Here is a 44,223-nt window from a genome sequence, read left to right on the forward strand (position 1 = left end):
AGTGCATGCGGCCCCTGGTGCTGATCGCGGACATCGCGTTGACCGAGAACCGGTTGCCCGAGCGGCGCACGACCGGGGTGCACCCTTTGGCGCCCCAGGTGCGGCCGGTGACCTGGTCGGAACGGATGCCGACCTGGTCGGCGAAGAGCACCTCCCCGCCCTCGGCCTTCGCCCTGGCCCGGATCGCCGGCCAGGTCTCCTCCCGCCAGACGCGGACCGCTTCCGGGTTCTGCTCGACGCCCGCTTGTCCGGGCGCTGGAACGACAGCCCCCACCGGCGCAGATACGTGCCCACCCCTCGCTCGGTCAGCCGCACCCGGTACAGCTTCGCGATCAGATCCCCGACCCCGGCCCGCGTCCACAGCTGCCCCGCCAGCCCCAGGTCACAGGGACGGTGATCCAGAACCGCCTGCCGGACCGCCTCCTGCTCGACCGCACCGAGAACCTGATGCTCACCGACCCGGCGTCCACGCGGCTGAGCTACCAGCGCCTCGCGCCCGTCGGCCAGCCACTTCGCCCACCAGTTGTCCACGGCCTTGAGCGAGACCTGGAACACCGCCGCGACATCCTCGCGAGTCCGGCCCGCCACCAACGCGGCCACCGCCCGCAGCCGAAGGGCCTCCTGCGCCGACGGCGACAACTGCCGCGCATCCCCCACGAGTTCGCTCACGCAGGGGCCAACGACCCAGAACACCTACCGTTTCGGATCAATAACACCGCGATCGGCTGGCACCGCACCACCGGCGCCACCAATATCACCCGAGCCACCCGTCAAGCCAACCGCCGCTCACACGACCTGATCACCGCCGTGACCAGCACTTACCCGAGAACGCAATGACCCTGACGGTGACCGCGTTCGGGGTGGCGATCCGAGGCCATGGCGTGAATCACATGGACCCCGCCACCACCGAGCGATCTGTTCGTGGCGACCTATCCGTGTGGGCCCTCGACTTCGGCGCACAGGATTCGCTGCGCGCCGTCGCTGAGCCAGAAGGTTGTTCCAGCATGGTCGACGATCCGCATCTTGGCTGCACCGCGGGGCAGGACGGGTTCGAGGACTTCGCCTGTCCCGAGATCGAACAGGCGCTGTCTGCCTTTCCATTCGCCGGTCGCGAACACCGGTGTGAGCAGCACGTAGCGCCCCGAGGAGGTGACCTTGCCGTTGATGGCGTGCTTACCCGGCAGGCGCTTCCATCCCGATTGTTGATAGAGCGGCTCCATCACCGTCCCGTCCGGCGTGACCCGGGTGATGGTGAAGAAGTCGGCCCCGTACTTGCGCACGCTCGAGGCGTGCGAGCCTTCGACGCAGACCAGCATGCTGCCGCTGTGGCCGACCGCATCACCGATGATGCAGCTGTCGACCGATACGTCGGGGCCCTGGTTCAGTTGGTCGTCGCCGAATCGGTCGACCGGAAACCCGTCCGGGCCGAGAGTCCCGATCCGCGTCCATGAGGCGCTCGTCTCGCCGATGCGCAGGAACGCGAGGTATCGCGGGTTGCCAGTCCCGATCGGCTCATCGAGCACGACCACGTGCTCGGCCGCGAGTGCTCCTCGGCTCGCGTGGCCGGTCACCCGCGGCCGCTGCCCGTGTTTGGCGAAGCGATGCAGCACGTCGTCGCCGGCGATCGTTATCTCACGCCGCAACCGCAGATCGGTTCCGTACATCCGCAGCGTGCCGGCATCGGCGATCACGCCGAATGCGCCGTCGTCGAGCAGCACCGGCGCCGGGGCGTCATAAGCGTCGAACGGGTCACCCAACTCGTCGAGCAGCACCGTCTGAACCACCTGATCGGCGATCGACACCAACGCGTACCGGGCACCGCCGTCCCACCACACGACTGCGTAGAACACTCCGACACCGGATACCAGACACGACCCTGCCCGTATCGGACCGCCCACCTTGTCCGGCAGCCTGAACTCGGCCGTCTTCGCCAGTCTCACGGAGCACCCTCTCGATTGTCGGACGGGTAGGCCTCGGGCACGTCGTGTCACGTGTTCCGCGTGTCCCTACTCGCTCCCGGATCTTGTCGATGATCTACGGTTTCGTCCACCTGCTGGTCGCCTCGCCCGAACATGCCGAAGGCCCGTAAAGTGAGCTTCACCGCCGCGCTCGCGGCGGGCGGTTACGTGACCCGCGAGCAGGTGTACGAGATCGGGAACTACCCCGACAGCCGATCCCTAAAGGGACTCACCAGGTCGATCAACCGGATTGTTGGCGAGATGCGGGGCAGCGGCGAAATCCCCACCGACGCGGTCAACCCGTTCGTGCCGGCGTACGACCCGGTAACCGGCCGGGCAGTCGGCTTCCGGGTCCCGCCGGAGATCGTCGCGCTCGGTTAGGCCGGTGCCACCCCAGACGATGGGCAGCCGTCGGTGTTCGTGCAAAACGCCGACGGCTGCCCATCGCTTTATCCGTTCGCGCCCGACCCGGCGACGCGCAGCGGCCGGTAGCCGTCGGTGTCGAGCTGGGCGAGTTCGCCGTCGATGTCGACCGAGTGCGTGCCGTAGAAGTGCACGTTCTCGTGGTGGGTCGGCCAGATATGCGCCAGGACCTCGTCGTCGACCTGGCGGCCGGTCCGGCGCAAGGCGGCCACGCCGAGGCCGTGGTACTCGGTGGACCAGCAGACGATTGCGTTGGTGGCCAGAGTGAGGCACCACATCTGCTCGGTCTGCTGCTCATGGTGCCGGCGCCGGAGCGCTCCCTCACCGGCGTACGCGAGAGAGCGGCGCAGGGCGTGCAGGTTCTCGCCCCGGGAAACCCCGAAGCCGCGCCAGTTCCTCCGCCGAGAACACATCCTGAGTCGCCACGAACCCACCGCCTGAGCATCGACCGTCACCAAACGGACGGCACGCTAGGGCTCGCAACAGAGCTTGATCAACCCTCAGTTCTTACCGTTGTTTTTGGTCTGGAAACTACGGACGGGCCCGGGCCCGTACTCAATCGACAAAACGCACCTCCGGGTGAGCGGAGGAAGGGCCGTTCAACAAGTCCTGGGGCCTGTCACGCAGGTGCTGGTCGAAGAACGCGGTGATGAAGGCGCGTTGGGCGGCGGTACTGCGCTCGGGTTCCACCGTGCCGATGTACTGCTCGCGGAGTTGGGCCGGGACGTCCAGGCGCTCGTCCAAGGCCGGCACGAACGACTGAGCATCCGTGTAACTGAAGTGACTGGCCTGTTCCAGACTCAGATCGCGCTTCCAGCCCGTCGAGCGGTCCCAGAAGGACCGCCAGGACGGCTTGTTGAGGTGCGTCTGATTGGCCTTGCCCATGAGCATGAACGGACGGTCCAGTCCTGTCCGCGCCACGGGAAGGAATTCGCTGTCGTTGAACTGAAGCGTGCCGTCCATGTTGATACCCGCGTCGACACGGCGGTCTACGCGCATGGTCTCAGCCGCAGTGGCGCCCCCGCCCGAATGCCCGTACATCCCGACTTGCTCCAGGTCCAGCACCTTCGCCAGCCCCTTGGGCAGTCGGCGCCCCTCTGCGTCCGGGTTCCGACCGCGGTGCAAAACGGCGAGCTGATCGAGAACGAAGCGCGTGTCGCGCACCCGGGTGTCCAGGACCTTCTTCAATCCTTCGATTCCAGACATCGGCTTCTGCAGCTCGACCCGGCCCCGGGGAAACTCCACCGCAGGGGCCTCATAAGTGTGGTCCACGGTGACGACGACATAGCCACGGCTCGCCAGCTCCACCGCTGTCGAGGTGCCGAGCGTCCGGGAGATCTGCAAGCCCGGTGAGTACAGCACGACAGGCCGGCCCCCACGGTCGTCGACCGGGGCCATCGCGGCCGCCTCCGTGCGGATGTCGGCCCAGTCCACCTGGCCGGGCCCGGCAAGATTGAAGGAACCGGATTCGTCCACGGAACGCGCGACGCCGGCAGGCATGTACGGCTGACGGGGATACCCCTTCGCCCGAGGGGCCGGATACCAGATGCTGACCATCAGCTCCCGGGCCCTGCCGTTAGCCCAGGGGTCTCGCCGATCACTGTCGACGAGATGGAGCTCGGTGCTCCCGACCGGCTGCCGTCCCGTCGACTTCGGCAACTCGAACCGCACACCCGCATGAGCACGGGGCGAGGGCGGAGCGGAGGGCGCGGCAGAGGCGGCAGCCCCCGCCGAGATAACCAGACACAGGGCAAGGGGCACCGTGGTATTCACGACCGGTTGAATTCGCATGGCGACCAATCTCCGCCCTGGCATGCGTTCAGGGCATCCGTCGCCGGAGGGACTCGCCCCTGACATCCCCCGAGTAACTTCTCATCAACTCGTCAGGGTCGGCTCCGCCTCGGGAATCTTGAGGCACCCACGTCTCCCAGCGCCCGGTGCCACGCTCGGCACACCAGCCCCAGCGCCTCGCAGCGCACCTTGTCGACGATGGCACCAGGCCCTGGGCTCCTCCAGTTGCCTGAGCTGCCCAGCAACCCCAGCAGACAGCCCGACGCGCCCTGTGCCGACGTCCTGGTGACAACACGTCTGCCTTGGTGACATCTATCGTGCTTCGGCTCACTGGCTCCGGAAAGCGGACGACTGTTCTCTCCGCCTCAGAAGTCGAGGTCGAGGTAATCGATGTCGTTGATGGCGACGTCGGAGAGTGCCGCGGCACGCACTCCGCCTTCCTGAAAATAGACCTCTTTGAATCCTTCGGCGATGATTCCACGCATCTCCTGGTCGCTGGCTCGGGCGGCGCGGGCGGCGAACAGGCGCTGTGGTAGGTCGGGGGGAGGTGCACGGTGAGGCGGCGGAACCGTCCGTCGTCGGTCGTGCCGACCGTCGCGGTGTGGCCGAACCAGGCCCTCGTCTCCACCGTGATCCCGCCGGAGGTCGCGGCCTGCTGCTGACGGCGCTTGCGCACCTGGGGCTGTCAACGGGCCCGTACCGCGTCGTCGATCTTCGCGGCGACGTCGGCGCGGGCGTGCTTGCGGGCCCCGCGCCGGTAGCGGTTGACGGAGTCTGAGGTGACACCGATCTCCTGCCCGACGGCCTTCGCGCTGCCCAACTGCCGGAGCAGGTAGCCGATCTGGATCAACATCTGTGCGGACGCCGCTCGTCGGCCCTGATTCGGCTTCGCTCGCCGCCACTGCCGGCCCACTCATCGCGCCGAGCTCTCCACGGCCTGGTCCCGACTCGAAAGGCCGACAGTGGAACCGGCCGAACAAAGCGGCCCCCTGGCTGACTGCAGCCGCATTCTCCGAGCACTTCATGCTGATCGGTCTGCTCGTGTCTACGATCTCACCGAGTCTTCCGCTGGAGTGCCGCGGTGTTCCCGGATCGGGTAGCCGTGCCGCTGCACCTCGCCCGGGCCCGATCCGTCCGGCGGTCCCTGCTCGATCCGCCTCTCGTGCGCGGTTGCGCTGCCGGGCGTCGGGCCCTCGGCCTCCAACTACGCATGCGCCCGTACCCGGCGTTGCAGAGGGCGTCGGCCTCAGCGGCCATGAGCGTGTCGGCGAACGTCTTGAACCCTCGCGCGCAGCAGATCGGGACTCGGCGTGGCGAGGTTGTCCTCGGCGAGGGCGTGCAGGAGCAGACTGTCTGGTGCGGTCATCGTGCTGATCTCCTTCAAGGCTTGGGCACTTCGAAGGTCAGCCGGTGGCCTTTCATCTATGCGGGCATCAGCCAGAAGCCGGAGCAAACCCCCGGCTCAGGTCGAACCCGTACACCGCTTCCCTGGAGCCACCGGAGACCCGGCAGGCAACGAGAGAGGAGCGGCGATGAACAGTGCCCGGTTCAACCGCAACCCAGAGGTGCCTGTTGTGTCTGTTGAGGCCCTGTCGTGAGGCGGCGGCGGCTCGTCAGGTACCGGGGCTGAGGCGGTTCCCGGGGCGGGGGGCCATCCCGCGCGGAGCGCCCTGATGCGCCGCTTCGCCCGCGGCAACGGTCTGGTGTCGCCACAACCACAGGGACGTCACGGACAACAGCCCCATGAAGACCACCAGCAGGAGCAAAGACACCCACATAGGCCGGCTCCCAGGATGCTTCCAACCCTCCCAAGCAGCCAATGCCGCCCACAGCAAGGCAGCTGTCGCGTAGAAGGCGCGAATCCGGCGCAGCTGCCGCACGGCTCGCAAGGGCATTGAGTGATCACTTTTCGGTGCCATGCCAGCCCGTGTACCCCCGACCTTCCCCGATTCACCAAGCCTGCGGCCAGAAGACCGGGCTGGAACCTCATCCCTGTCCGTGCGCGCCGTTTCCGTGCCGTTTCCGTAGTCAGCCAGTGGACCGAAGGCGCAGACCAGTGCCCGTGCAGGCAGCCGGGGTGAGGTGAGACGCCGTCATGGCCTCACCCCACCCCGGGTTCCGTCTCTGTCAGCGTCTGCGTCCGGACCAGCCGCTCCCGATCCCCGCGACGTGCAGGGCCAGGAGCATCAGGCCGAGGAGCATGACGTTCGACGAGGAGAAGACATCGTTCGTAGTGATCTCGGCGGCGTTGATCAGGAAGGCGATGAAGAACAGTACTGCCGCGGCTATACCAAGCATGGAGCGATTCCTCTCGAAGACTGAGGTCCGTGTGCCCCCGTATCCCCCAGGTAGACCTCTGACCGTCGGAGCCGCGTCGCTGCAGACCGGAGCCCGGCCGGAACATCAGCTACCTGAGCCGGTCCGTGAACGCCTCCCCTGTATCGCGGTGTGGAGGTGGCCTTCCGCCCTGCCCCCTGGATCACCCCGACGCGTCAGGGTCGGGCACCATCCCGCAGCACAGTGCTTGCCCTCGGGCCTGGACGCCTCGGTGTGGATCCAGGGCGACCGATCACTCACCGCTTCCATCGTCAGTCGGGCCGCGCGCTCCTCGTCTGCCGGCCTGCGGGCGATCTGATCGACCTCGAATCCAGCCTTGGCTCGTCCGGACGAGTTGGGTCGGACGGCTCGTTGGAGACCCGTGGTGTCGATCAGCCAGGAGGCGAGCGCGCGCTGAGTCCGCGTCATGTGCGGAGGACTCCCTCAGGCGACGGGTGGTCTCCCACGTGCCACCGCCAACGACTTCAGGGTCGCACCGCCTTCTACGGCAACCGCGCCAGCCTCGAGAAGCGGCTGTCACGGCTGGAGCAGACCATCCACGAGTTGACGGACTTCCGCGTGCGTGAGCCGTGCGCCCACAGCATCAACCACCGTCATCGAAGAATGCAGTTGATACGGCAGGACTCCCGAACCGTTCGTTTCGACACCCGGTGGCTCAGCGGTGGTTGCCGAGACTCCGACCGACAGGGTGTACTGGAATCAAGAAACACGTTGAGCAATCCGGCCGCGGTCGCCTTGCTCAAGGCCTCGGACATCAGGACGCTTCTCCGGCACATCAGCCGTTCGAGGATCCGCCTGTGTCCTTCATCCCCATCTTCAGGGTTCCACTGTCCGTTGCCTCCGGCCGGAGGCAACGGACAGTGACCCTGGACAGTGGCCGATAGACCTGTCCCGACAAGCAAGAATGGGTTCTCGGATCATGCGACGGTACGTTCTCACCGGCACGCCGGGCTCGGGCAAGACATCAATCCTGCGGTGTCTGGACGAGATCGGCTACGGCGTTGTCGAGGAAGCGGCAACTGCGGTCATCGCGCAAGCACAGGCCCAGGGCGAGGACCAGCCATGGACCCGGCAGTCCTTCGTCGACGAGATCGTCGCTCTGCAGCGAAAGCGACAGTTGGAGGCCAGCGGTTCTGTTCAGGTGTTCGACCGATCACCGGTCTGCACCCACGCTTTGACCACCTACTTGGGGTGGCCCGTGTCCCGAGCGCTGGCTGCGGAGCTCGAACGGATCACTTCGCAAGGAGTCTACGAGCGGCAGGTGCTCTTCGTCCGCAATCTGGGATTCTGCGAGCCGACCGAGGCCCGGCGAATCAGCTTCCAGGAATCACTGGCTTTCGAAAGAATCCACGAAGAGAGCTACCGCGCGTTCGGCTACGAAGTCATCGACATCCCTGCGGACAGCCTGGCCCACCGCGTCGCCGTGATCAGTTCAATGATCTCTCGGCCCGCCTCATGAAAGCTGCCTGCCGTCATCCACGCTCCGCGACGGTCTCAGGCTGCCTTCGCGAGCCATCCCGGTCTCGTTGTACGGATCCTTGTCGGCAGAATGAGTCACATGGTCGATGCGTTGGACGCTGTGTTCACGCTGCCGCCGGGTGCCACAGGCTTCTTCCAGATGAAGCCCGGGCCCTTTCCGGAAACGGGTCGGCGAGCGTTTCGCACCGCGCTGTACGCAGCCGCCCGCGCCGCCAACGGCCAGGTGGGCGAGATAGGGGAACAGGCCTGCCCTCGGACGTTTCACACCGCATCAGTGACCCATGACGCGGCATACTTTGTCGTTCTCTGCCACGCCCACCACCCCTGGATCGCGTTCACCCAGGAGCGCCGGGACTGGTACGCAGACGAGTTCGTCGACCCACCGCCGTGGTCCCACCCCTTCACTGCCGCAGGATTCGTGGTCCTGACCGACAAGCAACTCGTCACACCGCTTTCCGAGGTGGCCTCTTCGTCACAGTCCCAAGCCGAGTGGCGCCAGGTGCGCTATCACGGCGTCACCACGCTGGGCGGGATGCACTTCAACGCTTGGGACTGACTCCCGGGCAAGGCACCACACCCGACGTCGGACTGAACGACAAGGGCGCAGAACCTGTCAGCCATGAAACTGCCCGGGGATGCGGCGCCCTGTCACCTGTACACCCCGTCCGGCGTCGCTCGCGGCCGAACGGACGACCCTGGCGGATCCGTCACCCTACTCGGAGAGTCGGGGCGCGAGGCGTTCCAGGACTGCGACGGGCATGATTCGGCGGCCGACGGGATCGAGCGCCCGGGGCATCGCGTCCTTGCCCTCGTCAGACCACAACCCCGCCCAGCGTCCCTCCGCGCCCGATCGCGTCGTACGCAGGCCGGATGGTCATAGGGAACAGCTCAGCTGGTCTCGACGAGGGCGATGGTGTCTGCGTCGGCGAAACGCGGCGTTTCCGCTTCGGCGACCATGAGGGAGGCGATTGCCGCGCGCGGTGCCGTGGGCGGGATCATGCGCGGCCTGAACTCTTCGGCACGGACGAGGCGCCCGTTGCCCTGGTAGGGCTTGTTCGTCAGCGGCCCGGCATGGACGGCGGTTCCGCCTGCGTCGCGGACCGCACGGCCGGAGACATCCTTGGCGTCCCACTCATGGCGCAGTATGCGCTTGAGGAGAGCGCCGGTGAATGTGCCGAACGCTCCTTCGGTGGCCCCCATGCCCAGGGAGGTCAGCCAGATGACGCGTGGTGCGGCCGAGGCGATCTGGCGGGCGCCTTCGATCAGAATCGCCGGGTCCTGCTTCTTGGTGATGCCCAGAGCGCTCACCACGACGTCGGCGCCCTCAACGGCTGCGGTGACACTGCCGGGGTCTGTCACATCCGCCCGGACCACACGCAGGTTTCCGGATGCGGGCGCCTGGACCTGTTCCGGTCGGCGGGCCAGGGCGATGACGTCATGCCCGCGTTCCAGGGCGCGCGCAATCACCAGCCGACCGGTCTGTCCAGTGGCACCGAGTACGGCGATCTTCACGATGATCTCCAGTCGTGGTAGCAGGGAAGGTGGATGGAAAGGGGTACGTGGCCAAGCACCCGCCCGGTCCGGGGCGCTCGGCGCAGATCCGAACCGGGTGTTGAGGGTCAGCCCAGGTCGGACAGGACCTCCACAGCCTGGGCATGCAGGCCGGGAGCGGAGGCCAGGAAGTCGTTGCCGGCCAGGCTCCACGGTTCTCCCAGGGTGTCGGTGACCGTGCCGCCGGCCTCGGAGACCAGGAGCGCGCCGGGCAGGAGGCCCGAGCGCACGTCGGAGAACTGCCAGAAGGAGTCCATGCGGCCGGACGCGACGTGGATGAGCTGCATCGTGGCCGGCACCGAGACCCGCACGACCAATGCGTTGATGAGCATGGCGGTCACCGAGGCGCCCATGCGGCGCAGGGCTTCCTCGTCCTCACCTGGCTTGGCCTGGCCGGTGCCCACCAGAGCCGCCCGCAGGTCGGTCTTGGAGGAGGCTCGCAGCGGCTCTCCGTTGAGGAACGCCCCCCTGCCCTGGAGAGCGGTATAGGTGTCACCGGTGAGCGGCAGGTGGACCACGGTCAGCACCGGAACGTTGTCGCGCACCAGCGTGGCGGTCACCGCCCACTCACCCATGCCGTGGATGTGGTTGATGTTGCCCTCAGCCGTGTCCACCACCCACCACTCGCCCTCGGGCAGCACGCCGCCTGCCAGTTCGTCCTCCTCCCACCGGGACCCGGGACGCGCTTCGAGCAGCGGCTGCCTGAGCAGCGCGAGGACCGCCTCGTCGTTGGCGTGGATGGCGCGGACGATCTCGTCGAGGTCAGCAGGGCGCCCGTCCACGTCATAGCGCTCCCGCAGACGTTCGCCGGCCGTCTTCACAACGGTCACGGCCCGCTCCAGGACCGCTTCGAGCTGAGCGGTCCCGGCGGAGGCGATAGGGGTGACAGAGAAGGCGTTCATGATCGCTCCTGACGAAGAAGGGGAAGTGGGTCGGCCTTTCGGCCGTTCGCCTTCGACGGTAGGACCAGGCATCATTAACTTCAAATGCAATCTAATTACGACTGGATTTACCCTCATGCAACTGGATTTGAATCTGCTCACCGCGCTCGACGCTCTGCTGGAAGAAGGCAGCGTGACCGACGCCGCCGCCCGCCTCCATGTCTCAGCCCCCGCCATGAGCCGCACTCTGGGCCGCATCCGCCGGGCCACCGGAGACCAGATCCTTGTCCGTACCGGTCGAACCATGACTCCCACCCCCCGCGCCCTCGCTCTGCGCGCGACCGTGCACGACCTGGTCCAGCAGGCCCGATCGGTCCTCTCCCCCCACACAGAAGTCGACCTGACAGCCTTGGAGCGAACCTTCGTTCTGAAATGGCACGACGCTCTGGCCGCGGCAGCCGGCCCCGCCCTGCTCCACGCCTTGCGCGCCGAGGCACCCGGAGTACGTCTGCGCTTCCTGGCCGAAGCCAGTACCGACACCCATGACCCGCGAAGAGGAGACATCGACCTCGAAGCCGGATCCAGCGAGCCCTCCTCCCCCGAGATCCGCCACGAGATCGTGGGCCACGACCGGCTCGTCCTCGCCCTGCGCCCCGCCCATCCCCTGTGCGACGGTCCGCTCACCCTCGAGGACTACGCGGCCGCCGAACACATCACCGTCTCCCGCCGAGGACGGCTGCGTGACCCGATCGACGACGCACTTCAGGCCATGGGCGTGAGCCGGCGAGTAGTGGCCGCCACCCCCACCAACGCCACCGCCCTGCAGTTCGTCCGCCACCACGACCTCGTCGCGGCCGTGCCCCGACTCATCAGCCGCCCTGTCCTGGACGACCTCGGCCTGCGCACCCTGCCCCTACCGCTGGCCATGCCCGTCATCCCCATCCACCTCGCGTGGCACCAGCGCTACGACAACGACCCTGCCCACGCCTGGCTGCGCGGGCAGGCACGCACCGCTTTGCACAACGCATGCAACCCCACCGACGACACCACCGTGGACCACACCGGAGCCTGAAGCCCCAACTGAACGAGACACCCACTCCTGGGGCCCCGCGCACCCACGAAGTCCCGCGCCGCTCACGCACCAGCAGCACAACGGCACGGACCGTTTCCACGCCGGCTTCGGAAGTCACCGCGCGGATGCGGCCGCCCCACTCCGACAGCGGTTGTGTTGCGTTTCGGCGCACGGGCCAAGCCAGGCCGGGCAAGTCAGGTTCGGGCGGAGGCCCAAAACCCCCGGCGCCCACGGCCGGGGGTGAGCCAGCCGCGCTCCGGCGGCTTTCTGGCAGGGGCGACGGACGCCGTGAGCACGGTGGGCGCCGTGCGCGCGGCGCCCACCATGGCCTACCCCGTTCTCGACGCGTGCCGTGACGAGAGGCCGCGCCCAACTGCCCTCCGGGGCGGGGCCCGCCCAGCTCATCCGTCGTTCAGTCGCAGCAGTCGCAGCAGCACTTGCACGGGTTGCAGCACCCACCGCCATCGCAGCAGCCGTCACCCGAGCCACCACCGGACCCACGGCCGCCGCCTCCCGAGCCGCCGGAGTGGCCGCCGCCCGAACCGCCGCCAGAGCCGCCCGAGTGGCCGCCGCCCGGTCCGCCGCCCCAGCCGTCACCCCCGGAACTGTCCCGGCCCGAGCCGCCGTTGCGATTGCCGTCGCCGAACTGCCAGGGCTCTCCTTCATCCTGTCCGGCGTCGTCGTCGCAGGTACAGCAGTTGAAGCACAACCCGCATGTGCCGCACAACCGGCGCCACTGGCCACACCGTCGACACTCCCCCTCCCGCGGCCGAGCCGACGCCATCGACGCGCCCTCCTGGACCTCGCCCGCAAGCGCCCCGACACCGCAGGCCGTACCCACGCCGGCCCCCGAGGGCGCCTCCGTCACCGTACGGTGCCCCGGCCAGGGCAGCATGAACGGGTCCCGCGCCTGGTGGCGGCGCCGGTGGTGACTACAGGGCTCGAAGACACGGTCGACGGCACGCTCCAACTCGCCGCCCAGAAGGGCCCGTACCAGCCGCCCATCGACGAACTCGGCACTGGACAGGGCGAGTCGGATCCCATGGACGGCATCGTCGCAGAGTCGGCGCACCTCGGCGCGGTCGGCGCCGGTCACGGCGATGGGGTTCCACGCGCCGGACGCCTCGTCCGCGTCCAGGTCCTCCACGGCGTCCAACAAGTGAGCCAGTCGACCGAACAGGCGGCCGGCTTCCGCCAGTGGTTCGACGTTCCCCGAACGGCCGGTGAGCACTGCTGTGTGCGCGAAGGCAGCGGCGGTTGCTGTCTCCGTGGGCTCCGTGACCGTCAACAGCGAGCCACCGGGACCGGTCAACCGCTCGATCTGCGGCTGACGTTCGACCGCGCCGAGCAGCACTGCCGTGTCGAAACCGAGCCGTTCGCCGCCCGCGGCGCCCGCACGGTCCCAGCCGTGGGCGATCCGGCGTGCCGCCAGCGCTACCGGGCGGCGCCTCAACAGGCCGTCGCCGTCGGCCACATGATCACGTATCTTCGCCGCGGCCAGCACCAGCGACACCGTCGCCGCCAGCCGCGCACCTTCGCCCTGCGCCACGTCCGCCGACCGCATCCCGCGCAGCGGGCACGGACCGGCGCCTCGCCGCCAGTCGCCGGTACGCTCCGACTGCGCCTCGGTCAGCACCGAGACGATCAGGCCGTCGTAGTTCGTGGCCACCCGGGCGAACTGCCCGTACTCGCCGCGCAGCGCCAGGCACAGCCCACACAGATGCGCCATCCACTCGGTACGCAGGCCCTCACCCAGGCGATGACGGCATGGTCTGATGATTCCGAACACCGAAGTTCGCCCCCGTAAATACAGATACCCGGACACAGCCAGATGGACGGCTCAAGGACTCACGAGCGCCCATGAGGCACGACCGCGCGTGATGTCCACCGCATGTGTTGTCGACGCGCGGCCGACATCCTAGAGGGTCAGTCCCGCGGGATTCTGCCGGCGAGAACGAGTTCGTCCAAGATCGTTACGTGACGGACAATCTGGTCACCCTCGCGGCAGTACTCTTTGCGCCGTCCGGCGATCCAGTGAAGAAGCAGCCGGACTTGGCGCTGCGGCGGGCGACCGTGCGGAACGCGATCGGCGCGCCAGATGTGTTCGGGGCGACGCGTTGTTCCGGGCCGCTGAACCGTAACGCAGTTGGCCAATTCCGCCGGCCGATCCCGGTCGGCCTGCGCCGTCGGCCGCGCGGGCGCCGGCGCCCGCTGTCCCACCAAGGCGCCCGAGGAACCCCGAGGAGCCCTTCAGCTGCACTTCCACCCCATACGCTCAGCGGAACCGGCTCGCGGGATCAGAGGCCGCGTGGCGTACGCGGTTGGGCTGGCTGGTGCCTCGTCCCATCCGTTGACGGGTGACCTCACCCTCGCCCTGCACGGCTCGGCCGTGGACGACGAACCCGGAATCCCCCTGCTCACCTACACCGCCGAACCCAGCCCACCCGCCGCAAAAGCCCTGCTCCTCCCCGCCTCCCGGACCGCCACCGCACAGCCTCACCCCGCCTACCGAGGCGAAAGGGGCACTCTCTCAGCGACGGCGCCGCACCGTTTGCGCTGGATGCGGAGCCCTACGCCGCCGAGTTGGGCGGAATCGCCGGCATTCGCCTCGCGCCACACTGGAGACGGGCGAGGGCGGGTTCTCCTGCACCGCGTCGATTCCGGGACCGGTTGGCACCGAGGCGGACTTCGCCGTCCTGGAAAGCTGGCTGAGCGACTCGACCGCCGCACAGGAGCGCCAGGCATCGATGACAAGCCCGGAGAGTCCGAGCACGGTGTGAGGCCCCGCCCCTCTGGTGTGCCGCGCCCCGTGGCGGTGGCGCGGCCGGGTGAGGTGCGTGTTGACTCTCCCTCCGTGGGAGACCCCAGGGTGGAGCGTATGCACGTCGGTGACAACATGTTCTGGAGCATCGGGGAGGTCGCCCGGAAGACCGGACTGTCGGTGAAGCTGATCCGCCACTGGTCCGACGTCGGGATCGTCCACCCGGCGCACCGCACCCCGGCCGGCTACCGGCTGTACGGCCCCGAAGCCCTTTCCCGCCTGCAGTTGGCACAGACACTGCGCGGGCTGGGACTGGGACTGGCCACGATCCGAGCCGTACTGGAGCGCGAGGACACCCTGTCGCAGGTGGCCGCGACCCACATCGACGCGCTGGAGACGCAGATCCGCGCACTGCGAACGCAGCAGGCCGTGCTGCGCTCCGTCATCCGCCGCGACACCACTGCCGAGGGGCTCACCACCATGACCGAGCTGGCGCACATGTCGGCCGCCGAACGCCGGGCCGTCATCCAGGACTTCGTCACCGAAACGCTGGGAGAACTGAACGTACCCACCTACCGGCGCGGCCTGCTCGCGGCCACCCCGGACCTGCCCGCCCAAGCCACCGACGAACAGGTGGACGCCTGGCTCGAACTGGGCGCACTCGTCACGACCCCAGCCCTGCGTGCCGGCTTGCGACGCATGGCCCACTACGCAGCCGAGCACCACCCGGGCGAGCACGACGACAACGCGCTGCGGCAGGCGGAACGCGTCACGGACGACTGGCTGCGGCGAGTGGACACCGCGAGGGACCAGGGCATCGCCCCCGACTCACCGGCGGCCGACCCCGTCGTCACCGCCGTCATGGGGACGTGGATCCCCACACAGACCGCCTCCGACGGAACCACACCGGTCGACGGTGCCGAGGCCAGGTCCCTGCTTCTGCGCCAGCTCGAGGTCGCCTCCGACCCGCACATGGAGCGGTACTGGCAACTGCTGTGCGTCATCAACGGACATCCCGTGCGACCCAGCATGGCGGCAGCCGGCCAGTGGCTCACCACGGCACTGCGGGCGCACCCCGAACCCGGTGCACGGGCCGCGCAACTCGACGTGCTGTACGACGCCGGGGAGGACACGTGGGAACCGGCCGGCGTGCTCCACGCCTGCGACGAGGTCCTGGATGCGGTCGGCCTGCTCGTCTCCGCGGTGGAACCGGAGCAGTTCGACCGACGGACGCCCTGTGCCGACTGGGATGTACGCACTCTCCTCAACCATCTGATCTGGGAAAACCTGTTGTGGGCCTCGTTGGCCGACGGCGCCCCTCGCTCCGACTTCACCGCCGACCACATCGGGGCCGACCACATCGCGGCATTCCGTTCCGCGTCTCGGGCCGCGCGGTCGGCCTTCGCCCGCCCAGGCATGCTCGTCCAGCGCTACGGCCCCGCACCCGGGCGACGACTCGTCGAACAGCTGGTCATCGAGATGCTCGTCCACGGATGGGACCTGGCCCAGGCCGTCGGACACCCCTACGACACCGTCCAGCACCTCGCCGAGACAGCCCTCCCCGTCGTACGGGAGATCTACGGCCCCCTGCCCCGGACCGCGGCCGGCTCCTTCGCCGCGCCACAGCCGACGCCCGCGAACGCCACCCCGCTCGACCACCTGGCCGCCTACCTGGGCCGCACCGTCACCTGACCACTGCTCACCCCGCGGTCCGCGGGGTGAGGTCCCGGGCCGATGCGTCGAGGACTCTCAGAGGGCGCCACCGCTGATCATCACGTGCTGCCACCGAATCAAGGCTGTGACCAGTGAGGATTCCGGTTTCCAGGTGGGAGTCGGTTGGACGTCGCGGAGAAAGGTCGCACTGCGGGCACCTGGACTACCGCGGGCACATTGCGAATTGGGGGCACCGTGCCCCCGGGCACGACCCCAGGCGGTCTGTTGATCCAGCCACTCAGTCCAGTGCGGCCACCGGGGCCTCCGCGTGCCGAAATCCCGGCAGGATCAGACACAGCACGGCCGCGATGGCGGTCGACGCGGCGAAGGCGCCTACGGCCCAGGCGCCGGACACGTGCTGGATGATCAGGCCGGCGATCAGTGGTGCCAGTGTCGCCAGCGCGGTGGCCGCCATGATCACGGTGCTGATGACCCGGCCGCGCATGTCCTCCGGCGTACTGCGAAGCACCACGGCGACCAGCGCGCCGTTCGCGGACGGCGCGAGCAGCAGCGCCAGGGCGACCGGCGCCGCCACCAGCGGTGACGGGATGAGCAGGGCGGCGGCGCCGAACAGCAGGGCTCCGGCCAGGGTGATGGTGGTGGTCAGGGTCGCCAGGTGCATGCGCCCTTGCAGCCGGGGTGCGACCACGGCACCGAGCAGCCCGCCTGCCGCGATGGCTGCCTGCACCAGGCCGATCACCACGGTGGAAGTGCCGTCCCGTTGCATCGCGAGGGTGATGCTGAAGATCACGCCGGTGAAGGAGAAGTTCACCAGGGGCGTCTGGATCACCGCCGCCCGCAGGACTGGCACCTGCCAGACGAGTTGCAGGCCGTCGGTCACCTCACGCCACAATCGCTTGCGCCCGTCCGCGTTCTCCGGGCGGAACCGCCCGCGGATCCGGCTCACCATGCAGGACGAGACGGCGAAGGAGACGGCGTCGGCCAGGAAGGGGACGGCCCGGCCCACCCCGAAGAGCAGCCCCCCGAGCGCCGGGCCTGCCAGGCCGGCACCGTACGTCCGGCCTTCGGTGGCAGCCCATGCCTGTTCGAGTTGCTCGTCCGGCACGATTCCCGGAAGAGCGGCGGCGGCGGACGGGGCGAAGATGACGCCGACGGCCCCCTCGATCAGGCTCACGGCCAGGACCATTTGCCAGGTCGCGAGATCCAGCACGATCAGGATGCCGAGCAGAGCCAGCAGGACGGTGCGCGTGATGTCGCAGATGATCATCGTCAGCCGCCGGTCGAACCGGTCCGACAGCGCCCCGGCGGGCAGTTGCAGGGACAGCATGGTGATCGCCCGCAGCGTACCCACCACCCCGGCGAGCACTACCGAGTGGGTCAGGACCAGGATGAGCAGCGGGTAGGCGATTCCGCTGATCTGCGTGCCGGTATCGGACAGCAGCTGGCCGATCCACAGCATCCGGAAGCCCTTGTTGCGCCGCAGCGGAACCTGCCGCGGCCCATCAGTTGCTCTCTCGATTCCGCCGGCGTCGCTCACCCCTCGACACGATAGGCGCCGAGATCGTGACCGAGGAGGCGAAGAACTGACCACAGCCTCCCTCCCGCCGCAGCCTCCCTCCCGCCGGCGGCTGCCGACCGCCGGAGACAACAGTGATCGACATCGGCGGAGCAGGCCACAACCTCACAGGCGGAGCAAGACAGTGCACGCCTGCTCCACTCCCCTACGCCTTGCGTTGTGGTAGCCAGACCGCGGGACCGATGGGTCGTCGTCACCCGCGCCCTCCGTCAGATCCACGCCCAAGCCGACGCAGCCGGTGACAGCGGCCGCCCCATCCGGACTGGCTCCGCCGCCTGTGCGCTCCCCCGTGCCCACGACCTCGCCGCTTCCGGCCCAGTGAGCGGAAATTGCGCAGTGAGCACTCGGCCGGTCGCACGCTCTCGTCCTGCATCCCGACCAACCCTGACGATCACTCGGCGGCCCACGTCAAGGGCTCCGCCAGGTCAACGGCCGCACAAGCGCCTCAGGTTGGGTCCACATCAGCGTGGAAGAGATGGTGATCCGAAGACTCGGAGGGCCGCACCCGGTGCCCGAGCGGGGCGACGCCCCTGAGGAAGATGTAGTCGAACTTGCTTTGCCAGTCGGTGGTCAGACCGCAGGCGCCGGCGGACGGGGGGCGACATCCGGGGTCCGCGTCCGCGGCCAGTGTCCACATTCGGGCGAGTTCGGGGGCGTCCGGCACAGCGTTGAAGTCACCGAGAACTATCGCGCGGTCGTACCGGGCGACTTCCCCGGCGAGCACATCGATCTGGTCCGCCCGGAACGCCTCCTGACGCCGCTGGGCGAGGTGCGTGTTGAGGACCCGCATCGGCCGACCTCCCACTTCGGTGGTGACCGCCATGTACCCACGGTCCTCCGACCCACCCTCCGGGTACTGCACGCTGACGCGGTCCGTCAACGGCGCCGCCGAGAGAATGGCCTGCCCGAAGCCTCCCGGACTCCACGGCACTCCCCCGCACCGGCCCCAACTCCGAAGAACCGACCCGTACTCGACGTGATAGACCAGCCCGTGAAAACTCTTCAGATACTCCCGGATCCTCTCCACGTCACGCACGCAAGCCTCCTGCAGGCCGATGACCTGGGGCGCGACCGCGGCGATCTCCGCAGCCCGGTCAACGTTGCTCTCGTCGCAAGGGTTGCAGATGTTCCATGTCATCACCCGGTTCGGAACGACATCCTTGACGGCGTCGACGGGCGAGGACCTACCGAAGAGGGCATCGCCCGGCGCACTGGGGCCGACGAGGACCATGCAGGCCACGACCACGGCACCCACGAGCAACCGCGTGTCCCTTCCGAACACCGCTGCCTCCTCAACGTAGATCCACATGGCATCCGATGCCTCCGACTCCACGCACGAGGCGATGAGACGGGGTAGTCAGCAAACCATGCTTTTGGGCCTCCACCAGGCTCGCCGTCGAGGCTTGCCCCCACCACCACTGCGTCAGGAACCGAGGCCGTCGAACTCGAGGCACGCGTCCCGCCCAGCGGAGAGCCGACCGTGGTCGCCGGAGTCCGGAAGATCTCTCGCAGCAGCGTCGCGGGCGAGGGGAAACCGAAGGTGCCGCGCAGACGGTCCACGAGGGCGGCCGGGCAGCCGCCGAAGTAGCCGCCGGGCGCCGGCGAGCCAGCGCTCCCAGTCGGGCCAGGCATGTCCCGGTACGGGTGTGCCGAGTTCTCCGTCGAGTTCCGGATCGATCAGATCCGTCCCACGGGAGGACGGGTCCCACCTGCGGACCTTGGGCCGCAGCAGAAGGTCGGTGAGCGGCAGCCTTGCGCCACACCCCGTACACACGAAAACGAACAAATGTCCTCCGCCTTGGGAAACAGCGGAACAGTCGCAGCACAGCGGCGGCCGGCCAACACGTTTTCGTCCGCCGCGAGCCAGGGCGCCAACTGCGGTGCAGACAGAGCATCATTCGACGCGTCGGACGGCTGAGCTGAAGGTGGCGTGCGCAAGGCAAGCATGCCTACCCGCGCTTGGTGGGGGCGAACTTGCGCATCGGTCGTCCAGCCGCGGAAGAGGTGAACTCCACCAGATCATCGGCTTCCCCGCGAAACCCGACGGTGGCGGTGCCACCCGGCCCGTGGCCTGCCAGCCGCTGGAGTACATGCGCACCGCCTCCCCCGTGCCGGCCGCCCACCACTTCCTCGGGCTGCTCGCCCACGCGGACTCCGGCCCGTCCACCGACTGTGCAGACCGGCCGATCAGGAGGGGCAGAGGCTGCAGCCGGCCCACGCGGTCCGGTCACGACATCCGCTGGGCTGGACGACCGCCGGCAGGTGCGGAATCAGGTGGTGGGGCGGGAGTGCACGCTGACGGCGTAACCGCAGCCTTGGTAGTAGGGGTCGCCGCTCCAGGTGGCGTAGCGCTGCCGCAGGGTCAGTCCGGCCTGGGTGCACCAGTGGTCGAACTCCATGAGGGTCACCGGCGGTTCGGGCAGCGGCAGGTGCGCCGCGTCCAGTCCCATGCCCGTGACCAGCAGTCCGCCGGGGCGCAATGCGGCGGCCAGCTGCCGCACGACGGCTGATTCGGTGCCGGGGGCAAGCAGGGGGATGACGTTTCCCGCGGCGAGTGCCAGGTCGAAGCCCGGTTTCAGGCCGAGGGTGTCCAGGCGGGCCAGGTCACCGAGGAGCCACTCCTGTGTGGGGGCTTCGCGGCGGGCGACGGCGAGCATCGAGGGGTCGACGTCCACGCCGGTGCACAGGTGGCCCAGGTCGGCGAGTCGGATCGCGATCCGACCGGTGCCGCATCCGGCGTCGAGTACCCGGGAGGCGGGCCCCAGCAGCGCGGCGCAGAAGGCCGCCTCGCCGTGGATGTCCTGGCCCGATTCGGCCAGTCGCGCGAAACGCCGGGAGTACGCCTCCCCGGCTTGTCCGCCGGTCAGTTCCGCCCAACGGTCGCGTTCCCCGGTCATCTGCGACGTGCCTTCCGGTCAGCCTCGCCCAGCAGAGGAGAGGACGGTCCATCGCACTTTACGCTCCTTCGAACGGGCCCGCGCCCCTCGGCATCGACCACCTCGTCCTCCCCTTCGAGTACCGGCACTCCGCCACCGCCCTTGGACGCCCCCGAACGCCGGGCCTGCGCCGATGACCGCGGCGTGCCTCGCGCCGACGGAGGGTAGGCATCGGAGCGTCGGGCCGTGACACGGCCCGCTCTGCCTCCGTAGGGCCCTGGTCCTGGGTCGGAGGTCGGTGGGCAAGGAGCGCGTGGCACCGCAGGATTGGCGATGTGACAGCTCGTGGCTTCGATGTGGACACCTTCCTGCAGCAGCCGCTCACCGCTCGTATCGCCACCAATGGGCCCACAGCGCGCCACGTCTGGTTCCTGTGGGAGGACGGCGCCTTCTGGGTACTGACGGGCCCGTGGGCCCGTTTGTTCGGCCGGGTGAAAAACGACCCGAACGTCGCCCTCGTGGTCGACGAATGCGATCTCGTGACGAGGCGCGTGCAACAGGTGATCGCCCGGGGCAGGCTGAGCTCGTGCCGTTCGACGTGCTGAGGAGCCGACGTAAGCTGACCCGCTATCTGGGAGCGGACGAGGCTCTGTGGGATGCGCGGTTCGTGGGCTATCCGCACGACGACCCGGGCGAACGAGGCACGAGATGGCTGCGTTTGACGCCTGCCTCGCTCACGGTCCACGACCTCAGTTACTCCGTCGCCCCATCCCGGGACTGAGGCGAAAGTGAGGCAAAGGAAAGGGATCCGGCGGCGGTGTTCTCGGCGATGCCGGCCTGGTTGGTGGAGCGGGGGACGCCGGGGACGGCCAGCTCGCGAAGTCCGCGATACGGGGTCGCGTGCCGGACGGCAACGGCAGCTCGGCCGACCGTCAACCTCACGGACGCGGTACACCCCGTCAGAGGTGGCGACACACGGCGGGCGAGTCTGGCGTGACCGACGTCGTTTCGAAGGGCGAGTCCCTCCCCGGTCGGGACGCCTGTTCCGACCGGGGAGATGAGCACCAATAGGTGCCTCCGGGACGGTCGCCCAGCACAGGCCGGTGCCCGATTGGGACCCCGGGCGGGACCCCGGGTGATGTCCGTCGGGCCACGGCGAGGATACTGGTACACGCACGTGTGCCCCTGCTCTCTGATGGACTCATGCCGACTTCCCCCACCGCCCGTCCCACCACTCCTCCCACGGTGTGGCCGGCTCGCGGCCGCCACGTCGGACCCGACGCGGAAGACGTACTCCGTCGCACCCTGCGCCAGCTCAAGGACAGCCAGGTCATCGACGACTTCCTGGAGGTTCCCGACGCCGTGGGCGACTCGCCGGAGCCGGTCTTCGAGGCCCGTTGGCGGGTTCCCCACGAGGTGACCGTACGCGCCCGGCTGAGCCTCGCGCCCGACCTGGGCGGCGGGCGCGAGTGGACCCTGCTCGCGGAGGCGGAACAGCCGTGGGACCCGGCATGGCCGTCCCCTGTCACCCGGTTCTGGCCGGAGTACGGCGACTGGGACCACGACGCCGCCACAGGCGTGTCGCTGAGCAGGATCAACACCCTGCCTGAGGACGACAAGGACGTAAGGCGCCTGCTCAGAGACTCCGGGCACGGCGGATGGTGTGTCCACGTCGTCGTCCACGAGGCGATGACCACGGACGAGCGCGGCCGGCTACCCGTGGCGCGATGGCTGCCGCCGAGCCTGCGTCACCGCGTCGTGGAACACCGGGCCGCACCGCACCAGTTGCGGGTCGTGAACTGGGCGGTGCGGGAGTTCGACGCGGAGGTGCCTCGCGGCGGTGCGGTGGTGCTGCCCGGCGCCCCCGCGCCGTCCGCCTACGACGCCCAGGACTTCACCGTACGAACAGTCTTCCTGGACGGTTCGGAGCCGACCGACCTCGTCGCGGCGGTGACGCGGTTCGCCGCCCTGGCGCAGCCGCTGCCGGACGGTGCCGACGAAGCCCTCACCGCGCTGCGCAAGGACTGGCATCTCCTCACGCTCGAAGAGGAACTCGCCCGGGAACGGCAGCGGGTGGCCGAGTACGCCGAGGCGCTGAAGGCCATGACGGAGTCCCGGGACCTGTACCGGGAGGCGACCGAGCGCGCCCACGAGGCGCTAGCCGCCTACCGCGAGGCCGCCGAGGCCGCTCCCGCCGCCCAGCAGCCGTCCGGGACGCCGACGGCATCCGCGTTCCAGCAGCTGACACGCACACTGGACCGCCTCAAGGACAGTGCAAAGACACTGCGCCCCGCCGCCAAGGCCCAGGACGAGAAGAACACCGACAACCAGCCGACCGGTTCCGAGCACTGACCTGTCGGGCTCGGGCTGCGAGACAGCGGGCCCGGCCGGAGCAACGGCTGGAACTCGTCTGCACGTACACGCGCTCGATGACCGCGTCCTGACGTGCGGTGAACCGGCGGAGTCGATCGAACCGGCGAAGTCGATCCGGACGGACTGAAGGTCGCATGTCCGGATCGACCAGGCGGAGGGCTCGCGAGGTCAGCGCCTCGGTGAGCGGGAAGGCCTCGGCGAGCGGGACGGCGTCGGCGAGCGAGTTGGCTGCGGTGAGCCGCGCCGGTGTGCGGTCACGTATCGACTCCGCAGGGCCCTTCGTCGGACCTCAGACCGAGGGTGCCTGCCAGGCGCCGAGCACGGCCTCCAACTGCCCCAGCGGATTCTCGCCCACGAAGCGCAGGACGACCGTGTCCGCCCCGGCCGCCGCGAGTTCGCGGATGGCGGCGGCGGCCCGGGGGGCATCGCCGGAGACGGTGAAGACCTCCTCCTGAGGGCGGCCCAGCCAGGCGCCGTGGCCCTCGGTATGGGGGTGGAGGGTGCGGGCCACCTCGTCGGGATCGTCGCCGACGCACGCGAAGGCGAAGGCGGTCAGGGTGTGGTCGCCGGTGGCGCCCTTGGCGGTCAGCTCGCGGATGTGTTCCAGATCGCGCGGACCGTGACCCTCGGCGATCAGTGTGCCGTCGGCGACCCGGCCGGACAGTTCGAGGGAGCGGGGCCGCACCACGCCCGCGACGACCGGCGGGACCTCGGTCGGGGGATGCACCAGCTTGACTCCGTCCAGCCGAACCTCGCGCCCCGCCAGTTCGACTCGCTCACCGTGCAGCAGCGCGCGCACGGAGGTGATCGTCTCCTCCAGCAGGGCCAGCGGGGAGCGCGACGCGACGCCGACCTGGGCCATCCACTCCCGCACGCCGTGCCCGATGCCTGCCACCAGGCGGCCGGGGAACACCCGGGCCAGCGTGGCCAGTTCCATCGCCAGCAGCGCCGGGCTGCGCAGCGGGGCCGGGGCGATGCCGATGCCCACCCGCAGGCGCTGTGTCGCACCCAGGGCCACGGCTGCCGCCGTCACGCCGCCGTTCCAGCCGAGGTCCTCCACCACCCACAGGTCGTCCACACCGAGCGACTCGGCCCGCCGCGCGAACTCGGGCAGCCCCTCCGGGGCCCAGTCGCGGTCGTGCATCACACCGATCCGTACGTTTGTCATGCGGGGGAACCTACGCGGCGGACGAGGAGCGGATCAACGACGTTTCCCGCCTGGCGTACATCGGCCGGTCTCCGGCGCGGCTTCGGACCTCGGCCGTCGGCGGTGTCCTGAGGGCATGATTTCTACGCCATCCGCAACCCGGGCAAGCTCGTCGCGGTGGCGGTTCCACGCCGGATCAGCCGGTGAAGGGACCAGAGAGTCCGACTCCGGTCATGACCGAAGTGGCAGAGTCCTATGGCGACGGGGTCAGGCGGTCGAGGCGGTCGCGGTGGGCCGGGGTCAGACGGAGGCGTTCCGCGGCGAGGTTCTCCTCCAGGTGGTCGACCCGCGCGGTGCCCGGGATGGGGAGGATGACCGGTGAGTGGCCGAGGAGCCAGGCGAGCGCCACCTGCGTGGGGGTGGCGTCGGCCTCGGCCGCCACGGCGGCGACCTCGGCCCGCGCCCCCGAGTCCCCCCAGGCCACGGGACGCCACGGCAGGAACGCGATCCCTGCCGCTTCGCACGCCACGAGGACGGGCTCGTGCTCGCGGTCGAGCAGGTTGTAGCGGTTCTGCACACTCGCGACGTCGACGACCTCCCGTGCCTCCGCGATCTCTTCGACGGTGACCTCGGACAGCCCGATCCGGCCGATCTTGCCCTCGGTCCGCAGGTCCCGCAGCGTGCCGAGCTGGTCGGCGAGCGGCGTCTGCGGATCGATTCGGTGCAGCTGAAGCAGTTCGATCCGCTCGACCCGCAGTCGGCGCAGAGCCTGCTCGACCTGCTCCCGCAGAACAGCCGGCCTCCCGTCGAGCTTCCACTCCCCCGACGGGCCCGATCGGGCGACGCCGACCTTGGTGGTGATCAACAGCCCATCCGGGTAAGGGTGCAGGGCCTCGGCCAGCAGCTCCTCGTTGGCTCCCCCGCCATACAGGTGCGCGGTGTCGATCAGAGTGACGCCCAGCTCGACGGCCCGTCGGGCGACCGCCAGAGAGGCCTCACGGGCCGGGCCCGGCTCCGTCGGCAAGTGCATGCCCCCGAACCCGAGACGCCGTACCTTCAGATCCCCGCCGATACGAAACGCAGTCGATGTCACGTGCTGCCTTCTCCCCCTCGCTCAAGGGGCAACGCCAACAGCCCAGTTGGCCACGATATCGGCCCCCCGGCCCAGATCGGCCGACCTGCCCGGACAAGCAGACAAGCGGACAGGCCCTCTGGATACGCGTACCGGGCCGGCATGGCGACCCTCATCCAGGCTTCACTACGCCCGGCCACGCCCCCCGACCGTCGCCGCAGAAGCGGTCACGGCCCTCCGCACCGACGCCCTCAGCATCCATTCGGTGCATCGACGGCGTCTCAGCCACCGGCCACGTAGACCTTTCGCAGGGCTGAGCGGACCTCCCACTCGGTCCGCTCACCTGCGTGCAGGCGGACGACGGCGCCGGGGGTCAGCTCGATGCTCTCGCCGCTCTCGAAGCGCAGGGTCGCGTCTCCCTCGACCACCACGAAGACCTCGTCGGCCTCGACGTCGCGGACCGTGCCGACCGTCAACGTCCACAGTCCGAATTCCGTGCCCCCGAGCTGGCCGAGAGTCTTCGCGGCTGCCACCGGGCTTCCGGCGAGGACGTCGTGCTCGTCCAGCGGCAGCGGGGCGAGTTCGACCTCGTGTGCGTTGACGCAACGGTCCATCACGACTCCGTCCCTCGGGATCCAAGATCTGTCAGCCACATTCGATCACGAGGTATACGGTGCGGACGTGCACGTGCCGTACGGGCGCGCGGCCCTGCGCATCGAGGAAATGGGCGCGGAGCCCGTCGCCACCTACGCCGGATGGCTGCAGCTCGTCCGGGACGGCGTACGAACTGCCGTGGACGCGGGCTTGATCCGCGAGCCGGACGACATCGACGGAGAACGCGTCGGCGCCACCACGCCGGACCTGGCCGACTGCCTCTCTCGATTGCCCGGAGATCGCCCACTGGCCACCGCCACCGGATGACCCACCACCGCGTCACCGGCGCCGGACAGGACATGAGCCGAAGACGACTTCCGATCGATCACGTCGCGAAATCACTTCACGGTGACTAGGCGAGGCGAGTCCTCGCGGCGCACATAGGCTCAGGGCGCGCGGTTGACCGGAGACGCGTCGGGCCTGTGCCCGAGCAATTCGACGAAGGGAACGTCCCGTTGTGACGGATTCTCACGAAGCGGAAGTCCTGGCCCGGATCACCAAGGGTCTCGTCTACACCGAGTCGGAAGCTGCCTTTCAGGCCCCTCGGCGCCGCACGGAGCAGATCTTCGAGTACAACCACACACCACCGGGCGAAACGGAGAAGCGTCGCTCGCTGCTCGTCGCGATCCTCGGCTCGGTCGGTGAACGCACGGTACTGCTGCCGCCGTTCCACGCCGGGTTCGGCAGCAACGTCCATATCGGCGACGACTTCTTCGGGAACGTGAACCTGACGTTCGTCGACGACGTGGACATCCGCATAGGCAACGATGTCATGATCGCTCCCAGCGTGACACTGAGCACGACGGGACACCCGGTGCATCCCTCGCGGCGTGCTGACTTCGGACGGTTCTCCGAACCGATCGTGATCGAGGACAAGGTGTGGATCGGCAGCAACGCGGTGGTCCTGCCCGGCGTCCGTATCGGATACGGGTCGGTCATCGGCGCAGGCAGCGTCGTCAGCCGCAGCATTCCCCCGATGACCGTCGCGATCGGAACACCCTGCCGGGTGGTCCGCGATATCACGGACGAGGACCTCACCACCCGTACGGCCGGCAGTTGATGCACTGCTCGACGGTAGTGCGCTGCCTGTAGGGGTCGGGGTTCCGATCTTCGTTCGCATGGGCCCGGTCGATCCCGCGCAGCCGGTACGGAGTGCCGCTCTCTCCGGACGTGCGCCCCCCGGCGGCGCGGGTGTCCGCAGCCGGCCGGCTGGTTGAAGGGTTCAGTCGGTGATGACCAGCAGGTCCTTCTCTTCGGTCTGCCAGCGGACGCCGATGGCCCCGTCGGCGACGTGGAGGTCGAGGACGGTGCTGGAGTCGACCTTCTTGGGGGTGGTCAGGGCCGGCAGCCGCAGGGTGTGGAGCAGGCGTCCGGTGTGTGCGTCGAGGACGAGGAGGTCGGCGTCGGTCAGGGTGTCGGCGTCCACATATGCGAAGTCCGTCTGGCGCACGACGTACAAGCGGCCGTCGGCGATCACGGGAACGCCGTACGCCTGGCGGGACGGAGCGCGCAGCTTCCAGAGCAGGTGTCCGTCCTGCGTGTCGTAGCCGCTCAGGAGAGTGTTCGCGTCGAAAGCGTAGAACTCGGGGTCGATGGGCGACACCACGACGCCATCGCCGGCGGCGCTCAGCCAGTTCTCCTTCACGGAGAGTTCGGCGCGTCGAGATGCGCCCGAACGGTTCACGTCGAGCAGGTCGATGCGCTGCGTGGGCTGGTACGGGTCAAGGGCCACCAGTGTGTTCTCGTCGCCCTTGAGGAGGTCGTCCGCGCTGGAGCGTTGCTGCCAGAGGGCGTCGCCGCTGCGGTTGTCGATGCCGAGCAGAATGCCGAAGCTTTTGTCGACGTCGACCTCGATCTCCGGCGAGAAATCGTCTGGATCGATGCGCTGCTTCTTGGTGGTCAGCGTGTCGCAGCTCACCAGAACGGCGCTCAGGCGATCCGGAAACTCATACACCGCCTTGACGGGCGTCTCGTCGCACGACCCGCCCGAAAGGTGCGGCCGAACCGTCCACAGGGTCCGGCCATCGCGCTCGGCGAAGGCGCGTACCCCGCCCGGCACTTCGGTGACGACCTGACCGCCGACGACCTGCCCGAGCCTGGTCCGATCACTCACGGCACCCGGTATCCGCGTGTGCCACAGTGGCTTGCCCGTCCGAAGGTCCACGGCGGTGATTCCCCCGTCGGAGAACCAGACAACCACGGTGCGTTCCGACGCCTTGAACCACGTGTCCCAAATGTCCTTGCTCCGGCGCTCGTAACGCCAGTACTGCTTGCCGGTCCGCAGGTTCACCGCCCGCACACCGGTGTCCGTCGACCGTATGCCCAGTCCATGCACCATGGCCTCGTTGGTCGTCGTAGGACGGGTGACATGGTCGGGCGCGGTCGGCGCCCGCGTTCCGAACGCGACGGGAAGCGCGCCCTGCGCGCCGGTCACCAGGTCGCGCTTCGCGTTCGACGGCTCGGATGCCTCCGATGGACTTGAGGACTCCGACTGCGCATACCATCGCGCCAATGGAACGAGCAGCATGATCGCCGCGCTGACGGCCATCAGGGTGAGGCCTGCCAACCTCCGCCACTCCGTGCGATCCATCCGCCCAGCCAGTCCCGCACGAATCATCGCAGCCCCCCGACGGCAACCGCCCTGATCACCACGACCCGACGGATGAAGAATCCTCTCCCCTGTGCGGCCCGACAGGCAAGTAAGCCGCCGGTTATTACATGAAGGACGCGGTCGCCGTCGAGTGGACGTCGTAGGTCAGGTGCGTCGCGGTCGATGTCGAGGTCACACTCCGCTGTACCAGCGTGCGCGGCGCTCCCCCGGTGAACAGTGGTGTGCCGGCGCCCAGCACGGCGGGGGCAAGGTGCAGCGTCAGCACGTCGACCAGGCCGGCGTCGAGCGCCGAGCCGATCGTGGCGCCGCCGCCCATGAGGACCACGTCGAGGTCCGTGCCGCTCTCCGACGACGCCGCTTCGGCGCGCTCACGCGCGGCGGTGACGGCGTCGGACAGCCCCGTGGTGACGAACGTCCAGTCGAGGCCGGTGAGCCGCACCGACTCCGGTGGTGATCTCGTCACGACGACGAACGCGGGTTTGCCTACCTCGCCGGCGCCGTAGCCGGTCGTGTCGTCCCAGCCGTTCGGCCCGTCGACCACGTCGAAGAGCCGACGGCCGAGGACGACGGCGCCCGAGCGGGCGGTCGCCTCGCGCAGGACCCGGCGGTCGTCGGGGTCGTCGGAGAACGCCCAGGTGTGCAGGGCCTCGCCGCCGGTGCCCAGACCGTTGTCCGGTCCTGGGTCGGGTCCGGTGACGAAGCCGTCGAGGGAGACCGAGATGTCAGCGATGATGCGAGTCATACCAGGGCAGACCGGATCGGCCGCCCGAACTCATCGGTCACGCATGAAGCGCGTGGCGGAGTTCGGTCGGCACCGGCTGTGCCGTGCGCGAGGTTCACCGGCGAGCGGAGCGGCGTGGCGGTGCCGTCGTCCTGCCACAGCAGTCGATCCGCCGCAGCAGTCGATCTGCGCGTGCGGCCTCGGCGACCGCGTTGTCGGTGGCTCCTCGTAGGGTGACCGCAAGATCCCTTCGTCCGTCGGAGAACCCGTGACCGCATCGGCTCGTCTCGTCGCCACGCTCGCCGCCCCGCTTGCCTCCGGCGACACCGATGCTCCGTATGTGGAGCACTGGCCGGGGAAGCGGCTGCTGGTACAGCGCGGCGACACCGAGCTGGTGGTGCGGGACCTGGATCAGCCGGCCACCGAGTCGGGAGAGGCCGTGCAGGTCCACTTCCCGGCGCCCTGGCCACGCCGGTTCGGTGGGTGCGCGGTGGCGCCGACGCTGGATCTGGTGGTCTTCACCGGGGTGCACACACTGCGGGCGATGGACCGGACCGGAGCGGTTCGGTGGGAGATTCGGCACCGCTGCTGGGCCGACATGGGCCGCGAGCCGCACGGGACGCACGGGACGGGGACGCACGAGTCGTACGACGAGTACGCGGACAGCAGGGACCATCGCCATGCGAGCAGTGGATCGGCTGGGTTCTCGGCGGACGGAACCTTGGTCTGGGCCCATGTCCGCGGGCCTCTGACCGAGGAACACCCGGAACGGGGAGCGGCCGATCCCTGGGCGGAGGAATGGCTGGTCATCGACGCTGCGCAGGGGCGAGTGCTCGCACGGGCCGATGCGCGGGCAACCGCTGCCGGGTCGGTACACGTACCGCACCCGGATCCGAGCCAGATGGGCCTGTCCATCGGGGAAGGCCAGGACGGCGCACCGCTGCGGTGGGGACGCTGGGACGGCCGGACGTTCTCCGTCTCGTACTTCGGGGACGAGGACAGGATTCTCATGGCGGTGAGCCCGTCCGGAGACCGTCTCCTGACGGTGTCCCACGATCAGGACATCCTCGCCGTGCACCGTGTCGCCGACGGTTCCGTGGAAGCCGAGCTGAGCGTCGACGTCGTTCCGGGGCACCCCGAGGCGGACGCGAACGACGACGAGGTCGAGGCCTTCTGGGACTACGAGGGAGGCTTCATCGACGAGAGCATCGGCATCACCGGCACGGTCGAAAGCGACGAGGAGAGCGGGGAGGGCCGGCACTGGCTCGTCGACCTGCCCCGGATACGGCTAACGGACCAGGTCGCGTACCCCTACCCGGTCTCCGGTCTGCCAAGGGCACTTGGCAACGGCACTTGGTACACCGTCTCCAAGACCGACAACACCCTGCGCGTATGGCGCCTGCAGTGAGCCGGAGACCGCAGGCAGCCGAGGATTCGTCGAGCGCGACCCGCTTCCCGAGGGGGCAAGAGCCGGTCGGCCCGCCGCCGCCACAGCCGGACGAGCCCAGGACGTCACCGGTCGACGCGCAGGACGAGCAGAGACACGCAGAGCCCGCAGACCGAACAGAGCCGAGCACTCGTTCGCGAGCCGGGCGAATGCGTGCACTCCCCCGCTCCCCCGTGCGACCGCTGCCCACCTGCTACCCGCGCTCCTCGTAGCGCTGCCACTCACGTCCGCCGTCGCGTGAGGTCCACAGCCCTTCGCCGTTCACCAGGTCGTACGTCGCCGTCGTCGCGTCCGCGATGCCGTAGAGCGTCGCGCCGTCGACGGTGAGCGACGTGAATGTCACCGGTGTCTTCAGTTCGTGGAAGGCGCTGTTGGTGCGGTCGGCGGCGAGCCAGTAGCGGCCGCCCTCCTCGCCGACGAGCAGCCGCCCGTCCGCAAGCACCTCCAGGACCAGCGACTCCTGGCCACGATCCAGGTCCTTCCAGGGAATGCCGCCGGCGAGAACCGTCTGCCAGCGCTCGCCGCCGTCCGAAGTCACCAACAGGCCGCGCACACCCTCGTCCAAGGCGAGGGCCAGCGCCGCGGTGCCACCCCGCGCGGCGATGCTGTCCCCCGCGTAGGGCTGCGGGACGGCCTTGGAGCCCAGGGTGCGACCGTCGCGCTGCCACACGACCCGGTGGGGGTCGTCGGTCAGGGACTGCCCCAGGCTCCAGATCGTGCCCTGTTCGTCGACGGCGAAGCTGATGGCGTCGTCCGGCACTTCGGCCGGGTGCGCCGCGGTGCGCGTGGCGGGGCGGTAGATGAGGGTCGGCTCCAGTTCGGCGAGCAGGATGTCGCCGGGGCGGGAACGCAACGGGGTCTCGGTGACGACGACCCGGTGCCGCTTGCCGCGTACATCCAGGGCGTACGCACCCTCGTTCCCGTCGCCCGGCGGTACCCGCACGTAGCCCCCGTGCACCCCCTTGAACGCGGTCCGCACCGCCTCCGCGTCCGTGTGTTCCGCGTGCTCGGCGACGGTACGGCCCTCGGGGTCGACGATGCGCCAGGCAGCGGCGGCCGGCCCCTCGTCGTCCTCGACGTTGCCGGCGTCGAACGTCAGCAGCAGCGAGCCGTCACCCGCGCGGGTGACGCCGCTCGGTGCGCCGGCCGCCTCGATGACGTCACCGGGGCGCGGATGGGGGTCCTCGATGACCCGCTTGTACTTCGCCTCCCGGCCGCCGGTGCCCCCCTCGGCGGAGCCACCTTCGCCCAAGGCGCCGGGGCCACAGGCGCTCAGCGCCACCGCCGCACCCACCGCGGCCACCAACTCGACCGCCCGCCACCTGCGTTCCGTCAGCCACCCCATGGCCGCATCCTCCCATGAGGCGGCAGGCGCCCGGGCAGGAGCAGGCGCCTCTGCCACGGCTACCGACGGAGCGCACGGGAGAAGGGGACACGACCCGGCCGACCGAACAGGCAGGGCGTCCGACCTGGACGGCAGGGCCGAGGAGTCCGGTACGGCAGTGGAACGATGAAGTTCTCGATCTTGGGCACACGGTGAAAGTGATCTTCCCATCGGTCCCATGAGGGGGCATGCCGTGACCACACCCGTGCGTCGTACACCGCCTGCGAACCGCCCGCGAGGGTTCGACCTTCGCTCGACCGCCGTGTTCTTCGTCCTTCTCGCCCTGGCCGTGAGCATGCTGGGCTTCGCGGCCCACACCGTGGCCGGCGCTGTCGAGCGGCGTCCCGCCTGGGTGTTGGTCCTGTTCGTGGTGGGTGTCGCGGGCTTCATGGGCCTGCGGCGCCGGCTGCACGTGGCGAGAGCGGCCCGCCGGGCCGCGACCGCGCTCGACGAGGCGGCGAAGGAAGCCGCCGACTGTCTGGGGGATCCGTCGATTCCCCGTCCGCGTCCGGCCGCTGAGGTCACCGTCGATTACGACGCCCTGACGCCCGAGGGGTTCGAGGAGGCGATCGCCGCCCTCTGCGAACGCGACGGTTGCTTCGCCGTCGACGTCGTGGGAGGGGCCGGGGACCTGGGCGCCGATGTCGTGGCCGTGACCCCCGAGGGGAGCCGTGTCGTGATCCAGTGCAAGTACTACGGCGACTCCCACCGGGTCGGCTCCCAGGACCTGCAGCGCTTCGGCGGTACGTGCTTCACCGTCCATGAGGCCGACGTCGCCGTGCTGGTCACCACCGGCGACTTCACCGCGCCGGCACTGGAGTACGCCGAGCAGCACGGAATCGTATGCGTGGACCGGGAAGCCCTCCAGGCGTGGACGGACGGCACCGGTCCCCAGCCCTGGGAGATCCCTGTCGGAGACCGGGCAGCGAGGTAGACGAAGGACGGGCGCCGAGCCGAGTGGATCCACGCCGGACCGGCCGGCGCCTCTTCACCCTTCAGCGCAACGCACAACCGGGCGTTTGGCCGCCTGCCGGGCCACGCCCGGCGAGTCCGCCGTTGATCCGCTCCTGAGTCGGCTGCTGATCCCGAAGCCATGCCGTCTGCCCGACCGCCGCGAGCAGCGGCAGCCCGTCGGCGCGGGCAGGCCCGTCAGCGGTTCAGGTAGAAGCGGATGGTGGTGCTGTCCTGCGCGGTGTGGAGGCGTACGAGGTCGGCGATGTAGTGGACGAGCATCAGACCGCGCCCGCCCAACTGGTCGCGAGCCGGTGGCCGGCGACCCGCCAGCGGATCGGTCATCCGGCCGCGGTCGTGGACCTCGCAGACGATCTGCTCGCTCTCGGCCCAGATCCGCAGCGTCCCCGATCCACCGCCGTGCACGACGCTGTTGGTGGTCAGCTCCGCCACCGCCAGCGTCAGATCCTGCAGCCGGTCCTCGGCGAGGCCCAGCTGCTTGGCTTCCCCGACCGCGAATGTGCGGGCCTGCGGGAGTGCTTCCGCGTCGAACGACAGGGACGCGGCTCCGGGCGGGTACGTGAGCGGCTGGTTGTAGTGAGCGACGACCCGCTCGGGGTCGTAGGCGTCGCTGTTCAGTTCGACGCCGGTGTCGATGACGACGGGATGGGTGGCGCGGGCGTCGGCGAGCACCTCCGGTTCCAGGCCCTCCGCGTCGTACGGGCACAGGATCGTCACCTCGCGGCCCTGGAAGGCCGCGTTGATGAGAGCCTCGTGCTGGACGCACGCCGGGTACTCCACGGCCGAGCGACCGGCCCAGATCGGTTCGCCGATGATCCTCACCCGGTCTGCGGGGTGGGCGTCGGCGAAGGCACGCAGGACGCCGGGGATGATCCGTCCCGGGTTGCGGCCCGCCCGGGTCATGTCGAGGAACGTGACCTCAGCGGCGCTCGCTCCCAACTCGGCCTTGATCAGCTCCAGGTTGGGGCCGGGAACGGCGACCGCGACGGCCTCCCCGGCGGCCAGACCTTCCACGAGGAAGGGCACCGTGCCCGCGGTGTACTGCTCCTTGCCCCGGTAGAACAACGCGGGGTGCACAAAGGGTCCGCTGCTGGTGGCCGTACTCATCGTCCTGCCACCTCGATCGTAGTAAGGCCGGGCCAGAACATGTGCAGAATGCGCTCCAGCTCCGGCGGCGGACGGTCCACGACGATGCGGCCGGTACCCAGTTGCTGCGCGGTGACCGCCAGCGCCGCCGTGCCGCCCACATCGATGGACATCAGGTCTGCCAGTTCCACGAAGGAGACATCCGTGTGGACGCTCGCCAGATCCTCCAGTCCCTGTTCCCAGAATGAACGGGTGATCACATTGATCTCTCCAGCAGCACGAATACCGGGGCGACCGGACAACGAGCGAATCTCCAGCAGAGCGTCGTCACGCGACGGCTCCGGAACCGTCCTGTCCACGCCGTGGGAGACGTCCACGTTCTCTCCCCTGCTTCAGGTGCCGCTGCACGGCGCTTCCCCGTCTCTCCGTTCACCGCGCCTGCGCAACGACGGCTACGGACACCTCATCGTATAACCCTCCGGTGCGCGGAGTGACCGTGTGCCTGCTCGTCCATGAGGATGCCGCTGCTCGACGGGCACGGCGGTGAGCGAGCGGAACCGATCGAGAACATGTACGCATGGCTGCGGGCAAACGGGGTAGGCGCCTGGCCGTCGGACCGCGCCGCGGGCACAGGCCGGCCGACCGGCGAGGGAGGAAAGCAAGGATGACAGCGACAACGAGTCTGCGGACGAGCGTCGATCACACCACCGCTCAACTACCGGAAGTCACTGATCCGCTGAAGGTGGCACCGAAGGACGCGCGGTCGCTGTCGAAGCTGTTCTTCGAACAGCTGGCCGTTCTGGAAGAGGGCACGCGCGAGTACCAGTACGCGCGCAACACACTGATCGAGATGAACATCTCCCTCGTCCGCTATGCGGCCGGCCGGTTCCGCAGCCGGGGCGCGGACGAGATGGAGGACATCGTTCAGGTCGGCATGATCGGACTGATCAAGGCGATCGACCGGTTCGAACTCTCGCGCGAGGTGGAATTCACCACCTTCGCCGTCCCCTACATCGTCGGCGAGATCAGGCGGTTCTTCCGGGACACCTCGTGGGCGGTGCACGTTCCCCGGCGCCTGAAGGAGGCCCGCGTCGAACTGGCCCGTGCCACCGACGAACTCAGCAGTCGTCTCGGCCGCACACCGACGGTCAAGGAACTGGCCGAACTGATGAACCTCTCGCAGGAGGAGGTCATCGAAGCGCGCCTGGCCGCCAACGGCTACAACTCCTCCTCTCTCGACGCCGCCATCAACGGTGACGAGACCGGGGAGGCGGCGCTCGCGGACTTCATCGGCGCCGAGGACGCCGGCATGGAGCTGGTCGAGGACTTCCACGCCCTGGCCCCGCTCCTCGCCGAACTGGACGAACGCGACCGGCGGATCATTCACATGCGGTTCGTCGAGGAACTCACCCAGATCCAGATCGCCGAACACCTCGGCTGCTCCCAGATGCACGTCTCCCGCCTGCTCTCTCGGACCCTGACCCGCCTGCGCCGGGGCATGCTCACCACGCACTGAACGAAGCGTCAGCGGGCAGTTCCTGCGTACGGCCACGGCTGTACGCAGGAACTGTCACGCCCGTACGCGGGGACGACCCCAGCCGTAAGCGGGAACCATCGGCGGGAAGGCGAGCCGGTGCTCAGCTGTCGCCCGCCCGGCTCGTGCCGGCTGGGCGGAAGCACGCCGACACCGTCTTGCCGTGCCGCTGGCACGTCATCTCCAGCTCGTCGGCGAGCATCCGTACGATGCCCACGCCACGGCCGGAGGTCTCGCCGGCCTGCGGATCGCGCTGGCGCGGCAGGGCCGGGTCCTCGTCATGGACGCTCACCTGTAGGCATTCGCCGTCCCAGGTGAGGATCAGATGCGCGTCGCTGTGTGCGTGGACATGTGCGTTGGTGAGCAGCTCGGACACGGTCAGGACGACGGCGTCCACCGTCTCGGGCTCAGCGGCGGTCCACGGAAGGGACCCCAACTGGCTCCGTGTCCACTGCCGGCCGGCCCGCACCCCTCCGGACACGGGAAACGAATGCGCCCAGCCCATCGCCTTGATCGCCACCGACTTCCCCGTCCTGTCGTCCGAACGCGCCTCGTACACACCGTGTGCCCGCCATCCGCGTTCGCAGACGTCCCGTCGACCGGTTCCCCCGACCTAGGCCACCCGGACGCCCACGAGGCAGGTGTCGTCGTCCGTGTCGGACCTGCTGTGGGTGAGCAGGCGGTCCAACTGCTGGTCGAGCGTGGTCGGGACCGTGCGCGCGGCCGTCAGCAGCTGGGCCAGTGACTCCTCCACGGACCGGTCACGGCGTTCGATCAGGCCGTCCGTGTACATCAGCAGGGTGTCGTCGACGGCCAGTTGCACTTCGTGTTCCTCGTACACCGCATCGGGCAGGGCGCCGAGCAGCAGCCCCTTGACCAGGGGCAGCGGCGTCGCTTCGCCGGCACGTACCAGGACGGGCGGCAGATGGCCCGCCCTGGCCCAGCGCAGGGTGTGGCGGTCGGGGTCGTACAGGCCGCAGACCGCCGTGGCGGTGACGGCTCCGGTCAGATGGTGGGCCACCATGTTGAGCCAGGACAGCAGCTGCCCCGGGCCGGCCCCGGTCACGGCGAGACCGCGCAGGGCGTTGCGCAGGACGACCATGCTGGTGGCCGCCTCGATGCCGTGTCCGGCGACGTCTCCCACGCACAGCAGCACCAGCCCGGACGGCAGCACGACCGCGTCGTACCAGTCGCCGCCCACCAGGTGCTGCGTCTCCGCGGGCCGGTAACGCACGGCCACGCGCAGCCCGGGGGCCTCCAGCGGGGCCTGTGCCGGGGGCATGATCGCGTGCTGGAGCTGGAGGGTGAGCCGGTTGCGTTCGCTCGCCTGCTGCTCGGAGTGGGCGAGCTGGTCGCGGGTGGCGGCGAGGGCGACCTCCGTCCAGTGGTGGGCGGAGATGTCCTGGTAGGCGCCCCGGACCACGAACAGTCGGCCGTCGGAGTCGAGGACCGGCTCGGCCACCACGCGGATGTGCCGGGTCACGCCGTCGGGCCGCTGGAGCCGGAAGGCCGCGGACGCGGGACGGCGGTGGTGCAGCAGGGTGCGCAGGAATCTGCCGATGGCGACGGCGTCGTCGGGGTGGGCATGGGCGGGCAGGTCCTCCAGCGGGACCGGGCCGCTGACGGAGGGCTTGCCGTAGAGGCTGTAGAGCTGACCGTTCCAGGTGATCTCGCCGGTGACGAGGTTCTCCTCGAAACCGCCGATGCGGCCGAGTCTCTGGGCGTGCTGCAGCAGGCTCGCCAGCCGGGCCGTCTCGTCCTCTATGCGCCAGATGAGCAGAACGCTGCCGCCGTGTCGGCTGATGTTGATGTCGGCGACCGCCGCCAGCGGGACGTCCTCCAGCAGGGCCGTGAGTCGCATGCGCCGGGCACGGAACGGCTCACCGGTGGCGTAGACACGTTCGACCTGCTCGAACAGCTCGCCCTCGCCGGCGGCCATCGGATACGTCTCCAGGAGCAGGGCTCCGTTGACGACGCCTCGCGGACGGCCGACCGGGTCGAGGAAGCGGCTGTTGACGTGCTGGATACGGAAGTCGACGAGTTCCCCGGTGGCGTCCAGGTACGGGACGAGTACCAGCGCCGGGTCGTGCAGGCCGTCGGCCAGGTCCATCAGTTCGGCGACGTCGGGCAGGATCCCGAAACGCGCGTCCCCGTCGGGGTGGTGCGGGGCGTAGGTCTCCAGCGTGTGGGCGCACAGCTCGGCCAGTGCCTCGACCTGACGGACGATCTGCGGGGGCTGGGCTTCCAGCGGGGCGGGCCAGACGATTTCCAGCACTCCGTGGATGCGGCCGCCGGTGCCCGCGGGTAGGGCGACCCGGCCGCCGTCGGGGTGGTGGTGCCGGCCGATGGAGGGCAGGCCGGTCTCCGACAGGCAGGCGATCCACTGGCCCGTTCGCTCACCGAGCCCGTGGCGGGCCACCGTCACCACGCCGGGCGGCACGTACCGCCAGCGTGCCGCCTCCGCGGCCGAGAATCCGGCGCTGCCCGCCAGGGTGAGGGAGCCGTCGGCGCCCAGCGCCCAGATGGCGACCGCTTCCGCGCCGAGCGGCGTCAGAGCGTGTTCCAGCAGGGAGTCGGCCACGGCCTGGGCGTCGTCGGCGGCCAGCGCGCCGCTCTCGGCGGTCCTCATCCGTACGGCCATGGAGCCGCCCCCCGACGAGTCGTCGGCGCGGCCCGCCGTGAGCGCGAGAAAGGCGGTCGTCACTTCGGAGAGCCGGTCGCGCGCGGCCTGGTTGATGACGTCGACGGCGAATTCGAGGGGTGTCACGCCCGCTTGCTCGGTCAGCTCGGCGAGCTGCCGTGCCGCCTGCGACGGCCCGCACCCGAGCCGCTCGACGAGGATGCCCTTGGCCAGCTCGATCAGGGCACGCCCGTCCGCTTCCGCATGGGCCGCCTGCACCTCGCTGCGCAGTCGCTTCACGGTCGCCGCGAGTCGGCCGACGGGGGAAGGCTGCTCCTTCCCGTCTGCTTCCGCCGGGTCGGCCGCGGCCGGCCCGTCGCCCGGGGCGACGGACATCGTGTCGGGTGGATCGTCGGAATGCGGGCCGTTGTCCGCCGTCGGGTCGTCGACGGCCGACTCGTCCGTCGGCGCGCCGGCGTCCTGCGGCCCGTCCGGCTGGTGGGCATTGCTCACGTTCGACCTGTTCCTCGGCTCGGGTGTCCGGGGACACCACGCGGTCGGCTGGTACGCGGGGCGGCGTGGCTCCCCGTCATACGGACAGCCAGCGTCGGACGCGGCCGATGAGGTCGTTGGTGTCGACGGGCTTGGTGACGTAGTCGTTCGCACCCGACGCGAGGCTCTTCTCCTGGTCGCCGGGCATGGCCTTCGCGGTGACGGCGATGATGGGCAGATCGGCGTACTGGGGCATCGACCGGATCTCCGTGGTGGCGCTGTAGCCGTCCATCTCCGGCATCATCACGTCCATCAGGACCAGCGAGATGTCCGGATGAGCGAGCAGCATCTCGATGCCCTTGCGGCCGTTCTCGGCGTGCAGGACGTGGAAGCCATGGAGTTCCAGCATCCCGCTCAGCGCGAAGAGGTTGCGCGCGTCGTCGTCGACCACGAGCACCGTACGGCCGAGGAAGGCGCCGTCGACGACCTGCGCGGCCGGGCGCTGGGACTCCTCGGCGCGTACCAGTGACAGCACGTCCCCCGGCTCCTCGGCGGACAGGTGCAGGGTGATCCGTTCGCGCAGTTCGTCCAGGCTGGAGAGGAAGTCCAGCGGGCGGCCGTCCGCGCGGGAGCGCAACGTCTGTTCGTGCGCCAGGTCCACGCGATGACCGGTGTGCACGAGCACGGGCACGCTGGCCAGCGCCGAGTCGCCCTCCATGGCCTCCAGCAGACGGGTGCCCTCGTCGTCGGGCATGCCGAGTTCGAGGACGACGCAGTGGCAGGGTTCGGCGGCCAGCGTGCTCGCCGCTTCCTGCGCCCCGATCGCGGTGATGATGTCGATCGTCCCGAGCGGGTCGTCGTCGGGCGGCAGGTCCGCGACCGCGCGTTCGGCGACGAGGGTCAGCAGTCCGCGGGGGCGGTCCTCGACGACGAGCAGGCGTCGTCGGCGCTGTTCGGGCGCCGTGGGGGAAGCGGCGTCCGGCCGGGAGGCCTGCGGGAGTTCCCGGCCGGTGGTGTGCGGGTGTTCGGGCAGGCCGCCGCCGTCGAGCAGGTCCTCGAAGTCGGCGCGTGCCACGGGAAGGTAGAGGGTGAAGGTGCTGCCCTGGCCGGGTGTGCTGTCGACGGTGACGGCGCCGCCGAGCAGATGGGCGATCTCCCGGGTGATCGACAGGCCGAGGCCGGTACCGCCGTACTTGCGGCTGGTCGTGCCGTCCGCCTGCTGGAAGGCCCCGAAGATCGTCTCCAGCTGCTGCTGGGGAATGCCGATACCGGTGTCCTTCACCCTGAAGGCCACGACGGGACCTCCGCGGATGACGCCCGTGGGCACCTCCAGGTCCGCGGCGGGTTCGATGCGCAGGGCGACGCCGCCCTGTTCGGTGAACTTCACCGCGTTCGACAGCAGGTTGCGCAGGATCTGGCGCAGCCGGGAGTCGTCGGTGAGCAGGTCGGCGGGCGTGCCCGGCGCGGTGGCCACCGTGAAGTCCAGACTCTTCTGCGTCGTCATCGGCCGGAACGTCGCCTCGACGTACTCAAGGAGCTTGCGCAGAGGAACCCGCTCCGGCGTGACGTCCATCTTGCCCGCCTCGACCTTGGACAGGTCGAGGATGTCGTTGATCAGTTGCAGCAGGTCCGAGCCCGCCGAGTGGATGATGCCCGCGTACTCGACCTGCTTGGGCGTCAGGTTGCGCGAAGGGTTCTGCGCCAGCAACTGGGCCAGGATCAGCAGGCTGTTGAGCGGGGTGCGCAGTTCGTGGCTCATGTTCGCCAGGAACTCCGACTTGTACTTCGATGCCAGGGCCAGCTGCTGGGCGCGTGTCTCCAGCTCCTGCCGTGCCTGCTCGATCTCCAGGTTCTTGGCCTCGATGTCGCTGTTCTGCGAGGCCAGCAGGGAGGCCTTCTCCTCCAGTTCGGCGTTGGAGCGCTGCAGTTCGTCCTGCTGCACCTGCAACTCCTCCGAACGTGCCTGGAGTTCGGCGGTCAGCCGCTGGGACTCCCCCAGCAGCTCGTCGGTGCGGGCGTTGGCCACGATGGTGTTGAGGTTGACGCCGATGGTCGGCATCAGCTGGGAGAGGAAGTCCTGGTGGATCTGGGTGAAGGAAGTGACGGAGCCCAGCTCGATGACACCGAGGACCTGGTCCTCGACCACGATGGGCAGCACCACCAGGGCGCTGGGCACGGCCTGCCCGAGCCCGGAGGAGATGGTCACGTAGCCCGGCGGCAGCTCCTCCACGCTGATGGGGCGGCGGTTGCGCGCGGCCTGCCCGACCAGCGAGCGCCCGACGGGGATGCGCTGGGGCCGGTCGGTGTCGTCGGGATAGCCGTACGAGCCCACCAGCCGCAGCTCGGGTCCGCGCTCGGTGTCCTCGGCGAGGTAGAAGGCGCCGTACTGAGCGGAGGCCAGTGGCGCGAGCTCGTCCATGATGAGTTCGGCGACGACGGGCAGCTCGCGGTGGCCCTGCATCAGGCCGGAGATCCGGGCGAGGTTGGTCTTCAGCCAGTCCTGCTCCTGGTTGGCCCGCGTGGTCTCCCGCAGGGACTCCACCATGGAGTTGATGTTGTCCTTCAGTTCGGCGACCTCGCCGGACGCCACCACGGTGATCGAGCGGGTCAGGTCGCCCTCGGCGACGGCGCTCGCCACCTCCGCGATCGCGCGGACCTGGCGGGTGAGGTTGCCGGCCAGTTCGTTGACGTTCTCCGTGAGCCTCTTCCAGGTGCCTTCGACGCCCTCGACCTCGGCCTGTCCGCCGAGCCGGCCCTCGCTGCCGACCTCGCGGGCGACGCGGGTGACCTCGGCGGCGAACGACGACAGCTGGTCGACCATCGTGTTGATGGTGGTCTTCAGCTCCAGGATCTCGCCGCGGGCGTCGACGTCGATCTTCTTCGACAGGTCGCCGCCTGCCACCGCCGTCGTCACCAGGGCGATGTTGCGGACCTGGCCGGTGAGGTTGTTGGCCATCGAGTTGACGTTGTCGGTCAGGTCCTTCCACGTGCCCGCGACGTTCGGCACGTGCGCCTGGCCTCCGAGGCGTCCCTCGGTGCCGACCTCACGGGCGACGCGGGTGACCTCGTCCGCGAACGCGGAGAGCGTGTCGACCATGGTGTTGATGACGTCCGCCAGGGCCGCGACCTCGCCCTTCGCCTCGACCGTGATCTTCTGGGACAGGTCGCCGCGCGCGACGGCCGTGGCGACCTGGGCGATCGAGCGGACCTGGCCGGTCAGGTTCGACGCCATCACATTGACGTTGTCGGTCAGGTCCTTCCAGGTCCCCGACGCGCCCCGGACGATCGCCTGTCCGCCCAGATTGCCCTCGGTGCCGACCTCGCGGGCGACGCGCGTGACCTCGTCGGCGAAACCGGACAACTGATCCACCATCGTGTTGATGGTGTTCTTCAACTCCAAAATCTCACCACGGGCATCCACAGTGATCTTCTGCGACAGATCACCCTGAGCCACCGCCGTGGCCACCTGGGCGACATTGCGGACCTGCGCGGTGAGGTTGCCCGCCATGAAGTTCACGGAGTCCGTGAGGTCGCGCCAGGTGCCCTTCACGCCCTTGACGTCCGCCTGTCCGCCGAGTCGCCCCTCGGTGCCGACCTCGCGGGCGACGCGCGTGACCTCGTCGGCGAAACCGGACAACTGATCCACCATCGTGTTGATGGTGTTCTTCAACTCCAGAATCTCACCACGGGCATCCACAGTGATCTTCTGCGACAGATCACCCTGAGCCACCGCCGTGGTCACCTGGGCGACGTTGCGGACCTGGGAAGTGAGGTTGCCCGCCATGAAGTTGACCGAATCGGTCAGGTCACGCCAGACGCCGCCCACCCCGGGCACCTGGGCCTGTCCGCCGAGCCGGCCCTCGCTGCCGACCTCGCGGGCGACGCGCGTGACCTCGTCGGCGAAGGCGGAGAGCTGGTCGACCATCGTGTTGACGGTCTCCTTCAGCTGCAGGATCTCGCCACGCGCGGGCACATCGATCTTCTGTGACAGGTCGCCCTTGGCCACCGCGGTCGCCACCTGCGCGATGTCGCGCACCTGTGTGGTCAGATTGCCCGCCATGGCGTTGACCGAATCGGTCAGATCGGCCCAGGTACCCGAGACCCCCGGCACCTCGGCCTGACCGCCGAGCGTGCCCTCGGTGCCCACCTCCCGCGCGACCCGCGTGACTTCCGACGTGAACACGGACAGCTGGTCGACCATGCCGTTGAACACGGTGGCGATGTCACCGAGCAGGCCCTCGCCGTCGGACGGCAGCCGGGTACCGAAGTCACCGTCCCGCACGGCGGTCAGCCCGGCCAGGAGCTGCCGTAGCTCCTGCTCGCCCGGGGCCCGGTCGACGGCCTCGATCGTCTTGCTGCTCATGCGCACCCTCGTTCCGCTCCCCAAGAGCCCTCGCACCGAGGACTCGGAACCCGCGCCGGGCCTTCAAAGGCCCGCTCACCGACCGTATTTCCGCAGTTCACGGATCGGCCGGATGAGAAAATCCGGTGAAGGTTAACGCAGTTGTCGTCCGACAACCAAAGCCTGCCGCGGAGATCCCGACCGCCCCGAAAAGATACCGCCCGGAGCGGAATGCACGACCGGCCCCGGGGTACTCGGCAGGGTTCGCCGCCGCCGTTCCAGACGGTCCGCCGACGCCGTTCCACAGTGCCTCGCGGGACACCCGGGAAGGCGGGTGAGATCCCCCGCCGACGGCTTTCAGCCTCCCGGCATTTCCCCGATCCCTCCCCATGTCGGCGTCACCGCCGCCGTCAGGGCGCGCGGCTCCGCGAGGATCGGCGCGTCCGTGCTGTCCAGGGCGGTCAGCGCGCTGTGCCATCGGGTCATGGCCGCCCGCTCGTCGCCGAGCACCCTCAGGACGTGACCGTACTCGTATTCGGCGAGGCCCCGCCCGTAGGAGTCGCCGCGTGCGGCGGTCTCGTCGAGCAGCGTCCCGCACGCCTCCCGGGCTGGTGCGAGGCGGCCGAGCGCCCGCAGGGCCTGGGCGCGGCCGAGGCGCGTCTCCCGCTCCGCGTTCCAGTGGGCCGCGCCGGAGGCCATGACGCGCAGTGCCTCGTCGAAGCTCCGCAGGGCTCGGGCGGGCTCACCGAGGACCAGGTGGGCACGGCCGGTGTTGCACAGGGCGCCTGCTCGATCACGGCGCTCCCAGCCTCCCGGGCCAGGCCCCGGCTGCGCCGGTGGAACACGAGGGCCGTGCGCGGGTCGGTGAGTTCGGCGACGTATCCCTGGTGCCCGGCAAGGATCGCTTCCTCGGCGGTCGTCAGGGGGTCGGGGCGCAGGGCGAGACACCATGCCAGGGCCGCCCGCGCGTCGGCGTCGCGGCCGAGTTCCTTCAGCAGCGCGGCCCGGTTGCCGAGGTGACGCATCCGGTCCACGTCGTCACGGAGGGTGCTCACTGAGCTCGACGGCCTCGTCAAGGAGGTGCAGCGCCTGCCGGACGCGTCCGGCCGAGTAGCGCGCGGAGGCGAGGTGGCCGAGCGCCCGTGCCTCGGACGCGGCGTCGCCGCTGGACCTGGCGAGGGTGGCGGCATGACGTGTCCGACGTTCGAGATCCCGTACCCGGCCACGGTCGTGCAGGTAGGGGAACAAGACGTGGATCAGGTCCAGGGTGCGGGTCGTCCCCAGGGGCCCGTGCGCGCCGGAGCCGGCCAGGAAGAGCAGGTTCGCCGCTTCCGTGTCGGCCCAGGCGAGTGCCGCCGCCTCGTCGGCGAAGGCCGTGCCGGCCCCGGG

35 protein-coding genes and 5 pseudogenes are annotated in these 44,223 nt (G+C 69.5%); 13 read left to right on the top strand and 27 right to left on the bottom strand.

Features of this window, described 5'->3' with window-relative positions; all coding sequences use genetic code 11:
- The 3 genes and pseudogenes from AWZ10_RS56030 to AWZ10_RS38525 form a co-directional block, all read right to left on the bottom strand.
- A partial coding sequence (locus tag AWZ10_RS56030; protein WP_425264530.1) for a transposase occupies positions 1-274 on the bottom strand: 274 nt, incomplete at its 3' end.
- Between the two features lie 20 nt (positions 275-294).
- Positions 295-693, bottom strand: a pseudogene (locus AWZ10_RS56035) (helix-turn-helix domain-containing protein); the annotation flags it as partial.
- Positions 694-929: 236 nt separating this feature from the next.
- Positions 930-1,940 (bottom strand): hypothetical protein, encoded by a 1,011-nt coding sequence (locus AWZ10_RS38525; protein WP_046703491.1) that lies wholly within the window; start codon positions 1,938-1,940, stop codon positions 930-932.
- A gap of 150 nt (positions 1,941-2,090) precedes the next feature.
- On the opposite strand from AWZ10_RS38525, the gene AWZ10_RS38530 reads away from it, so the two are divergent.
- Positions 2,091-2,339 (top strand): hypothetical protein, encoded by a 249-nt coding sequence (locus tag AWZ10_RS38530; protein ID WP_046703492.1) that lies wholly within the window; start codon positions 2,091-2,093, stop codon positions 2,337-2,339.
- A gap of 68 nt (positions 2,340-2,407) precedes the next feature.
- On the opposite strand, the gene AWZ10_RS38535 is transcribed toward AWZ10_RS38530, so the two are convergent.
- The 5 genes and pseudogenes from AWZ10_RS38535 to AWZ10_RS52635 all read right to left on the bottom strand — a co-directional run bounded on the left by AWZ10_RS38535 (position 2,408) and on the right by AWZ10_RS52635 (position 6,470).
- Positions 2,408-2,794 (bottom strand): Tn3 family transposase, encoded by a 387-nt coding sequence (locus AWZ10_RS38535; protein ID WP_060893353.1) that lies wholly within the window; start codon positions 2,792-2,794, stop codon positions 2,408-2,410.
- A 142-nt stretch (positions 2,795-2,936) separates the two neighbouring features.
- Positions 2,937-4,154, bottom strand: a complete 1,218-nt coding sequence (locus tag AWZ10_RS38540) for an alpha/beta hydrolase family protein (RefSeq protein WP_425264529.1) — start codon at positions 4,152-4,154, stop codon at positions 2,937-2,939.
- 383 nt (positions 4,155-4,537) lie between these two features.
- Positions 4,538-5,085: pseudogene (gene tpg / locus AWZ10_RS38545) on the bottom strand (telomere-protecting terminal protein Tpg).
- A 185-nt stretch (positions 5,086-5,270) separates the two neighbouring features.
- Positions 5,271-5,538 (bottom strand): annotated as a pseudogene (locus AWZ10_RS56040) (IS256 family transposase); the annotation flags it as partial.
- Positions 5,539-6,299: 761 nt separating this feature from the next.
- Complete coding sequence (locus AWZ10_RS52635) at positions 6,300-6,470, bottom strand: hypothetical protein (protein WP_086747943.1); 171 nt, start codon at positions 6,468-6,470, stop codon at positions 6,300-6,302.
- A gap of 958 nt (positions 6,471-7,428) precedes the next feature.
- On the opposite strand from AWZ10_RS52635, the gene AWZ10_RS38555 reads away from it, so the two are divergent.
- Together AWZ10_RS38555 and AWZ10_RS38560 are read left to right on the top strand one after the other, a co-directional pair.
- Entirely contained in the window at positions 7,429-7,968 is a 540-nt protein-coding gene (locus AWZ10_RS38555; protein ID WP_046703601.1) for an AAA family ATPase, read from the top strand.
- A gap of 99 nt (positions 7,969-8,067) precedes the next feature.
- Positions 8,068-8,544, top strand: coding sequence for a hypothetical protein (locus tag AWZ10_RS38560; RefSeq protein WP_046703496.1), 477 nt, complete (start codon positions 8,068-8,070; stop codon positions 8,542-8,544).
- Between the two features lie 332 nt (positions 8,545-8,876).
- Here AWZ10_RS38560 and AWZ10_RS38565 read toward each other — a convergent pair whose 3' ends face one another.
- Positions 8,877-9,500, bottom strand: coding sequence for an NAD(P)-dependent oxidoreductase (locus tag AWZ10_RS38565; protein WP_060893355.1), 624 nt, complete (start codon positions 9,498-9,500; stop codon positions 8,877-8,879).
- A 107-nt stretch (positions 9,501-9,607) separates the two neighbouring features.
- Positions 9,608-10,441, bottom strand: coding sequence for an inositol monophosphatase family protein (locus AWZ10_RS38570; RefSeq protein ID WP_079104616.1), 834 nt, complete (start codon positions 10,439-10,441; stop codon positions 9,608-9,610).
- Between the two features lie 115 nt (positions 10,442-10,556).
- Between AWZ10_RS38570 and AWZ10_RS38575 the strand changes: the two genes are divergently transcribed.
- Complete coding sequence (locus AWZ10_RS38575) at positions 10,557-11,492, top strand: LysR family transcriptional regulator (RefSeq protein ID WP_060893356.1); 936 nt, start codon at positions 10,557-10,559, stop codon at positions 11,490-11,492.
- Positions 11,493-11,904: 412 nt separating this feature from the next.
- On the opposite strand, the gene AWZ10_RS38580 is transcribed toward AWZ10_RS38575, so the two are convergent.
- Positions 11,905-13,221 carry a DUF5685 family protein gene (locus tag AWZ10_RS38580; RefSeq protein WP_046703498.1) on the bottom strand — a complete coding sequence of 439 codons (1,317 nt, stop codon included), beginning with the start codon at positions 13,219-13,221 and terminating at the stop codon, positions 11,905-11,907.
- Between the two features lie 1,149 nt (positions 13,222-14,370).
- On the opposite strand from AWZ10_RS38580, the gene AWZ10_RS38585 reads away from it, so the two are divergent.
- Positions 14,371-15,945 (top strand): TIGR03086 family metal-binding protein, encoded by a 1,575-nt coding sequence (locus AWZ10_RS38585; protein ID WP_046703499.1) that lies wholly within the window; start codon positions 14,371-14,373, stop codon positions 15,943-15,945.
- 259 nt (positions 15,946-16,204) lie between these two features.
- Here AWZ10_RS38585 and AWZ10_RS38590 read toward each other — a convergent pair whose 3' ends face one another.
- The 3 genes from AWZ10_RS38590 to AWZ10_RS38600 form a co-directional block, all read right to left on the bottom strand.
- Positions 16,205-17,464, bottom strand: a complete 1,260-nt coding sequence (locus tag AWZ10_RS38590) for an MFS transporter (protein ID WP_046703500.1) — start codon at positions 17,462-17,464, stop codon at positions 16,205-16,207.
- 484 nt (positions 17,465-17,948) lie between these two features.
- A complete protein-coding gene (locus tag AWZ10_RS38595) occupies positions 17,949-18,812 on the bottom strand; it encodes an endonuclease/exonuclease/phosphatase family protein (protein WP_060893357.1) in 864 nt (287 codons plus the stop codon).
- A gap of 961 nt (positions 18,813-19,773) precedes the next feature.
- On the bottom strand, positions 19,774-20,400 hold the full coding sequence (locus AWZ10_RS38600; protein ID WP_046703502.1) for a class I SAM-dependent methyltransferase: 627 nt from the start codon (positions 20,398-20,400) through the stop codon (positions 19,774-19,776).
- Positions 20,401-20,735: 335 nt separating this feature from the next.
- Here AWZ10_RS38600 and AWZ10_RS38605 point away from each other — a divergent pair.
- A pseudogene (locus AWZ10_RS38605) lies at positions 20,736-21,160 on the top strand (pyridoxamine 5'-phosphate oxidase family protein).
- Between the two features lie 422 nt (positions 21,161-21,582).
- A complete protein-coding gene (locus tag AWZ10_RS38610; protein ID WP_208618628.1) occupies positions 21,583-22,731 on the top strand; it encodes a hypothetical protein in 1,149 nt (382 codons plus the stop codon).
- A gap of 310 nt (positions 22,732-23,041) precedes the next feature.
- Here AWZ10_RS38610 and AWZ10_RS38615 read toward each other — a convergent pair whose 3' ends face one another.
- From AWZ10_RS38615 to AWZ10_RS38625, 3 genes are all read right to left on the bottom strand, one after another.
- Positions 23,042-23,920, bottom strand: a complete 879-nt coding sequence (locus AWZ10_RS38615; RefSeq protein WP_060893358.1) for an LLM class flavin-dependent oxidoreductase — start codon at positions 23,918-23,920, stop codon at positions 23,042-23,044.
- A gap of 232 nt (positions 23,921-24,152) precedes the next feature.
- A complete protein-coding gene (locus tag AWZ10_RS38620; protein WP_046703504.1) occupies positions 24,153-24,992 on the bottom strand; it encodes an aldo/keto reductase in 840 nt (279 codons plus the stop codon).
- A 260-nt stretch (positions 24,993-25,252) separates the two neighbouring features.
- Positions 25,253-25,585: a cupin domain-containing protein gene (locus AWZ10_RS38625; protein ID WP_060893359.1), complete on the bottom strand. Its 333-nt coding sequence runs from the start codon at positions 25,583-25,585 to the stop codon at positions 25,253-25,255.
- 67 nt (positions 25,586-25,652) lie between these two features.
- Between AWZ10_RS38625 and AWZ10_RS38630 the strand changes: the two genes are divergently transcribed.
- Both AWZ10_RS38630 and AWZ10_RS38635 read left to right on the top strand, forming a co-directional pair.
- Positions 25,653-25,892, top strand: coding sequence for a hypothetical protein (locus AWZ10_RS38630; RefSeq protein WP_060893360.1), 240 nt, complete (start codon positions 25,653-25,655; stop codon positions 25,890-25,892).
- Positions 25,893-26,082: 190 nt separating this feature from the next.
- Entirely contained in the window at positions 26,083-26,685 is a 603-nt protein-coding gene (locus AWZ10_RS38635; RefSeq protein ID WP_046703507.1) for a sugar O-acetyltransferase, read from the top strand.
- A gap of 162 nt (positions 26,686-26,847) precedes the next feature.
- Here AWZ10_RS38635 and AWZ10_RS38640 read toward each other — a convergent pair whose 3' ends face one another.
- Together AWZ10_RS38640 and AWZ10_RS38645 are read right to left on the bottom strand one after the other, a co-directional pair.
- On the bottom strand, positions 26,848-28,191 hold the full coding sequence (locus AWZ10_RS38640) for an outer membrane protein assembly factor BamB family protein (protein WP_060893361.1): 1,344 nt from the start codon (positions 28,189-28,191) through the stop codon (positions 26,848-26,850).
- Positions 28,192-28,339: 148 nt separating this feature from the next.
- Positions 28,340-28,978, bottom strand: coding sequence for a dihydrofolate reductase family protein (locus tag AWZ10_RS38645; RefSeq protein ID WP_046703509.1), 639 nt, complete (start codon positions 28,976-28,978; stop codon positions 28,340-28,342).
- Between the two features lie 247 nt (positions 28,979-29,225).
- Between AWZ10_RS38645 and AWZ10_RS38650 the strand changes: the two genes are divergently transcribed.
- Positions 29,226-30,365 (top strand): hypothetical protein, encoded by a 1,140-nt coding sequence (locus AWZ10_RS38650; protein ID WP_060893362.1) that lies wholly within the window; start codon positions 29,226-29,228, stop codon positions 30,363-30,365.
- A gap of 232 nt (positions 30,366-30,597) precedes the next feature.
- Here AWZ10_RS38650 and AWZ10_RS38655 read toward each other — a convergent pair whose 3' ends face one another.
- Positions 30,598-31,749: a hypothetical protein gene (locus AWZ10_RS38655; protein WP_060893363.1), complete on the bottom strand. Its 1,152-nt coding sequence runs from the start codon at positions 31,747-31,749 to the stop codon at positions 30,598-30,600.
- Between the two features lie 232 nt (positions 31,750-31,981).
- On the opposite strand from AWZ10_RS38655, the gene AWZ10_RS38660 reads away from it, so the two are divergent.
- Positions 31,982-32,722: a restriction endonuclease gene (locus tag AWZ10_RS38660; RefSeq protein WP_244172696.1), complete on the top strand. Its 741-nt coding sequence runs from the start codon at positions 31,982-31,984 to the stop codon at positions 32,720-32,722.
- A 215-nt stretch (positions 32,723-32,937) separates the two neighbouring features.
- On the opposite strand, the gene AWZ10_RS38665 is transcribed toward AWZ10_RS38660, so the two are convergent.
- Together AWZ10_RS38665 and AWZ10_RS38670 are read right to left on the bottom strand one after the other, a co-directional pair.
- Positions 32,938-33,867 carry a sensor histidine kinase gene (locus AWZ10_RS38665; protein WP_046703513.1) on the bottom strand — a complete coding sequence of 310 codons (930 nt, stop codon included), beginning with the start codon at positions 33,865-33,867 and terminating at the stop codon, positions 32,938-32,940.
- On the bottom strand, positions 33,864-34,223 hold the full coding sequence (locus AWZ10_RS38670; protein ID WP_234360937.1) for a hypothetical protein: 360 nt from the start codon (positions 34,221-34,223) through the stop codon (positions 33,864-33,866). The genes AWZ10_RS38665 and AWZ10_RS38670 overlap by 4 nt, the downstream gene beginning before the upstream one ends.
- Before the next feature lie 287 nt (positions 34,224-34,510).
- On the opposite strand from AWZ10_RS38670, the gene AWZ10_RS38675 reads away from it, so the two are divergent.
- Positions 34,511-35,362: an RNA polymerase sigma factor SigF gene (locus AWZ10_RS38675; protein ID WP_046703514.1), complete on the top strand. Its 852-nt coding sequence runs from the start codon at positions 34,511-34,513 to the stop codon at positions 35,360-35,362.
- 121 nt (positions 35,363-35,483) lie between these two features.
- Here AWZ10_RS38675 and AWZ10_RS38680 read toward each other — a convergent pair whose 3' ends face one another.
- The 4 genes from AWZ10_RS38680 to AWZ10_RS38695 all read right to left on the bottom strand — a co-directional run bounded on the left by AWZ10_RS38680 (position 35,484) and on the right by AWZ10_RS38695 (position 43,533).
- The gene (locus tag AWZ10_RS38680) at positions 35,484-35,900 is read right to left on the bottom strand and encodes an ATP-binding protein (protein WP_107084467.1); all 417 of its coding nucleotides are present in this window, start codon (positions 35,898-35,900) and stop codon (positions 35,484-35,486) included.
- 93 nt (positions 35,901-35,993) lie between these two features.
- The gene (locus AWZ10_RS38685; RefSeq protein WP_046703515.1) at positions 35,994-38,513 is read right to left on the bottom strand and encodes a SpoIIE family protein phosphatase; all 2,520 of its coding nucleotides are present in this window, start codon (positions 38,511-38,513) and stop codon (positions 35,994-35,996) included.
- A 76-nt stretch (positions 38,514-38,589) separates the two neighbouring features.
- Positions 38,590-42,855 (bottom strand): HAMP domain-containing protein, encoded by a 4,266-nt coding sequence (locus AWZ10_RS38690; protein ID WP_046703516.1) that lies wholly within the window; start codon positions 42,853-42,855, stop codon positions 38,590-38,592.
- Positions 42,856-43,191: 336 nt separating this feature from the next.
- Positions 43,192-43,533: a hypothetical protein gene (locus tag AWZ10_RS38695; protein ID WP_060893365.1), complete on the bottom strand. Its 342-nt coding sequence runs from the start codon at positions 43,531-43,533 to the stop codon at positions 43,192-43,194.
- A 137-nt stretch (positions 43,534-43,670) separates the two neighbouring features.
- Between AWZ10_RS38695 and AWZ10_RS51925 the strand changes: the two genes are divergently transcribed.
- The gene (locus AWZ10_RS51925) at positions 43,671-43,892 is read left to right on the top strand and encodes a hypothetical protein (protein ID WP_159058516.1); all 222 of its coding nucleotides are present in this window, start codon (positions 43,671-43,673) and stop codon (positions 43,890-43,892) included.
- Here the strand turns inward: AWZ10_RS51925 and AWZ10_RS38700 are convergent.
- Positions 43,873-44,223, bottom strand: a pseudogene (locus tag AWZ10_RS38700) (AfsR/SARP family transcriptional regulator); the annotation flags it as partial. The gene AWZ10_RS51925 and the pseudogene AWZ10_RS38700 overlap by 20 nt on opposite strands.

It is taken from the genome of Streptomyces europaeiscabiei (assembly GCF_001550375.1).
Classification (GTDB): domain Bacteria; phylum Actinomycetota; class Actinomycetes; order Streptomycetales; family Streptomycetaceae; genus Streptomyces; species Streptomyces europaeiscabiei.

Excerpts from the sequence above, each read along its gene's own strand:
- AWZ10_RS38535 (WP_060893353.1), bottom strand. The coding sequence starts at position 2,794 with ATGTGTTCTCGGCGGAGGAACTGGCGCGGCTTCGGGGTTTCCCGGGGC.
- AWZ10_RS52635 (WP_086747943.1), bottom strand. The coding sequence starts at position 6,470 with ATGCTTGGTATAGCCGCGGCAGTACTGTTCTTCATCGCCTTCCTGATC.
- AWZ10_RS38555 (WP_046703601.1), top strand. The coding sequence starts at position 7,429 with ATGCGACGGTACGTTCTCACCGGCACGCCGGGCTCGGGCAAGACATCA.
- AWZ10_RS38560 (WP_046703496.1), top strand. The coding sequence starts at position 8,068 with ATGGTCGATGCGTTGGACGCTGTGTTCACGCTGCCGCCGGGTGCCACA.
- AWZ10_RS38570 (WP_079104616.1), bottom strand. The coding sequence starts at position 10,441 with ATGAACGCCTTCTCTGTCACCCCTATCGCCTCCGCCGGGACCGCTCAG.
- AWZ10_RS38575 (WP_060893356.1), top strand. The coding sequence starts at position 10,557 with ATGCAACTGGATTTGAATCTGCTCACCGCGCTCGACGCTCTGCTGGAA.
- AWZ10_RS38580 (WP_046703498.1), bottom strand. The coding sequence starts at position 13,221 with ATGGCGCATCTGTGTGGGCTGTGCCTGGCGCTGCGCGGCGAGTACGGG.
- AWZ10_RS38585 (WP_046703499.1), top strand. The coding sequence starts at position 14,371 with ATGCACGTCGGTGACAACATGTTCTGGAGCATCGGGGAGGTCGCCCGG.
- AWZ10_RS38595 (WP_060893357.1), bottom strand. The coding sequence starts at position 18,812 with ATGTGGATCTACGTTGAGGAGGCAGCGGTGTTCGGAAGGGACACGCGG.
- AWZ10_RS38600 (WP_046703502.1), bottom strand. The coding sequence starts at position 20,400 with ATGACCGGGGAACGCGACCGTTGGGCGGAACTGACCGGCGGACAAGCC.
- AWZ10_RS38610 (WP_208618628.1), top strand. The coding sequence starts at position 21,583 with ATGCCGACTTCCCCCACCGCCCGTCCCACCACTCCTCCCACGGTGTGG.
- AWZ10_RS38615 (WP_060893358.1), bottom strand. The coding sequence starts at position 23,920 with ATGACAAACGTACGGATCGGTGTGATGCACGACCGCGACTGGGCCCCG.
- AWZ10_RS38625 (WP_060893359.1), bottom strand. The coding sequence starts at position 25,585 with ATGGACCGTTGCGTCAACGCACACGAGGTCGAACTCGCCCCGCTGCCG.
- AWZ10_RS38645 (WP_046703509.1), bottom strand. The coding sequence starts at position 28,978 with ATGACTCGCATCATCGCTGACATCTCGGTCTCCCTCGACGGCTTCGTC.
- AWZ10_RS38655 (WP_060893363.1), bottom strand. The coding sequence starts at position 31,749 with ATGGGGTGGCTGACGGAACGCAGGTGGCGGGCGGTCGAGTTGGTGGCC.
- AWZ10_RS38665 (WP_046703513.1), bottom strand. The coding sequence starts at position 33,867 with ATGAGTACGGCCACCAGCAGCGGACCCTTTGTGCACCCCGCGTTGTTC.
- AWZ10_RS38675 (WP_046703514.1), top strand. The coding sequence starts at position 34,511 with ATGACAGCGACAACGAGTCTGCGGACGAGCGTCGATCACACCACCGCT.
- AWZ10_RS38690 (WP_046703516.1), bottom strand. The coding sequence starts at position 42,855 with ATGAGCAGCAAGACGATCGAGGCCGTCGACCGGGCCCCGGGCGAGCAG.
- AWZ10_RS38695 (WP_060893365.1), bottom strand. The coding sequence starts at position 43,533 with ATGGCCTCCGGCGCGGCCCACTGGAACGCGGAGCGGGAGACGCGCCTC.